At 70.8% G+C, this 43153-nt stretch carries 47 protein-coding genes (1 of these 47 running past the window's edge); 21 read left to right on the plus strand and 26 right to left on the minus strand.

Annotated elements, in window-relative coordinates; genetic code table 11:
• Positions 1-251, minus strand: partial view of a helix-turn-helix transcriptional regulator gene (locus tag ACIBKX_RS32425; protein WP_363269719.1) — the 5' portion only. 202 nt of this gene lie to the left of the window's left edge; the window shows 251 of its 453 coding nt (coding positions 1-251); the start codon lies at positions 249-251; the stop codon falls past the left edge of the window.
• A gap of 131 nt (positions 252-382) precedes the next feature.
• Positions 383-784 carry a helix-turn-helix domain-containing protein gene (locus ACIBKX_RS32430; protein WP_363269718.1) on the minus strand — a complete coding sequence of 134 codons (402 nt, stop codon included), beginning with the start codon at positions 782-784 and terminating at the stop codon, positions 383-385.
• Here ACIBKX_RS32430 and ACIBKX_RS32435 point away from each other — a divergent pair.
• From ACIBKX_RS32435 to ACIBKX_RS32445, 3 genes are all read left to right on the plus strand, one after another.
• Entirely contained in the window at positions 783-1697 is a 915-nt protein-coding gene (locus ACIBKX_RS32435; protein WP_363269717.1) for an NAD(P)-binding domain-containing protein, read from the plus strand. The genes ACIBKX_RS32430 and ACIBKX_RS32435 overlap by 2 nt on opposite strands.
• Before the next feature lie 130 nt (positions 1698-1827).
• Positions 1828-2238: a hypothetical protein gene (locus tag ACIBKX_RS32440; RefSeq protein ID WP_363269716.1), complete on the plus strand. Its 411-nt coding sequence runs from the start codon at positions 1828-1830 to the stop codon at positions 2236-2238.
• 28 nt (positions 2239-2266) lie between these two features.
• A complete protein-coding gene (locus tag ACIBKX_RS32445; RefSeq protein WP_363269715.1) occupies positions 2267-5467 on the plus strand; it encodes a BTAD domain-containing putative transcriptional regulator in 3201 nt (1066 codons plus the stop codon).
• Here the strand turns inward: ACIBKX_RS32445 and ACIBKX_RS32450 are convergent.
• Both ACIBKX_RS32450 and ACIBKX_RS32455 read right to left on the minus strand, forming a co-directional pair.
• Positions 5451-6212 (minus strand): ABC transporter permease, encoded by a 762-nt coding sequence (locus tag ACIBKX_RS32450; protein WP_363269714.1) that lies wholly within the window; start codon positions 6210-6212, stop codon positions 5451-5453. The genes ACIBKX_RS32445 and ACIBKX_RS32450 overlap by 17 nt on opposite strands.
• The gene (locus ACIBKX_RS32455; RefSeq protein WP_363269713.1) at positions 6209-7204 is read right to left on the minus strand and encodes an ATP-binding cassette domain-containing protein; all 996 of its coding nucleotides are present in this window, start codon (positions 7202-7204) and stop codon (positions 6209-6211) included. The genes ACIBKX_RS32450 and ACIBKX_RS32455 overlap by 4 nt, the downstream gene beginning before the upstream one ends.
• A 100-nt stretch (positions 7205-7304) precedes the next feature.
• Here ACIBKX_RS32455 and ACIBKX_RS32460 point away from each other — a divergent pair, with 100 nt between their 5' ends.
• Together ACIBKX_RS32460 and ACIBKX_RS32465 are read left to right on the plus strand one after the other, a co-directional pair.
• Entirely contained in the window at positions 7305-7793 is a 489-nt protein-coding gene (locus ACIBKX_RS32460; RefSeq protein WP_363270121.1) for a helix-turn-helix transcriptional regulator, read from the plus strand.
• Between the two features lie 10 nt (positions 7794-7803).
• Positions 7804-8223, plus strand: a complete 420-nt coding sequence (locus ACIBKX_RS32465; protein WP_363269712.1) for a VOC family protein — start codon at positions 7804-7806, stop codon at positions 8221-8223.
• Here ACIBKX_RS32465 and ACIBKX_RS32470 read toward each other — a convergent pair.
• A complete protein-coding gene (locus tag ACIBKX_RS32470; RefSeq protein ID WP_363269711.1) occupies positions 8201-9262 on the minus strand; it encodes a helix-turn-helix domain-containing protein in 1062 nt (353 codons plus the stop codon). The two genes, ACIBKX_RS32465 and ACIBKX_RS32470, sit on opposite strands and share 23 nt — an antisense overlap.
• 110 nt (positions 9263-9372) lie before the next feature.
• Between ACIBKX_RS32470 and ACIBKX_RS32475 the strand changes: the two genes are divergently transcribed.
• Together ACIBKX_RS32475 and ACIBKX_RS32480 are read left to right on the plus strand one after the other, a co-directional pair.
• On the plus strand, positions 9373-10257 hold the full coding sequence (locus ACIBKX_RS32475; protein ID WP_363269709.1) for an NAD(P)-binding domain-containing protein: 885 nt from the start codon (positions 9373-9375) through the stop codon (positions 10255-10257).
• 137 nt (positions 10258-10394) lie between these two features.
• Positions 10395-11870, plus strand: a complete 1476-nt coding sequence (locus ACIBKX_RS32480; RefSeq protein ID WP_363269708.1) for a penicillin-binding protein 2 — start codon at positions 10395-10397, stop codon at positions 11868-11870.
• Between the two features lie 12 nt (positions 11871-11882).
• Here the strand turns inward: ACIBKX_RS32480 and ACIBKX_RS32485 are convergent, their stop codons facing one another.
• Together ACIBKX_RS32485 and ACIBKX_RS32490 are read right to left on the minus strand one after the other, a co-directional pair.
• Complete coding sequence (locus tag ACIBKX_RS32485; protein WP_363269707.1) at positions 11883-12734, minus strand: SRPBCC family protein; 852 nt, start codon at positions 12732-12734, stop codon at positions 11883-11885.
• 130 nt (positions 12735-12864) lie between these two features.
• A complete protein-coding gene (locus ACIBKX_RS32490) occupies positions 12865-14943 on the minus strand; it encodes an AAA family ATPase (RefSeq protein ID WP_363269706.1) in 2079 nt (692 codons plus the stop codon).
• A 101-nt stretch (positions 14944-15044) separates the two neighbouring features.
• Here ACIBKX_RS32490 and ACIBKX_RS32495 point away from each other — a divergent pair, with 101 nt between their 5' ends.
• Positions 15045-15719, plus strand: coding sequence for a TetR/AcrR family transcriptional regulator (locus tag ACIBKX_RS32495; protein ID WP_399376681.1), 675 nt, complete (start codon positions 15045-15047; stop codon positions 15717-15719).
• A 5-nt stretch (positions 15720-15724) separates the two neighbouring features.
• Here the strand turns inward: ACIBKX_RS32495 and ACIBKX_RS32500 are convergent, their stop codons facing one another.
• Entirely contained in the window at positions 15725-16507 is a 783-nt protein-coding gene (locus ACIBKX_RS32500) for a TetR/AcrR family transcriptional regulator (RefSeq protein ID WP_363269705.1), read from the minus strand.
• 129 nt (positions 16508-16636) lie between these two features.
• On the opposite strand from ACIBKX_RS32500, the gene ACIBKX_RS32505 reads away from it, so the two are divergent.
• A complete protein-coding gene (locus tag ACIBKX_RS32505; protein WP_363269704.1) occupies positions 16637-17623 on the plus strand; it encodes an ATP-binding cassette domain-containing protein in 987 nt (328 codons plus the stop codon).
• Positions 17613-18371, plus strand: a complete 759-nt coding sequence (locus ACIBKX_RS32510; RefSeq protein ID WP_363269703.1) for an ABC transporter permease — start codon at positions 17613-17615, stop codon at positions 18369-18371. Before ACIBKX_RS32505 ends, ACIBKX_RS32510 begins: the two co-directional genes overlap by 11 nt.
• Here ACIBKX_RS32510 and ACIBKX_RS32515 read toward each other — a convergent pair.
• Both ACIBKX_RS32515 and ACIBKX_RS32520 read right to left on the minus strand, forming a co-directional pair.
• Complete coding sequence (locus ACIBKX_RS32515) at positions 18352-20316, minus strand: phosphotransferase (protein WP_363269702.1); 1965 nt, start codon at positions 20314-20316, stop codon at positions 18352-18354. The genes ACIBKX_RS32510 and ACIBKX_RS32515 overlap by 20 nt on opposite strands.
• Before the next feature lie 133 nt (positions 20317-20449).
• Complete coding sequence (locus ACIBKX_RS32520) at positions 20450-21313, minus strand: GntR family transcriptional regulator (RefSeq protein WP_363269701.1); 864 nt, start codon at positions 21311-21313, stop codon at positions 20450-20452.
• Between the two features lie 194 nt (positions 21314-21507).
• Between ACIBKX_RS32520 and ACIBKX_RS32525 the strand changes: the two genes are divergently transcribed.
• Positions 21508-21690, plus strand: coding sequence for a hypothetical protein (locus ACIBKX_RS32525; protein WP_363269700.1), 183 nt, complete (start codon positions 21508-21510; stop codon positions 21688-21690).
• Positions 21691-21702: 12 nt separating this feature from the next.
• Here the strand turns inward: ACIBKX_RS32525 and ACIBKX_RS32530 are convergent, their stop codons facing one another.
• Together ACIBKX_RS32530 and ACIBKX_RS32535 are read right to left on the minus strand one after the other, a co-directional pair.
• Positions 21703-22416 (minus strand): HAD family hydrolase, encoded by a 714-nt coding sequence (locus tag ACIBKX_RS32530; protein ID WP_363269699.1) that lies wholly within the window; start codon positions 22414-22416, stop codon positions 21703-21705.
• Positions 22417-22442: 26 nt separating this feature from the next.
• Positions 22443-23345, minus strand: coding sequence for a GntR family transcriptional regulator (locus tag ACIBKX_RS32535; protein ID WP_363270119.1), 903 nt, complete (start codon positions 23343-23345; stop codon positions 22443-22445).
• Positions 23346-23538: 193 nt separating this feature from the next.
• Between ACIBKX_RS32535 and ACIBKX_RS32540 the strand changes: the two genes are divergently transcribed.
• Entirely contained in the window at positions 23539-23727 is a 189-nt protein-coding gene (locus ACIBKX_RS32540) for a hypothetical protein (RefSeq protein ID WP_363269698.1), read from the plus strand.
• 15 nt (positions 23728-23742) lie between these two features.
• Here ACIBKX_RS32540 and ACIBKX_RS32545 read toward each other — a convergent pair whose 3' ends face one another.
• Positions 23743-24654, minus strand: a complete 912-nt coding sequence (locus ACIBKX_RS32545) for a GntR family transcriptional regulator (protein WP_363269697.1) — start codon at positions 24652-24654, stop codon at positions 23743-23745.
• A 204-nt stretch (positions 24655-24858) separates the two neighbouring features.
• Here ACIBKX_RS32545 and ACIBKX_RS32550 point away from each other — a divergent pair, with 204 nt between their 5' ends.
• Positions 24859-25044 carry a hypothetical protein gene (locus ACIBKX_RS32550; RefSeq protein ID WP_363269696.1) on the plus strand — a complete coding sequence of 62 codons (186 nt, stop codon included), beginning with the start codon at positions 24859-24861 and terminating at the stop codon, positions 25042-25044.
• A gap of 129 nt (positions 25045-25173) precedes the next feature.
• Here the strand turns inward: ACIBKX_RS32550 and ACIBKX_RS32555 are convergent, their stop codons facing one another.
• The 3 genes from ACIBKX_RS32555 to ACIBKX_RS32565 form a co-directional block, all read right to left on the minus strand.
• Positions 25174-26427: a GNAT family N-acetyltransferase gene (locus tag ACIBKX_RS32555; protein WP_363269695.1), complete on the minus strand. Its 1254-nt coding sequence runs from the start codon at positions 26425-26427 to the stop codon at positions 25174-25176.
• Positions 26428-26489: 62 nt separating this feature from the next.
• Positions 26490-27467: an asparaginase gene (locus tag ACIBKX_RS32560; protein WP_363269694.1), complete on the minus strand. Its 978-nt coding sequence runs from the start codon at positions 27465-27467 to the stop codon at positions 26490-26492.
• A gap of 107 nt (positions 27468-27574) precedes the next feature.
• On the minus strand, positions 27575-28204 hold the full coding sequence (locus ACIBKX_RS32565; protein WP_363269693.1) for a hypothetical protein: 630 nt from the start codon (positions 28202-28204) through the stop codon (positions 27575-27577).
• 146 nt (positions 28205-28350) lie between these two features.
• On the opposite strand from ACIBKX_RS32565, the gene dtd reads away from it, so the two are divergent.
• Positions 28351-28776 carry a D-aminoacyl-tRNA deacylase gene (gene dtd / locus ACIBKX_RS32570; protein WP_363269692.1) on the plus strand — a complete coding sequence of 142 codons (426 nt, stop codon included), beginning with the start codon at positions 28351-28353 and terminating at the stop codon, positions 28774-28776.
• A gap of 29 nt (positions 28777-28805) precedes the next feature.
• On the opposite strand, the gene ACIBKX_RS32575 is transcribed toward dtd, so the two are convergent.
• The 3 genes from ACIBKX_RS32575 to ACIBKX_RS32585 are packed head-to-tail and all read right to left on the minus strand — an operon-like array spanning position 28806 to position 30844.
• Positions 28806-29771, minus strand: coding sequence for a folate-binding protein (locus ACIBKX_RS32575; protein WP_363269691.1), 966 nt, complete (start codon positions 29769-29771; stop codon positions 28806-28808).
• 34 nt (positions 29772-29805) lie between these two features.
• Positions 29806-30237, minus strand: coding sequence for a transcriptional repressor (locus tag ACIBKX_RS32580; RefSeq protein ID WP_363269690.1), 432 nt, complete (start codon positions 30235-30237; stop codon positions 29806-29808).
• 34 nt (positions 30238-30271) lie between these two features.
• A complete protein-coding gene (locus tag ACIBKX_RS32585; RefSeq protein ID WP_363269689.1) occupies positions 30272-30844 on the minus strand; it encodes an FABP family protein in 573 nt (190 codons plus the stop codon).
• A gap of 271 nt (positions 30845-31115) precedes the next feature.
• Here ACIBKX_RS32585 and ACIBKX_RS32590 point away from each other — a divergent pair, with 271 nt between their 5' ends.
• The gene (locus ACIBKX_RS32590; RefSeq protein ID WP_363269688.1) at positions 31116-31478 is read left to right on the plus strand and encodes a DsrE family protein; all 363 of its coding nucleotides are present in this window, start codon (positions 31116-31118) and stop codon (positions 31476-31478) included.
• On the opposite strand, the gene ACIBKX_RS32595 is transcribed toward ACIBKX_RS32590, so the two are convergent.
• The 7 genes from ACIBKX_RS32595 to ACIBKX_RS32625 all read right to left on the minus strand — a co-directional run bounded on the left by ACIBKX_RS32595 (position 31472) and on the right by ACIBKX_RS32625 (position 36596).
• On the minus strand, positions 31472-31735 hold the full coding sequence (locus tag ACIBKX_RS32595; protein ID WP_363269687.1) for a DUF3099 domain-containing protein: 264 nt from the start codon (positions 31733-31735) through the stop codon (positions 31472-31474). The genes ACIBKX_RS32590 and ACIBKX_RS32595 overlap by 7 nt on opposite strands.
• Before the next feature lie 110 nt (positions 31736-31845).
• Complete coding sequence (locus ACIBKX_RS32600; RefSeq protein ID WP_135330954.1) at positions 31846-32133, minus strand: DUF1416 domain-containing protein; 288 nt, start codon at positions 32131-32133, stop codon at positions 31846-31848.
• 42 nt (positions 32134-32175) lie between these two features.
• Positions 32176-33021, minus strand: coding sequence for a sulfurtransferase (locus ACIBKX_RS32605; protein ID WP_363269686.1), 846 nt, complete (start codon positions 33019-33021; stop codon positions 32176-32178).
• A 428-nt stretch (positions 33022-33449) separates the two neighbouring features.
• The gene (locus ACIBKX_RS32610; protein WP_363269685.1) at positions 33450-34202 is read right to left on the minus strand and encodes a DUF2993 domain-containing protein; all 753 of its coding nucleotides are present in this window, start codon (positions 34200-34202) and stop codon (positions 33450-33452) included.
• A gap of 111 nt (positions 34203-34313) precedes the next feature.
• Positions 34314-35462 (minus strand): hypothetical protein, encoded by a 1149-nt coding sequence (locus tag ACIBKX_RS32615; RefSeq protein ID WP_363269684.1) that lies wholly within the window; start codon positions 35460-35462, stop codon positions 34314-34316.
• Positions 35459-35719: a MoaD/ThiS family protein gene (locus ACIBKX_RS32620; protein ID WP_363269683.1), complete on the minus strand. Its 261-nt coding sequence runs from the start codon at positions 35717-35719 to the stop codon at positions 35459-35461. The genes ACIBKX_RS32615 and ACIBKX_RS32620 overlap by 4 nt, the downstream gene beginning before the upstream one ends.
• Positions 35720-35738: 19 nt before the next feature.
• Positions 35739-36596 carry an alpha/beta fold hydrolase gene (locus ACIBKX_RS32625; RefSeq protein ID WP_363269682.1) on the minus strand — a complete coding sequence of 286 codons (858 nt, stop codon included), beginning with the start codon at positions 36594-36596 and terminating at the stop codon, positions 35739-35741.
• Between the two features lie 255 nt (positions 36597-36851).
• Between ACIBKX_RS32625 and ACIBKX_RS32630 the strand changes: the two genes are divergently transcribed.
• From ACIBKX_RS32630 to ACIBKX_RS32655, 6 genes are all read left to right on the plus strand, one after another.
• Positions 36852-37664, plus strand: a complete 813-nt coding sequence (locus ACIBKX_RS32630; RefSeq protein ID WP_363269681.1) for a response regulator transcription factor — start codon at positions 36852-36854, stop codon at positions 37662-37664.
• A 23-nt stretch (positions 37665-37687) separates the two neighbouring features.
• Positions 37688-38710 carry a LacI family DNA-binding transcriptional regulator gene (locus ACIBKX_RS32635; RefSeq protein ID WP_363269680.1) on the plus strand — a complete coding sequence of 341 codons (1023 nt, stop codon included), beginning with the start codon at positions 37688-37690 and terminating at the stop codon, positions 38708-38710.
• 245 nt (positions 38711-38955) lie between these two features.
• A complete protein-coding gene (locus tag ACIBKX_RS32640) occupies positions 38956-39975 on the plus strand; it encodes a trypsin-like peptidase domain-containing protein (RefSeq protein ID WP_363269679.1) in 1020 nt (339 codons plus the stop codon).
• A 46-nt stretch (positions 39976-40021) separates the two neighbouring features.
• Complete coding sequence (locus ACIBKX_RS32645; RefSeq protein ID WP_363269678.1) at positions 40022-40252, plus strand: hypothetical protein; 231 nt, start codon at positions 40022-40024, stop codon at positions 40250-40252.
• Positions 40253-40304: 52 nt separating this feature from the next.
• Positions 40305-41027: a response regulator transcription factor gene (locus ACIBKX_RS32650; RefSeq protein WP_363269677.1), complete on the plus strand. Its 723-nt coding sequence runs from the start codon at positions 40305-40307 to the stop codon at positions 41025-41027.
• A complete protein-coding gene (locus ACIBKX_RS32655) occupies positions 41024-42448 on the plus strand; it encodes a HAMP domain-containing sensor histidine kinase (RefSeq protein WP_363269676.1) in 1425 nt (474 codons plus the stop codon). The genes ACIBKX_RS32650 and ACIBKX_RS32655 overlap by 4 nt, the downstream gene beginning before the upstream one ends.
• Positions 42449-43153: the final 705 nt, after the last annotated feature.

Consider the following 43153-nt stretch of genomic DNA (forward strand, 5'->3'; position numbering starts at 1 on the left):
GTCTCCAGCTCGTCCCGCTCCTTCTCGTCGAGGATCCCGGCCCGGACGTACAAGGTCTCGGCGGAGATCCGCAGCGCCTTGGCCACTTGCTGCAGCACATCGGCGCTCGGCTTGCGCAGGCCGCGCTCGATCTGGCTCAGATACGGATTGGACACCCCGGCGGCATCGGCGAGCTGCCGCAGCGACAGCTGCGCGTTGCGCCGCTGCTCACGCAGATACTCACCGAGATTGCCGACGTTGAGTGATGCCATACGCCAACCCTGCCCCACCCCTGCTAACTATTGCAAGCACCTGCTTGCAAAAGTGCGCCACGCCACGTCGGGGGGGCGGGACCGGACCCATGCCCGAAGGGCCAGACACGTACCTCAAAGTACGTACTTGATCAAGAGCCGATGCCCGGAGAGCCTGTTGGCGGCGCGCCAAGCCCCTCGTCCGTCATCGACCCTCCCCTCGCGGCCAGTTGGTCCAGGCCCCAGGCGGAGAGCTGTTCCAGCAGTTCGTAGAGCCGACGGCCGTGTTCCGTCAGTGAGTACTCGACCCGTGGCGGCATCTCGCCGTGGTCCCGGCGGTGCACGATCCCGTCCGCCTGGAGTTCCCGGAGCTGCTGGGTCAGCACCTTCTCGCTGATGCCGGTCACCAGACGTCTGGTCTCGCCGAAACGGCGCGGGCCGTCGGACAGCGCCCACATCACGAACGACTTCCACTTGCCCTCGAACGCCCCGACGGCCACGCCCATCCCGCACGTGTGCGGATCGGTCACCGTCACGACCTTGGAGTCCTCCATGCCCGCCTCCCCCGTCACCGTTCTCGGCCTCGGCCCGATGGGCCGCGCCCTGGCGTCCGCTTTCCTGACCGCGGGCCATCCGACAACCGTGTGGAACCGTACCCCGGGCCGCGCCGACAGCCTGGTGGAGAACGGTGCCGTCGAAGCCGCGAGCGCCGCCGACGCCATCGCGGCGAGCGATCTCGTCGTGGTCTGCGTCCTTGACTACGACGCCGTCCGCGCCGTCACCGCCCCGCACACCGCCGCGCTCAAGAGCCGCACCCTGGTCAATCTCACCGCCGGCACCCCGGACGACGCCCGCGCGACCGCCGAGTGGGCCGCATCGCACGGCATCGACTATCTCGACGGCGCGATCATGGTTCCGACGTACCTTGTCGGCGGTTCGTCCACCCTGGTCTTCCACAGCGGTCCGGCCGACGTGTACGAGCGTCACCGCGCCACCCTCCAGGCCATCGGGGGCAGTTGTGTGCACCTGGGTACCGACCCGGGCCGCGCGGGGGCGCACGACGTCGCGCTGCTCGACATCTTCTGGACGGCGCTGACCGGCGTCGTCCACGCCTTCGCCCTCGCCGGGGCGGAGGGCGTCACCGCCCGCGAACTGGCCCCCTACGCCAAGGGAGTCGCCGGTCTGCTGCCCGATGTGATCGACGCCTTCGCCGAGCAGGTCGACACCGGCAGCTATCCCGCCGGGGGCTCCAACCTCCGTTCGGCGGCGGCCATCATGTCCCACGTCCTGGACGCCTCCCGCGGCCGGGGCATCGACAGCACGGTCATCTCCGCCGCCCACGAGATCGCCGGACGGGGCCTGACGGCCGGCTACGGAGACGCCTCCTACGCCCACGTCGCCGAACTCCTCCGCGACCGAACTCCTCGGCGACTGGGCTCCTCGGCGACTGGGCTCCTCGGCGACTGAACTCCGGTGACAGACGTCGTGTCAGAGGGCTGACAGGCGGGTGACAGCCGCGGTCGGGAATGTAGGGGCATCAGCCGGCGAGGGGCCGCTTCCAGCAAGCGGTCCCTCCCCCCTTCAGAAGGAGCCCACCATGTCCGTCATCCTCGCCGACCAGGACAAGAACACCCTGCGCACCGCCGCCTACGGCGCCATCTCGCTGCTCGCCGCCGCCGACGCCGCCGGGTCCCCGCACAAGATCGCCACCCACGCCTCCATCGCCCTCGGCTCAGCCACCGGGCTCGTCGGGCATGTGCTCGCCGAGAAGTCGAAGCCGCAGAACCTGGACGGCAAGACCGTGGCCGCACTCGCCGACCAGGTGCTTCCGGCGCTGACCGCCGCCATGGCCCTGCTCAAGAAGCAGGCACCCGCCGAGGCCGACAACTTCCGGGCCACCATCGCCGTCGCCATCGAGGCCGCCGCCCGTACCTACAAGAAGGACGAGCCCAGCCCCACCATGACCGCGATGGCCCGCAAGATCACCGAGGCGATCGACGCCGCCTGACCGGGCACCGCCGTGGCAGACTCAGCGGATGCAGATCGGGATCCTGGGTCCATTCGAGGTGCGTACGGACGACGGCGTACCGGCCGAGGTGCCGGGGGCGAGGCTGCGCGGGCTGCTCGTCGCCCTCGCGCTCCGGCCCGGTCACGCCGTCCCCAAGGCGGCGCTCGTCGACTGGATCTGGGGCGAGCAGCCGCCCGTCGACGCGACGAACGCCCTGCAACGCCTGGTCTCCCGGCTGCGGAAGCTGCTGCCGGCCGGGGTCATCGAGGGGCAGACCGACGGCTACCGCCTGCTGGTGGAGCCCGAAGCCGTCGACGCCGTGCGGTTCGAGCGCCTGGTCGTCGCGGGCCAGTCCGCCGCCGAGGACGCGTCCCGGCGGGTACGACTGCTGCGCGAGGCCCTGGAGTTGTGGCGCGGCACGGCCCTGCAAGATGTCGGGTTGCAGGACAGCGCCGCGTTCGATGCCGCCGCCGGACGCCTTGAGGCGCTGCGGCTGACCGCCACCGAGGAGCGGTGCGAGGCGGAGGTCGCCCTCGGGCGCGGCGCGGAGCTGGTCACCGAGCTGACCGACCTGGTGGCCGCCCATCCGATACGGGAGCGGCTCGTCGCCGCGTTGCTGCGCGCCCTCGCCGCCGCCGGCCGCGACAGCGAGGCGCTTCTCGTCTACGAACGGACGAGGGAGGCCCTCGCCGACGCGCTCGGCGTCGACCCCTCGCCCGAACTCTCCGAACTTCATGTCGCCCTGCTGCGGGGCGAGTTGGCGCCCCGGCGCGAAGAGGAACGCAGGAGCAATCTGCGGGCCGAGCTGACCACGTACGTGGGCAAGGGCGCCGACGTCACCGCCGTACGCGAACTCGTCGCCGATCACCGGCTCACCACGCTGATCGGCCCCGGCGGCTCCGGAAAGACCCGCCTCGCCACCGAGACCGCCCGCACGCTGATCGCCGAAATGCCGGACGGTGCCTGGATGGTGGAGCTCGCCGCCGTCGGCCCGGACGGCGACGTGGCGCAGGCGACGCTCTCCGGGCTCGGCCTGCGCGACACCCTGCTCGGCAACTCCCCGAACGCCGAGCTGACGGACCGTCTCATCGCCGCGGTCCGCGAGCGCGAGACGCTGCTCGTCCTGGACAACTGCGAGCATCTCATCGAGTCCGCCGCGGTCTTCGCCCACCGGATGCTCGGCGAGTGCCGGCGGCTGCGGATCCTCGCGACGAGCCGCGAACCGCTCGGCATCACCGGCGAGGCGCTGTGGCCCGTCGAGCCGCTCGCCCTCCCGGACGCGGGCGCGAGCCCCGCCGAGATCGAGGCCTCGCCCGCCGTCCGGCTGCTCCGGGACCGGGCCGGGGCCGTACGCAGGGACCTGCCCACCGACGCCCGCACCACGGCCACGATGGTGCGTGTCTGCCGGGCCCTCGACGGAATGCCGCTGGCCATCGAACTGGCCGCCGCCCGGCTGCGCACCATGTCCGTCGACCAGCTCGCGCACCGCCTCGACGACCGCTTCCGCCTCCTGTCCAGCGGCAGCCGCACCGCGCTGCCCCGGCACAAGACGCTGCGCGCGGTCGTCGACTGGAGCTGGGAGCTGCTCACCGACGCCGAACGGACGGTCCTGCGCAGGCTCTCGGTGTTCTCCGGCGGGGCGAGCCTGGAGGCGGCCGAGCGGGTCTGCTCCGACGAGGCGCTCGACCGGGACGACGAGGCGATCGCCGGGGACGGAGAAGGCGAGGCGCTCGCCGGAGAAGACGTACTGGAACTGCTCACCGCGCTCACCGAGAAGTCCCTGCTGCGCGCCGAGGGCGACGCCGCGCCCCGCTACCGGATGACCGGCACCATCCAGGAGTACGCCGGTCAACGGCTCGCGGAGGCAGGGGAGTCGGAGCTCGCGCGGCGCGCGCACCTCGACTGCTTCACGGAGCTCGCCGAGACCGCCGAGCCGTATCTGCGCCGCGCCGAGCAGCTGGAGTGGCTGGCCGTGCTCGACGCCGAGCACGACAACATCGGCGCCGCGCTGCGCGGCGCGCTCGCGGCAGGCGAGGCACAGGCGGCGATGCGGCTCGCGGCGGGCGCGGGCTGGTACTGGTGGCTCGGCGGGCACCGGACCGAGGGCATGGAGCTGATCACCGCGGCCACCGAGGTGCCGGGCGAGGTGGACGACGACGTCCGGGCCACGGTGTACGGACTCGTGGTGATGTTCATGACCTCCGGCCTGGGCGACGAGCACCGGGCCGCGGAGTGGATCCGCAAGGCGCACGAGTTCGGTCGGCGCAGCCTGCACAGCCGGCGCCGCCACCCCGCGCTCGGCCTCGTCACACCGCTCGTACGGATGCTGGAGGACCACGAGACCCCGGACGCGTTCGCACCGCTGCTCGACGACGCCGACCCGTGGGTGCGCGCCCTTGCCCGGCTTCAGCTGGGCAAGCTGCGGATCATCCTCGGCCAGGGCGGGCACGAGGCGGACGCGTATCTGGAGGCGGCGCTCGGCGAGTTCCGGGCGCTCGGCGAGCGGTTCGGGATCTCCTTCGCCCTGAGCGAGCTCGCGGAACGGATCGGCACACGCGGCGAGTTCGCCACGGCGTGCGAGCACTACGAGCAGGCGATCGCGGTCGTCACCGAGGTCGGCACCGCCGAGGACATCATCCGGATGCGGTCGCGGCAGGCGCAGTTGTACTGGCTGCTCGGCGACAAGGAAGCCGCGGCGGCGGCCGTCGCCGAGGCGGAGCGGTACGCGGAGCGGGTCACCTGGCCGGGCGCGCTGGCCCTGCTCGCCTACGCGAAGTCGGACCTCGCCCGCTGGGACGGCGATCCGGAGGAGGCGCGCGAGCAACTGGCCCTCGCTACGGCCCTGTTGGGCGACGAGGCGGAGCAGGCCAACATCCGCGCGATGACGCACGACCTGCTCGGCTATCTCTGCGACGACCTCGGCGAGTCCCGTGCGCACCGCGCGGCGGCCTGCGAGGCGGCGGCCGCCGCGGGACACCCCCAGCTGATCGCGCAGGTGCTCGTCGGCGTCGCGGACCTGGCGCTGCGCAACGACGAGCACGAGCAGGCGGCACGGCTGCTCGCGGCGAGCACGGACCTGCGCGGCCTGCGCAACCGCTGCGACCCGGAGGTGGACCGGATCGAGCGGGCGGCGCGAAGCCGCCTCGGCGACACGAAGTTCGCCGAGGCGGCTCTGGAGGGGACGCGGGCCGACTGGCCCGCGCTGGTCGAGGTCACGCTCGCTTCTTGAAGGTCGACACCGCCCACACGTAGCCGACGACCGTGAACCCGACGCACCAGGCGAGGGCCGCGATCACGTCGCCGCTCTGCGGGGCGCCCGCGAGCAGACCGCGCAGGGTCTCGATGATCGGTGTGAAGGGCTGGTACTCGACGAACTGCCGGACGCCGGCGCCCATCGTGTCGGAGGGCACGAACGCGCTGCTCAGGAACGGCAGCATGATCAGCGGCACGGTGGCCAGGCCCGCCGACTCCGCGGTCTTCGCGGCGAGGCCCAGGGCGACGGTGAGCCAGCTGGCCGCGAAGCTGACCAGCACGACGACACCGATGACGCCGAGCCACTCGACGGCGTTCGCGGCGGGGTCGAAGCCCAGCAGGAAACCGAGCCCGATGATGGCCGCGCAGGCCACCAGACAGCGCACGGTGGTGACGACGACGTGCCCGGTCAGCACGGCACCGCGGGATACGTCCATGACCTTGAAGCGGTTGATGACTCCCGTGGTCATGTCGGAGTTCACGGCGCTCGCGGTGGCCCCGAGGCCGTAGCTGACGGCCATCACGAGCAGGCCGGGCGTCGCGTAGTCGATGTAGGGGACGCCGACGTCGAAGCCGCCGCCGAACACCTTGACGAACATCAGCATCATCACGATCGGGAACAGGACCGCGTTGAACACCGTGATCGGGTTCCGCATCGTGTGCTTCAGGTTGCGGCGCAGCATGGTCGCCGAATCGGCGAGGGCGATCGAGAGGGTGCTCACTGTGCGGTCTCCTTCGTGGTCGTGTTCTTGTCCGTGGTGTTCTTGTCCGTGGTCGTGTTCGCGGGGGCCGGCACCGCGGTGCGATCGGTCAGCGCGAGGAAGACGTCGTCGAGGTCGGGGGTGTGCACGGTCAGCTCGTCCGCCTCGATGCCGAGCGCGTCCAGCCAGTCGAGTACGGCGCGCAGCTCGCGCTGGCTGCCGTCGCTCGGGATCTGCAGCGAGAGGGCCTCGTCGTCCGTGGTGACCTCGCCGAGGGCGATGACCGCGGACCGGTACGCCGCCGGGTCGGTGAACCGCAGCCGTACGTGCCCGCCGGGGATGAGCCGCTTCAGCTCGTCGGACGTACCCTCGGCGGCGATCTTCCCCTCGCTCAGGACCGCGATGCGGTCGGCGAGCTCGTCGGCCTCCTCCAGGTACTGCGTGGTGAGGAAGATGGTGGTGCCGTCGGCGACCAGTTCGCGGACGATCTGCCACATCGTGCGCCGGCTGCGCGGGTCGAGGCCCGTCGTCGGCTCGTCGAGGAAGATGATCCGCGGGCTGCCGACCAGCGTCATCGCCAGGTCCAGCTTCCGCCGCATGCCGCCGGAGTAGGTCGCCGTCAGCTTGTCCGCCGACTCCACGAGGTCGAACCGCTCCAGGAGCCCGTCGACCAGGCTGCCCGCCGAGCGGACGCGCTTGAGGTCCGCCATCATCCGCAGGTTCTCGCGGCCCGAGAGCAGCCCGTCGACCGCCGCGAACTGCCCGGTGACGCCGATGGCCGAGCGCACCTTCCGGGTGCCGGTGGCCACGTCGTGCCCGGCGACGCGCACCGTGCCCGCGTCGGCCTTCAGGAGCGTCGTCAGGATGTTGACCGTGGTGGTCTTGCCCGCCCCGTTGGGGCCGAGCATGGAGTAGACCGATCCCTCGGGTACGTCGAAACCGATGCCGTCCAGTACGGCCTTGTCGCCATATGCCTTGCGCAGTCCGCTGACCGCGATCGCCGAAGTTTTCATGCACCGACCATCGCGACCGGGACTGTCACCCGTCTGTCAGCCCTCTGACACGGGGACTGACACCCGGACCCACCGGCGTCATAATCCTGATGTGTCCCGAATTCCCCTCTCCGACCTGGTGCGACTCCGTCAGGCCCGCGACCGGATCGACCGCGACTACGCGCAGCCGCTGGACGTCGCGGCGCTCGCGCGGTCCGCCCTGATGTCCTCGGGGCACTTCTCGCGCAGCTTCCGCACCGCCTTCGGCGAGACCCCGTACAGCTACCTCATGACCCGCAGGATCGAGCGGGCCAAGGCGCTGCTGCGGCTCGGCGACATGAGCGTGACGGACGTGTGCATGGAGGTCGGGTGTACGTCGCTCGGCTCGTTCAGCACCCGGTTCACCGAGCTGGTCGGCGAGAGCCCGAGCGCCTACCGGGCCCGCGACCACGCGGAGGGCTCCGCGGTCCCCGCCTGCGTCGCCAAGATCCACACCCGGCCGGTCAAGAACGGGACCGGGACCGGGACTGGGACTGGGACCGGGACCGGGGCCGGGAACCAGGCCGACGCCGTCAGGAACGGAGAAGCGGCGGCCGACGGCAGTCCCTAGCGTGAGGGACATGGACGACATCAGGCTTTCCCAGTGCTTCATCGCCGTCGACGACCACGACAAGGCCCTCGCCTTCTACCGCGACGTACTCGGTCTCGAAGTCCGCAATGACGTCGGCTTCGAGGGGATGCGCTGGGTGACGCTCGGCTCGCCCGCGCAGCCCGACGTGGAGATCGTCATCGAGCCTCCACTGGCCGACCCGGGCGCCACGGACGCCGACCGGCAGGCGGTCGCCGAGCTGATGGCCAAAGGGCTGCTGCGCGGCGTCATCTTCCGCACCGACGACTGCGACGCCACCTTCGAGCGGATCAGCGCGTCCGGCGCCGAGGTGCTCCAGGAGCCGATGGACCAGCCGTACGGCGTACGCGACTGCGCGTTCCGCGACCCCGCGGGGAACATGCTGCGGTTCAGCCAGCCGCGCGCGAAGTGACACCCGACGCCTTGGGGAGTGCCTTGGGGAATGCCTTGGGGAACGCCCTGCGGTAGTCCCCCGGTGACACCCCCACCTGCTTGAGGAAGTGGTGGCGGAGGTTGTTCGCCGTGCCCAGGCCGCTGAGTTCGCCGATCCGCTCGATCGGCAGGTCCGTCGACTCCAGGAGGCTCTGGGCGCGGGCCAGGCGCTGGCCGAGCAGCCACTGGAGGGGCGTACTGCCGGTGGCGGCCTGGAGACGGCGGTAGAGGGTGCGGGGGCTCATCGCCGCCTGCCGGGCCAGGTCGTCGACGGTCAGCGGGCGGTCGAGGCGGGCGCGGGCCCAGTCGAGTACGGGGGCCAGTCCCTCGTCGTCCGTCGCGGGCACGGAGAGATCGATGAACTGGGCCTGCCCGCCGGGTCGGTGGGCCGGCACCACCATCCGCCGGGCGAGCTGGTTGGCGACGTGGGCGCCCAGGTCGCGGCGGACCAGATGCAGGCACAGGTCGAGTCCCGCGCTGACTCCTGCGCTGGTGAGGATGTCACCGTCGTCCACGTAGAGGACGGAGTCGTCGACCTCCACCTCCGGGTAGCGCGCCGCCAGTTGGGCCGTGTGCATCCAGTGCGCGGTGGCCCGCCGCCCGTCGAGCAGCCCCGCCTCGGCGAGCGCGAAGGCGCCGGTGCACAGCGAGACCATGCGGGCGCCCGCCTCGTACGCGCGGCGCAGGGCGGGGGCCAGACCGGGCGGCAGCGGTTCGCCGTCGTCGACGCAGGCGTCCGGGACCGACGTCACGACGACGGTGTCCGCGCCGACGAGGTCGTCGAGGCCGTACGGGGTACGCAGCGAAAGCCCGAAGTCCCCGGCTCCGGCTCCGGTGCCGCCGCCCCCGCCCCCTCCCCCGCCCTGGTACGCGCTGCACAGCCGGAAGTCGTACCAGTGCTCCGACAGATCCGGCTGCGGCTTCCCGAACACCGTGCAGGGGATGCTGAGTTCGTACAGATCCCAGGAGGGGATCGCTATCTCCTCGGTCACGACCAACGCGACGGAACCAGCGCTCATGGGGTGAGCGTAAGCCTCCGGAACGCGCTTGCGGGGCGTGGCAGGAATTTGGTGATCGGCGTCATCGCTGTCACTGTCCGGTGCCGCCGCGCGCTGCGAGCGTGGTGCGTATGAACACGCACAAGACCCCCGTCACCGTCATCGGCCTCGGCAACATGGGCGCCGCCCTCGCCGCCGCCTTCCTGGCCGCCGGTCACCCCACCACCGTCTGGAACCGCTCCCCCGAGAAGGCGAAGCCCCTCGTCGAAGGGGGTGCCAAGCTCGCCGCCACCCCCGAAGAGGCCGTCGCCGCCGCCCCGTTGATCGTGGCCTGCGTCCTGGACTACCCGGCGCTGCACACCGTCCTCGACCCGGTCGCCGCCGGAGGCCTCGCGGACAAGGCCCTCGTCAACCTCACCTCCGGCTCTCCCGAGCAGGCCGGCGAGACGGCGGCGTGGGCGGCCACGCTGGGCCTCGGCTATCTCGACGGTGCGGTCATGACGACGCCGCCGGGGGTCGGGACCCCGGAGATGATGTTCCTCTACAGCGGCTCGGGCGACGTCTTCGAGGCCCACCGCCCCGCGCTCGCCGCACTCGGCGACCCGCTGTACCTGGGCGCCGAGCCGGGCCGTGCCGCGCTGTACGACGTCGCCCTGCTCGGCCTGATGTGGGCCACGTTCACCGGCTGGCTGCACGGGACGGCGCTGCTCGGCGCGGACGCGAAGGCGGCCGACTTCGCGCCGGTCGCGATCCGCTGGCTCTCGCACGCCGTCGCCGGGTTCATGACGACGTACGCGCCCCAGGTGGACGCCGGCCGCTATCCGGGCGACGACGCCACCGTCGACGTACAGATCGCGGCGATCGACCACCTCATCCACGCCGCGGCCGACCGGGGCGTCGACAACGCGCTGCCCGAACTCCTGAAGGCGACGATGGAGCGGGCCGCGGCCGCGGGACACGGTCCGGACAGCTTCGCGAGCGTGATCGAGGTGCTTCGGGGCGGCCCTGCCGTGTGACCCATTACGTGGCCGATCACGTGACTGCTCGTGTGACCGCTCGTGTGACTGTTCGGAAACAACGGCGGAAAGACCCCGTTCCGTGCCCATGATGGAAGCGCAAGATGTCCTGGTGTCACGGGTCTTGGGGGGACCGAATGAACAAGCCGTTGCGTCACATAGCCGTCTTCTGCGGTGTGCTGACGCTCGCCCTGCTGCTGCGCGCCACGTGGATCCAGTTCGCCGAGAGCGAGGATCTCTCGACGCACAAGCAGAACCGGCGCGTCCAGATCGAGGCCTTCTCGCACCCGCGCGGCGACATCATCGTCGGCGGGAAGCCCGTCACCGGCTCCAAGGAAGTCAGCGGCACCGACTTCAAGTACAAGCGGGTCTTCAAGGAGGGCCCCATGTACGCGCCGATCACCGGCTACTTCTCGCAGGCCCAGGGCGCGACGTTCCTGGAGGGCGTCCACAACGGCGTGCTGAGCGGTGACGACGACCGGCTCTTCATCCGCCGCACCCTGGACATGCTCACCGGCGAGAAGCGACGCGGCGGCGACGTCATCACCACCATCGACCCCAAGGCCCAGCGCGCCGCGTACCAGGGCCTGGTGAACCTGAACGCCCGGGGCGCGGTCGTCGCGCTCGACCCGCGCTCCGGGAAGGTCCTCGCGATGGCGAGCACACCTTCGTACGACCCGTCCGTGTTCGCCGGCATCTCGGCGGACGAGGGCAAGGAGTTCACCCGGCTCAAGAAGAACAAGGACCAGCCGCTCTCCAACCGGGCGCTGCGCGAGATCTATCCGCCCGGATCGACCTTCAAGGTGCTCACGGCGGCCGCCGCCCTGGAGCACGGCGTGATCGACGACATCGACGAGCCGACCGGCGCCAAGGCCCCCTACAAGCTGCCGCTCAGCTCGACGACGATCGGCAACGACGTGCCGGGCGCGCCCTGCGACAAGGCCTCCCTGAAGGTCGGCATGCAGTGGTCCTGCAACAACGTCTTCCTCGACACCGCCCTCAAGGTCGGCGACGACGACATGCGCGAGACCGCGGAGAAGTTCGGCTTCAACGAACAGCAGTTCATCCCCGTGCGCTCGTCGGCGAGCAGCTACCCGCAGGACCTCGACAAGCCGCAGACCGCGCTGACCGGCATGGGCCAGGGCTCGCTGACCAGTACGCCGCTGCAGATGGCGATGGTCGCCGCCGGGCTCGCCAACGACGGCAAGCTGATGAAGCCGTACATGGTGGAGGAGCTGCGCGGCCCCGACCTCTCGGCGATCGAGAAGGGCAAGCCGGAGGAGCTGAGCCAGGCCGTCTCCGAGGACACCGCGAAGAAGGTGCAGGAGATGATGGAGCACACGGTGGACGAGGGCACGGCGAACAAGGCGCAGATCGAGGGTGTCACCGTGGGCGGCAAGACGGGCACCGCCCAGCACGGCTCGAACGTCAACGACGAGCGGCCGTACGCGTGGTTCATCTCGTACGCGAAGCTGGACGACGGCTCTTCGCCGGTCGCGGTGGCGGTTTTCGTGGACCCGAAGGACATGGACATCCCGCGGTCGGAGATCGCGGGCGGGCGGCTCGGGGGGCCGATCGCGAAGTCGGTGATGGAGGCGGTGCTGAACGATTGAGCACGCCGCGGGTCAGCCGTCGAGCAGCTGACCCGCCAGCCGCTCGATCCGCGCATGCCAGGCCGCAAGCACCGCGTCCACGTCCCCCGCGATCCCCGTCTGGGTCAGGACGAGCCGCGTCCCGTACCCCGTCCCCGCGCTGAATTCCCACCGCACCTCGCCGTCCGGATGCACGGTGTACGTCAATGAAGCCGGCTCGTCGACGGCGGTGACCGGGCCGTCGGAGATGCCGTCCGCCAAGAACCCGTCGGGCGCGGTGTCCCCCTTCAACGGCACGTCCCCGGCGCAGAGTTCGGCCCAGACCTCGGCCGCGGGCCTGACCAGCTGGCGCTCGAAGCGGATGCCGGGAGTGTCGCCGCCGGTCACTTCCCCGTGCCCGAGGTCGAACTGTTCCAGATAGGCCTCGTGCAGCTCGCCCGCGTCCCGGCTCACGTCCACCGGGCCGCCGTCGAGATGCTGGGCCAGCGCCGACATGCACAGATGCCAGCCCGCGGCGAAGCTCGGTGCGCCGAAGCGGTCGCCGAAGGTGTGCACGAGGGTGAGCAGCGAGCCGTCCTTCTCGGGGGCGATCTCCCAGCGCAGATGGTCGTCGCCCCAGCTGAACGCGAAGAGGCGGGGTTCCTCGGCGTCGGTGACCTCGCCGGTCATGCCGGGGCCCGCGTCGCCGGGGAAGTGGAATCCCATCGCGCCGCCCGGCCGCAGGTCCAGCGTCACCTCGGAGGGGAACCAGTGGGCGAGGTGCGCGGGCCGCGTGATCGCCGACCAGACCTCGGCGGGCGGGTGCGTGAGGCGGCGCTCCATCCGCAGGACGCTGTGCCGGCCGTCGTCGCCCGCGTCGGAGAGGGTGTCGGAGTGCGGGTTCATGAGGGGTCACCGTCCATCACGTCGGGGTGCGGTTCGGGGCCGCCGGTCCACATCCGCCGGTGGTGGACCGGGCCACGCGTGCAGATTACGACCGGATCCACGCACCCGGCACTCCCGACGCACCCGGCCGTCACTCCCCCCACGGCAGCGGCCTGCTGTGCAGTACGTCGAGCCGGGACACCGCCCTGGTCAGCACCACGTACAGCCGGCTCGCCCCGCGGCTCTCCGCCTCCGCGATGGCGGCGGGCTCGACGGCCACCACATGGTCGTACTCAAGGCCCTTCGCGACGGACGCGGGCAGCACCGTCACCCGCGCGCCCAGCTCGTCCGGGCCGGCGCTCTCGATGCCCGCCGCGGTGAGCGCTTCACGCAGCCGGGGCGTGTCCGCGTCGGCGGCGATGACACCGACGGAGCCCTCGCGGGTGAGCGCGGCACGCACCGCGTCGACGGCGGCGGCGTCCACGTCACGCACTTCCCTGATGGTCAACTCCCCGTCCCCGCGCAGGGATTGAGCGGGTGGTACGTCCACGTCGAGGGTGGCGAGGACCTGGTTGGCGAGCCGCACGACCGCCTTCGGGACGCGGAACCCGGTGGTCAGCGGGGCGACGGCGGCATCCGGTTTGCCGAGGTGCGCGAGGAGGCCCGGCCAGTCGCGGGCGGCCCACGGCGTGGTGCCCTGCGCGAGGTCGCCGAGGACGGTGAGCGATCCGAAGTCCGCGCGGCGGGCGATCGCGCGGGCCTCCATCGGGGAGAGGTCCTGCGCCTCGTCGACGACGATATGGCCGTACCCCTCGGGCCGTTCGAGGAGCCCCGCGATCTCGTCGAGCAGCACGAGATCGGCGGCGGACCACTGCGCCGACTTGTACGAGCGGGGCGGCTTCGCCCAGCCGATCGCCCGCTGCTCCGCGTCACCGAGGATGCCGTCGGCAGCGGCGGCGAGCGCGCCCGGGTCCATGAGCAGCTCGGCGAGCACCTCCTCGGGCCGGACCCTGGGCCAGGCGGCGTCGACGAAGGCGGACACCGGGCGGGCACGGGAGATCTTCTGCAGCCAGGCGTTGCTCATGGCTCCCGCGCGGCGCTCGGCCTGCAGCTGGATGTGCCGGACGGCGCGGGTGCGGACGCGTTCACGGCCGATGTCGTACGGCGGTTCCTCCGCGCGCACGTCCTCGATGATCCGCTCGAGATCACCGAGCGGGACCCGCCAGGTGTACGAACCCTCGGGCACCGCAAGGGAGTTGACTGGCGGCACGACGCGCCCGTAGAGGGCCCTGCGCAGGACGTCGGCCATCCGGGCGTCGTGCTTGACGCGGGCGGCGGCCTCGTCGTCGTGGGCCCGCACGGGCGCCTTGGGCCTGGCGATCTCGTCGGCGACGGTGGACTGCCGCACGCCGGTCTCGCCGAGGGAGGGCAGCACCTCGGCGATGTAGCGCAGGAAGGTGCGGTTGGGGCCGAGGATGAGCAGTCCGGAGCGCTGGACGCGCTGGGGGTACGTGTAGAGGAGATACGCGGCGCGGTGCAGTCCGACGGCGGTCTTGCCGGTGCCGGGCGCGCCCTGCACACAGACGGAGGCGGCGAGTTCACCGCGTACGAGGTCGTCCTGCTCGGGCTGGATGGTGGCGGCGATGTCCCGCATGGGTCCGACGCGGGGGCGCTCGATCTCGCCGGTGAGGATGGCGCTGCCGCTGCGTCCTGGTGACGGGAGGTGCGGGGCGTCGGCGGTGTCCGCCCCGGTCAGTGGTTCGTCCTCCAGGCCGGTGAGGTCGGCGGAGTCGCCCTTGCTGCCGGGTGCCCAGCCGAACCGGCGGCGGACGGCGACGCCCTGCGGGTCGCGCGCTCCCGCCTGGTAGAAGGCGCGCGAGACGGGGGCGCGCCAGTCGACGACGAGGGGCGGGGCGGCCGGGTGCTCGGTGATGCGGAGGCGGCCGATGTGGTAGCTCTGCGCGCGGTGGTCGCCGGCCTCGTCGGCGGCGGGCCCGTCGGCGGCGAAGTCGAGCCGCCCGAAGAAGAGGGGCGCTTCGGGGAGTTCACGCATGGCTTTGGCGTGGCTGCGGAACTGGTAGCCGAGGACTTCGGCGTCGGCGCCGGACGCGGAGACGTCTGCTCCTCTGAGGACTTGTTGCTCGGCGCCGTCGACCATGCCGGCGAGGGCGGCGCGGCAGGTGTCGTGGAAGCGGCGTTCGCGGGTGAGGGCTTGGTCCAGGGGCGTCATACGACTGAGAATAATGTAACCGAGTTAAGTTTGCGCTCTGGTTAAATTCCTTCCACTGTTAAATTCGTAACCCTGAATCATCCGTGGGGTAGGCTGCCCCCATGACGGCAGAAGAAGCGGCCTCCGGGACCGACACCGGCGCCCCCGGCACAATCGGAGCCGCCACCAGCGCCCCCGGCCTGCGCGAGCGCAAGAAGCAGCGGATGTACCAGTCGGTCTCCGACGCCGCGATCGCCCTCTTCCTGGAGAAGGGCTTCGAGAACGTGCCGGTCGCGGAGGTGGCCGCCGCGGCCGAGATCTCCAAGCCGACGCTGTTCCGCTACTTCCCCACCAAGGAGGACCTCGTCCTCCACCGTTTCGCCGACCACCAGGACGAGGCGGCCCGCGTCGTCACGGACCGCCCCGCGAGGCGCACCCCCCTGGAAGCCCTCCAGCGCCACTTCCTCGACGGCCTTGAGCGCCGGGACCCGGTGACGGGGCTCTGCGACAACCCGCACGTACTGGCCTTCCAGCGGCTGATGTACGGGACGCCGTCACTGGTGGCGCGGATGTACGAGTACCAGGACCGCTCGGAGCGCGCCCTGGCCGAGGCACTGGGCGGCGAAGCCCTCCCCGCGCGGCTCGCCGCCGGCCAGATCATCGCCGTGCAACGCATCCTGGCGCTGGAGAACTGGCGCAGGATCGACGCGGGCGAGAGCGCGGACGAGGTGTGGCCGGACGCGGTGGTGTCGGCGAACCGGGCGTTCGGCAGACTCCGCTCGGGCCTGCCGCACTGAGGCGGCTAGGACTCCCTCCGGGAGTCCGCCACAAGCACCGCCACCCCGTCCAGCAGCCGGGCGATCCCGAAGTCGAACTCCGTGTCCTCGCCGTCGGGTTCCTCGAAGATCCCGGTCCCGAGCAGCCGCCGCAGCGAGGGGAAGCGCTCCGGGTCGACGGAGGTCAGCGCGTCGATGGTGCGTGAGTAGCCCCGCATGGCCTGGCCGGGATCCCGGCCGTCCGCCGTCATGGCCGCACCCAGGTCGGCCATGAGCCCGACCTCGTTGCGCACGAACCCGCCGACGAGCATGAGGACGGACACCTTCCACCCGTCCTCGATCCCGCTGTCGTCGAGCGCGGCGAGCCCCTGCTCCATCCACTCCAGCTGGTGCGGGGTCGCGGGCGGTGAGGTGATGGGGATGCGTACGAGCCACAGGTTGCGCCGCAGCACCTCGCGCTGGGCCCGCGCCCACCACTCGAGGCGGGCCCGCCACCCCGTGACGCCGGCCGGGAACGCGGGCGGCGCTCCCGTGGCGGCGTCCTGCATGAGGACGTACAGCTCGTCCCTGGAGGCGACGTACCGGTAGAGGGACATCGGCGAGGCCCCGAGCGCCTTGGCGACCCGCCCCATGGACACCGCACCGATGCCGTCCGTGGCGGCGACACCGATGCCCGCCTCGACGATGCGGTCGAGCGTCAGCCCCGGCTTCGGCCCCTTCGAGGGCCGCTCGCGCAGCCCCCAGGCGGTCTCGAGGCTCGCGGACAGCCCCGTGTCACCCGCGCCAGAACCGCCCGCCGCCCCTGCCATACGCCGCCGCCTCCTCCTGAGCTGCCGTGCTTGACGCACATGGTAGTTCTGCGTAACCCTTACCCAGTAACGCGTAAGCCTTACGCAGAAGAATGGAACGGTCAACGACGAGGAAGGGCGAACCACACCATGCCCCCACCCCCCGAAGCGATCACGGCAGAGGGCCTGAAGAAGTCGTACGCGACCGGGGGCGGCGGAACCGTCCCGGTCCTGCAAGGCATAGACCTGCACGTGGCCCCCGGAACGGTCTTCGCCCTCCTCGGCCCGAACGGCGCGGGAAAGACGACGGCGGTCCGGATCCTCGCCACGCTGACCGAACCCGACGCGGGGACGGCTCGGATCGCGGGCCACGACATCCGCACGGAGCGCCGGGCGGCCCGCCGCGCGCTCAGCCTGACCGGCCAGTTCGCGGCGGTCGACGAGACGCAGACCGGCGCGGAGAACCTCCGCATGATGGCGCGACTGGCGGGCCTGTCACGCCGGGCGGCCCGGACTCGGGCGGCCGAACTCCTCGCCCGTTTCGACCTCGCCGAAGCGGGCGACCGTCTGGTGCGCACGTACTCCGGGGGCATGCGCCGCCGCGTCGACCTGGCGGCGGGTCTGGTCGGGAACCCCGAGGTGATCTTCCTTGACGAGCCGACGACGGGCCTGGACCCGCGCAGCCGCAGGGAGATGTGGCGGCTGGTCCGCGAGCTGACGGCGACGCAGGGCACCACGGTGTTCCTGACGACGCAGTACCTGGAGGAGGCCGATCAACTGGCGGACCGCATAGCGGTGTTGCACGAGGGCCGGCTGGCGGCGGAGGGCTCGGCGGCAGAACTGAAGTCCCGCGTGGCGGGCCACCGCCTGGACGCGACGCTGACCAGCGCGGAGGCCTACGCCCGCCTCTCCTCCCATGCCGTCCACCACTCCCCCGAAACCCTGACCCTGGGCTTCCCGACGGACGGCACGGCAGGCAACGTAAAGGGCCTCCTCACCGAACTGGACCCGCACGACACCGACTTGGCCACCGTCGCACTCCACACGGCGACGCTGGACGACGTCTTCCTGAGCCTGACGCAGCCGGGCCGGGCCACCCCGCACCCCACGAGGACGAGGACCCCCCATGGCCGATGACGCCACGAACGCCCTGATCATGACCGGCAGGGCGATACGCATCAGCCGCCGCAACGTGGACGCCCTGATCACATCCCTGGCGCTCCCGGTGATGCTGCTCCTGATCTTCGTCTACTTCTTCGGCGGCGCGATCGAGACGGACACCGGCGCCTACGTCACCTACGTGGTCCCCGGAGTCCTCCTGCTCTGCGCGGGCTTCGGCTCGTCGAACACGGCGATCGCGGTGACGGAGGACCTCAAGGGCGGCATCATCGACCGCTTCCGCTCGCTGGACATCGGCGGCGTGCCCATCCTCACGGGTCACGTCCTGGCCTCGGTGGCCCGCAACCTCCTCGCCACGACCCTGGTCCTGGCCCTGGCCTTCGCGATCGGCTTCCGCCCGTCGGCGACCCCGGCCGGCTGGCCGGCGGCCGCGGCGATCCTCCTGGCGTTCATCCTGGCCCTGTCCTACCTCTCGGCAACGGTGGGCCTCCTGGCCAAGTCCCCCGAGGCGGCGGGAGGCTTCACCTTCTTCGTGAGCTTCCTCCCCTACCCCAGCAGCGCGTTCGTCCGCACGGACACCATGCCGACCTGGCTCCAGCCCTTCGCGGAGAACCAGCCGGTGACCCAGGTGATCGAGTCCCTGCGCGGCCTGCTCCTCAACGAGCCGGTGGGCCACACGCCTTGGGTGGCCCTGACGTGGTGCGCGGGGATTCTGCTGGGTTCGGTGGTGGGGGCGGGGGTCTTGTTCAGGAGGCGGACGGGCTGACGCGGGGCGGGCGCCCCGGAAGGCCCAGGGAAGCCTTCGCCGCAGCCAGTGTCATCGCGTACGAATCGACCGCGCGCCGCACGTTGGGGCTGTCCACGGCAACGCCGGTCTCCATCCGGTCCAGATCCACGTAGGCGGACCGGACCAGCTCGATCCACCGGTAGACCCGCCAGTCCTGCTCCCACCCCTGAGTGCATCCGGCCGGGAGCACCTTGCTCCAGCGCTCGAACATCCGGCGCCGGATCTCCGCTCCTGTCGGGGTGAGATGCAGATGCCGCACCAGGTCGTACAGGGGGTCGCCGATCATGGCCAGCTCCCAGTCGATCACGGTGAGCCGCCCGTGCCCGGTCCGCACGAGGTTCCACGGGTTGAGGTCGCCGTGGAGCAGTACCGAGGTGCGCGGCGCCGTCCGGTGCCTGCCGAGGATCTCCCGCAGCCGATGGCTGTCGGGCAGGCCCCGCCTGCGGGCCTGGCGCTGGGACTCGTCGGGCAGCGAGCGCACGAACCGGACGAGTTCGCTGCTGAGCCAGCCGTAGAAGTCCGACTGCTCCGCCGCCGGGTCCAGCTGTCCGTAGTCGACCTGGGTGAGGGCGTTCAGCTGGTCGACGAGGTTGTCCGCCTCGTGCGGCAGCAGTCCGTGGACGGGGTGATTCGGCGGCTGTTCGCAGCCGAGGGGACCTTCGTAGGAGTGGACCGCGAACGGGTCCTCCCGGTCGCTGGTCCCCAGTGCGAGCACCTTCGGCGCGCTGATGCCGGCACCGGACTTCTCGATGGCGGCGAGTACGGCGTGTTCGCTGAGGAAGCCCCCCTCGCGACGCGGCCCGGCGCCTGCCTTGCGGCGCACCACGACAGGACGGTCGATGCCGGTCACCCGCACCACCGTGTTGAGATGGGCGGTGCCCTTGAACACCCGGTGCTGTTGCGCCGCGCCCTCCGCGGCCAGCGCTTCGAGCACTGCGGTCCGGGGGAAGTCCGGGCGCTCCGGCACACGTTCGTCGGGCTCCCAGGTGAGCACGGGGGCGGGGCGGGGACCGCTGCCCGGTGCCGTCGCGCGTCGCCCCTCGATCCGGGCCGCCTGCCAGCGGAAGAGCGCCGACTCGATGACGCTCCAGCTGGGCAGCCGGCCGAGGCCGAGCGCCTGCGCCGCGGCGTCCAGGGACTGGCGTACGGAGTCCGCAGCCTCGACCAGACGCGTGCTGTCCAGCTCGTCCCCCAGCGACTCGGCCGCCCGCATCACGTCGAGATGGACGGCCCGTACCTGCTCGAAGGCGATATAGCTCCAGACGTCCTTCGTGGCTCCGGTCACGGCCGCGGGTCTCCGCCTGCGCATCGCGAAGACCCAGGCCTCGATGACTTCCTGCCACTGGAAATCGGGATACCGCATGCGCACCAGGTGGGACGCCAGGTCGTACACGGGGTCGCCGTAGGTCGCCTGCGCCCAGTCGACGCTGGCCGGACGGTCACGGTCGCACGAGACGAGGACGGTCTCCCGCCGCAGGTCCGTGTTCAGCAGGCTGTACGGGCGGCGTGACATCGCGGGAGCGCGCTCGGCGCAGCGGGTCAGGGCGTCCGGTTCGATGCCGAACGCGGCGAACAGGCCGCCGAATTCGTTCCAATTGGACCGTACGTAGCCCTCATGCGTACGTCTGGCGAGTTCGCCCAGGAACCCTCTGCTGTCCTTCTCGTTGTGCGGCCAGCCGCCGAGCGGCTCCGGGAGCGTCTCCCTGCGGACCAGGACCAGCCGCCCGAGCAGGTCCGCGAGCTCCCTGATCAGTGCGGGGTCCACCGGCTTCCCGTCCTCGCACAGTCGCGCGAGCGGTACGCCGGCCGTGTAGCGCAGCGCCTCCAGGTCCCCTGCGGTGACCAGGTGGTCCGGCAGTTCGGGGAGTACGGGGCGAACAGCGCGGAAGATCACGGATCCATCCGGCCAGGTCCTGATCGACACGTGCCGCTCCTGATGCTCGCGCGCGTACCCCGAATTTGCTGCATACCTTAACGGCGCCCACCATTCCGCACGACGCAGGGGAGGCGAACGGGCGAGAGAAGCCATCCGTTGTAACGCGTCCGCCCACTCGGCGTTACTCGGCGAGCAGATCCCAGCAGGAGTTGAACCAGGACTCCATGGCGCGGACGAACAGCGAGCCCTGCGACTCCGCCCCCGGCCCCTCCTCCTTGACGTAGTGGATCAGGTCGGAGCCGAGGCCGAGCACGTCCACGGCATCGACCTCGTCGCCGTCGTCCAGCAGGATGCGGCGCTCCACTGCCTGGTACGGGCCGAACAGTGCCGCGGCTCCGTTCAGGAGATAGAGCTTGAACGCCGGTGCCATGGGCACCCGCCGGATCTCCACCGCCACGGAAGGCACCAGGCCTTCGGTCCGCAGTTCCCGGAGCACCTCGCGGAGCGACTGGGTGCGCGCCCGGGTGATGGAGAGCAGGCGCTCCTGCGGCCTGGGGTCTTCCGGGGCGTCCTTGGCGCGCGGGTAGGGCAGGTGCAGCGACTCGGAGGGCAGCAGCAGCCGGACCGCGATCCGCTGCGGCCGGATCTCCCCGGCCTGGATGCGCTCCGCCTGCAGATGGAGATGGGCGTCGAGGGATTCGGAGGTCAGCGTCGAGACGTCGAGCGTGACCTCGGGCTGCTCGAAGGTCCGGCCGATGAGCTGTCCCAGATGCACCCGCTCGCCCGCGGGGGAGGTGGAATGCACCTGCGGCACCTTGATCACTCGGGCGCCGCTGCCCTGACGGGGCTGGATCCAGCCCTCGGCGGTGAGCACGCGCAGCACCCGCTGGACGGTGTCGCGTGAGACGTCCAGCTCCTGGGCGAGACTCCGCTGGGCGGCCAGTCGCCCGCCGACCTGATAGGTGCCGTCCGACAGCCGCTTGCGCAGCTCGCCGAGGACGCGCTGGAACTCCTTGCCGCCCGAGCCGACCGGTTCGCCACTCACACCATGACGGTACCGCTCGCCTCCATCAAGCGGACCAGTTTCAGTCAACTAAGCGATGCCATATGCCAGTTAGTTAGTCGATGTCCGTACAGGGGGACAACTCCCTCAGCTATTCAGTCCAATTGGACTGACAGGGAGATCCATTCAGGGACACAGGGATACACGGATTCCGGGATTCCGGGGGAGGAACGGACATGGCCATCTTCCAACTGCTGTCGGCCGTCGTGGTGCTCGGTCTCGAACAGTTCGTCCAGTGGCGGTACGGCGCCATGGGGCTGCTCGGCCTTCTCCTCGTCGTCCTGGGCATGCGGACGCGCAACGGCGCATCGCTGTACGTGGGAACGGTGATCTTCGTGCTGCTGATGGCTCAGGCCTGACCGGCAGCCGGTTCAGCCTCGCTCACGGAGCAGCGCGAGCACCGGTTCGAGCGAGCCCACGATGTGCTCCCGCTTGACCCCCGCGTCGCGCAGCAGCCCTTCCTTGCGGCCGTTACGCGCGTAGCCCAGGAAGTGCACTCCGGCGCGCACCGCGGCCTCGTAGTCCGTCGGGGCGTCTCCGATCATCAGCGCGACCGAGGGGTCGGCGCCCATGGCGCTGAGGGCGCGGTTGAGGCAGTACGGGTTCGGCTTGAGGAGGTCGAGATCCTGTGTCCGGCCGTAGATGTGCGGGGCGAAGCAGTGCGTCAGCTTCCGGGACTCGAGGTACTTCGCCGCGGCACGGGCGGAGTTGTTCGTGGTGACGGCCAGCCTGGCGCCGACACCGACCCAGGTCTGGATCAGCGGATCGGCGTACGGGGTGGGCATCGCGGTCGCCGTGGCCCGCAACTCCTGCCCGGTCAGCTGCGCCTCGACCTCGGCGATCAGATCGCTGCCGGGGTCCCGCGCAGCCACGGCGCGCATCACGGCCTGCGGATCGGCCTCCTCCAGTACCGCGTCCGGCAGCAGGCCATGCAGCCCCCGCTCCTCCAGACCGCGCACCAGCCCTTCCGCGATCCGCTCCGCCGAATGCCCGGCGAAGAGGCGGCAGATGGGCCCGTCGAAGTCGAAGAGCACGAAACGGGCAGGGGTGATCAGTTCTCGAAGGTTCTCGGTCTCTTCTGCCATCCACTCAGTCTGCGTCGTATCAGAAGTCACCAAGAGAGTGTCAGGTCAGTCGAGATGGTTGCCCAGAGGGCGTCGAACCATTTCTGGGACTCTTCCACGAATGCCGTGTCCCGCTGGGTCGCCTGCTTCTCGAAGGAGAAGAGCGGGGACGCCAGACCACCCACGTCGTACGCCTCCACCTCCCCGCTGTCCACGTCCAGCACGCTCCGCTCCACCGTGTAGTACGCGAGCAGCGCCTCCCGCCCGTTCAGGAGGTACAGCTTCACGGGCGTGGTGAAGGGCAGGGCGCGGAACGAGACGTCCACGGCGATCCCGTGCGACGTGCGCAGCGCGAGCAGGTTGTGGCGCAGCACCTGACCCTGGGTGTTGCGCAGTTGGAGCCAGCGCTGGTGGACCCGGCTCTTCTCGCGCTCGTCCGCCCCCTCCACCGGCTGGGGAAAGGCCAGCTCGATGTCGCTGCTGGGGAGCAGGATGCGTACGGAGATGGATTCGGGGCGGATGCCGCCCTCGTGGATCAGCCGCACCGGCTCGCCCAGCGCGATCATCAGCGTCTCCGCCGTGAACGACACCACGTCGATCCGTACGTGGGGTTCGGAGAACGCCTCCACCAGGCGGGGCGCGAGGCCGACCATCGACGCCTGCGGCTCCACGCCGGCCGCCGACGCGGACGGGGCCGGGTTCGCCGCGACCCTCGGCGGGCTCCCCTTGCTCACGTTCGCCAGCAACCCGTCACCCTGCAGCGTCTTCAACGCCTGGCGCACCGTGCCCCGTTCCACGCCGAACTCCTCCGCGAGCACCGCCTGGGTGGGGAGTCGGTCACCCGGTTTGAGGGTGCCGGAGCGGATGCGGTCGCGGAGGGCGTCGGCGATGTCCTGGGGGGAGAGCTTTCTACTGCCGTTCACTGCAACGTTCTCCTGGGTCACGACCAGACGATACAACTCCCCGCCATCTCTGGGCAGTTGTCTTGAAGTTGTTTATGTTGTCGGACCAAGTGGGGACAACTTAAGTGAAGTTGGTTGCCAACTTACTCAAGATGGCAGAAGTTCTGGATCCCATGGACCCGATGGACCCTATGGACCCTATGGACCCCATGGATCCCAGCAGGCAGAAGGAGGAACCACCATGACCGTCCTCGCCCTCCTCGCAGCCGTGTTCGCCGTCACCTTCGAGCAGTTCGTGCAGTGGCGGTACGGCCCCATGGGGATCGTCGGACTGCTGCTGCTCACCGTCGGGGTCAAGGCGAAGAGCCCCACCTGCAGTTCCATCGGCGCCGTCGTCCTCGCGCTGATGATGACCGGGCCCGCACTCTAGGCCACCCCGGCACGGTCAGCCCTGCGCCAGCTCCAGGTCCTGGCTGATCGTCCCCCACAGCGCGTTGAACCACAGCTGCGACTGCTCCACGAACGTCGAGTCCCGCAACCCGTCCCCCTGCTGGAACGGGAACAGCATCGACTGCGCGCCCTGCGCGTCGTACATCTCCAGGTACTCCTGGCCGATCTCCTCGCCGCGCTTGGTCAGCGTGTAGTACGCGAACAACGCCTCCGAGCCGTTCAGCAGATACAGCTTGACCGGCGGCGTGAACGGCAGCGCACGGAACGACACATTCACGTCGATCCCGTGCGAGGCCCGCAGCGCCTGGAGGTTGTGCCGCAGCACCTGCCCCTGCGCGTTGCGCTGGTCGAGCCAGCGGCGGTGCACGTGGCCCGCCTCGTCGTCCCCGCTGTCCACCGGCGCCGGGAAGGCGAGGTCGATGTCGCGGCTCGGCAGCAGCACCCGCACGTCGACCTTGGCCGGTTTCCGCTGTCCGGCGTGAATCTGACGGAGCGGTTCCCCTATCGCCATCGTGAGCGAGATGGACGTGAGGCAGAGCGCGTCGATCTCCACGTGCGGGCTCTCGAACGCGGCGGCTATCCGAGGGGCGAGGCCGACCATCGTGGGCTGGGGCTTGATCCCGCCCGGACCGGAGAGCGGGCGGCCACGGGTGTCGGCGACCGTCGCGGGGCTGCCCTTGGAGACGTTCGCCAGCAGGTTCTCGCGCTGCAGGATGCGCAGCGCCTCGCGCACCACACCGCGCTCGACACCGAACTCGTCCGACAACTCGGCCTGGGTCGGCATCCGCTGGCCCGGCCGCAGCGCACCGGACCTGATCCGGTCGCGCAACTCGTCGGCCACCTCGCGGTGCGACCGATGCGGCCTCTTGATCCCATTGACGGGGGCATGTTCCGGGCTCACAACCAAACAGTACAACTTCGCGCCATCTTTGGGGAGTTGCTCGGAAGGTGGTTATGAGTCGAGCCATCGCGGAGATAAGTCAGGTGAAGTTGGTAGCCAACTTAGGCAACCTGGCAGAACCCTTGGGGGTTGGCCGCCAGTGGTTGGCCATCGGATGGCTGCCGACCGGATGGGACCGGGTCCCCGCCCGATCCCGAAAGGGGGAACGTCATGCCGCTCATCGCCATCGTCATAGCAGCCCTCGCCATCGGATTCGAGCAGCTCATCCAGTGGAAGTACGGACCTCTGGGCATCGTCGCCTTCGTCCTGCTGACCGTGGGCATCAAAGCCAAGAACACCAAGCTCAGCGGGGTCGGGGCCGTGATCCTCGTCCTGCTCCTTGCCCAGTCGGGCTGACAGAGCGGGCTGACCGGGCTCCCATCCGGAGGGGAGCCGGGAGTCCGGTCAGTCGTCAACATCAGAACAGTTCAAGAAGATCCATTAGAAGTGGATCCGCCAGAAGAAGATCCAACAGAAGAAGATCCGTCAGAAGAGGTCCGGGCACCACGGGCGCCTCCGCGTTCGGAACAGGGAGTCGGCGGCAGCGAGCGCGCCCGCCCGCTCCTCCGCGAGGCGCCCGGCCCGCGCCAACCGCTCCGCGGACTCGTCGCCGAGCCACAGTGTCCCCAACTCGCCGACATCGAGGGACAGTTCGGCCGGGTCCGCGGTCGGTGCGCAGCTCGCCCCGTCCGGTGTCGCGTCGAGCCGGAAGCGGCCCGCGGCGAAGCCCGCGCGGTCGCCGATCTCCAGGACAAGGGACGCCGACGACTCGTACGTACGCGATTCCAGCGCCCGTACGACATCCAGGATCCGCACCCAGAGCCAGTCCGCCTGCTTGCCGACGCGGGCCGCGCGGGCGTCCGGCAGCAACAGCGGGAGCAGGTCGTCGGGGGCGCGGTTGCCCGTCTTGACCGTGGTCACCCAGTCGATCGAGCAGAGATGGCGCCACAGGGCGTGCTCGGCGGCCGGCGTGGTGGCGATCAGGTCGAGCACGGTCAGGACGTACTGCGGCTGGCTCCCGTCGCTCCAGCTCTCCTCCGTCGTGTACGCGACCAGGCCCTCGACCTCGCCGGACGGCGAGCGGTAGAGGGCGTAGAAGGGCTCGGTCCACGGGTACTCGGGGGTGACGAGCTGCCCCGTGTTCAGCCGCCACCAGCGCTCGTCGCGGTCGGTGAAGCCGTGCGTGCGGGCGCGCAGCCGCTCGTGGAGCGGGGGGCCTTCCTTGCGTACGTCGTCACTGTCCACGAGGTCGACGCGGGCGCCGTCGGCCGGGCCCGACCAGCGCGGGTCCAGCCCCGCCCGCGGTACGTCGATGACCCACTCGGTGGCGAGCGTGGCGGGCCCGAAGCCATACCGGCCGTAGATCGGGTACTCGGCCGCGACGAGGGTGGCGACGACGTCACCACGGTCCTTCGCCGCCGCGAGGTCGGCGGCCATCATGCGGCTCATGAGTCCGCGCCGGCGGTGCGTGGGCGCGACGGTGACGTTCGCGATGGCGTCGGCGGGGACGGCGGCGCCGCCGGGCGCGGTGAGCTGTTGCGCGAAGGACCGGAAGGTCGCGACGCAGCGGTCCCCCTCGAAGGCACCCAGGGTGCGGGCGTAGTCGTAGGTGGCCCTGCGGCTGACGAGCAGCTCGTCGGAGACCTTCGCCAGGGGCTGCAGAAATCCGCCCTTGACGGCGCGTATCCACTCCGCCAGGTCGCCGTCCGTGATGCCCCTGACACTGATGTCTTCACTCATGCGGGCCACGCTAGGCCTGCGTCCGCCTGAGCTGCATCCGGTTTCCGGTGGTGGGGCGGGGGCTAGAACGCCGCCCGTATCTCCCCCACCTCGGCGCCCCCGCCCAGCAGCGGCACGTGGCCCACCCGGTCGAGGACGTCCCCCTCCACGCCCGCCAGCCGCAGTGCCCGCGCCAGTACCGGGCCCAGTGCCCGTGTCGCGCCGTCGTCGACCTTGAAGGCCAGCGCGCGGCCGTCCGGCAGGGCGATGGCCTGGACCGCCTCGGCGCCCATCTTGGAGAGGGTGCCCGGCAGCTCGCGCATGAGCCAGGTGTCGGGGCGGCGCGTGCCCGCGACGTACTCGGGGTGGGCCCGCATCGCGTCCGCGACCCGCCGCTCGGCGCTTCCCTCGGGGGCGAGGACGAAGTGCCGGAAGGCGCGGGCGAGGCCTGTCAGGGAGATCGCCATGAGCGGGGCCCCGCAGCCGTCCGTACCGACCGACGCGACCTTCTCCCCCGCCGCTTCCTCGACCACGGTGAGGATCAGCCGCTGGAGCGGGTGCCCGGGGTCGAGGTAGGACTCCGTGGGCCAGCCGTTCAGCTCGCACACCGCCAGCATCGCCGTGTGCTTGCCGGAACAGTTCATCGTGACCCGGTCACGAACGGCACCCGCTGCCAGATATGTCTCGGCCTCGGTCGGGTCGAGAGGGAGATCCGCAGGGCACTGCAGGTCCGCCGGCGTCAGACCGTTCTCCGCCAGCATCTTCTGGACCAGGTCCCGGTGGAAGCCCTCCCCGGAGTGGCTGGCCGCGGCCAGCGCGAGCCGCTCGCCCGAGAGCTCAAGGCCCGCCCGCAGAATCCCCGCCGCCTGCATCGGCTTGTTCGCCGACCGCGGGAAGACCGGCGCCGACACGTCCCCCATCGCCAGCTCCACACCCCCGTCGGTCCCGAGGAGCACCAGGCTCCCCCTGTGCCGGCCCTCGACGAAGCCGGAACGTACGACCTCGGCGAGGACCGGGGATATGCCGGTGGAGCCGACGGCGGAGGTGGCGGTGGAGGTCATCGTTCGGCCTTCCGGGGCGGAGGTGACGCGACGACCGCCCACGGAAAACCGGGATCACGGGGATCACCGGGAACGCCGGGACCTCCGGAAACCCCGGGATCTCCGCGTCACAGGAGCAGATCGTCTACTTGTGCTTCGCCTTCACGGTACCTGCGGGCGATCTCCGCGCTGCAATCGTCCGCCGTACGCTGCAGCTGCTGGCGGCGACGGGAAACCTGCTGCTCATAGCGGACCAGCCGCCCCATCGCCGTATGCAGCTCGTCGTCCGTCCTGGCGTCCAGGTCGGACAGCTCGACCTCGGCCAGCATCTCCGTGGCAAGGAGGCCGTACTCCGCGCTGTGCGGCGTGCCCAGCGTCACGTGCCGGGCCGACGAGCGGTGCCGGGCCGGGGCGTCCCGCAGGATCTCCGAGAGCCGGTCGACGACCGGCCCGACCGGCCCCTGCGGGTCCGGCGCACCGGGGTCCCTGCGGCGGGCCGTCTCGGCCCGCAGGATGTCGATCCGTCCCTGCAGCAGACGGCGTACGTAACTGAGGTCCGCCTCGTTCTGCTGGGCCTCGCGCCGCAGCTCGCGCAGTTCGCGCAGGAGCAGCGCGGACAGGTCGTGCTCCGGCTGATCGGGCAGGACCGGGCTGCCCGTGCGCTGCGTCGGCGGACGCGGCACGTTCGTGTGCCCCGCGGCGCTCCTGCGGGTCAGCGACACAGGTCCGGGCGGCTGCCCGGTACTTGGTGTGCTCATGTGGCTCTACCGTCCCCTCGACCGGCGCGGTACACCGCGTGTGAGCATGGTGCCACCCCGGATGGCCGCTATGTGAGCGAGTGCCCCCAATCGGCCCCGGATGGGGGGTTCAGGAGTACACCTTGGGGCACGGCATGATGGGCCGTATGCGTGCAGTGGTGCAGAGGGTGGACGGGGCGAGCGTCGTCGTCGAGGGCGAGACCGTCGGCGAGATCAGCGGCGAGGGACTGTGCGTCCTGGTGGGCGTGACCCACCAGGACACCAAGGAGAAGGCGGCCCAACTGGCCCGCAAACTCTGGTCCGTTCGGATGCTGACCGACGAGAAGTCCTGCTCGGACATCGACGCCCCGCTGCTGGTGATCAGTCAGTTCACCTTGTACGGCGATGCGCGCAAGGGTCGCAGGCCCACCTGGAACGCGGCGGCGCCCGGCGATGTCGCCGAGCCCCTCGTCGACGAGGTGGTCGCCCAGCTGCGCTCGCTGGGCGCCACCGTCGCCACGGGGCGCTTCGGTGCCAAGATGCGGGTGTCGCTGACGAACGACGGCCCGTTCACGGTGCTCCTGGAGATGTGACCCGCGGGCCCGGGCCGGACCGGGCCGGGCTACGGCTCGACCACGACCTCCTGGGAGGCCGCCGTGCCCGCGGCAAGGAGCGGCGCGTCCACCGGCACGTTCCGCTTGATCAGGCCCAGCGCGATCGGGCCCAGCTCGTGGTGGCGTACGGCCGTCGTGACGAAGCCCAGCTTCCGGCCCTCCTCGCCCTCGCTCGCGAGGTGCAGCGGCGTGCCCTGCGCCGGCAGGTGCACCTCGCTGCCGTCCAGGTGCAGGAAGACCAGGCGGCGCGGCGGCTTGCCCAGGTTCTGGACGCGGGCGACCGTCTCCTGGCCGCGGTAGCAGCCCTTCTGCAGATGCACCGCGGAGCCGATCCAGCCCAGCTCGTGCGGGATCGTGCGGTGGTCGGTCTCGAAGCCGAGCCGCGGCCGGTGCGCCTCCACGCGCAGCGCCTCGTAGGCGAGGATGCCGATCGCGGGGCCGCTCTCCTCGGCGTACGACTCAAGGTCCGTACGCGGCAGGAAGAGGTCACGGCCGTGCGGGGTCTCGCGGACGACGACACCGTCCGGGACCGGTGCGATCGAACCGGCCGGCAGGTGCACGACCGCGAACTCCTCGGTGCGGTCGGCGACTTCGACCCGGTTGTAGAACTTCATGCTCTCCAGGTACGCCACCAGCGCGTCCGTCGTGCCGGGCTCGACATGTGCCCAGACCGTCTCGCCGTCGTCGACAAGGGAGAGATGGTGCTCGATGTGGCCGTTCGCGGAGAGGATCAGCGCCTCGGTGGCCTGCCCGACGGGCAGCTCGCTGACGTGCTGGGTGAGCAGCAGATGCAGCCAGCTCAGCCGGTCGGGGCCGGAGACGGTGACGACGCCGCGGTGCGAGAGGTCCACGAAACCGGTGCCGTCGGCGAGGGCGCGCTGCTCGCGGAACAGATCGCCGTAGTGGGCGGCGACGCCTTCGTCCACGCCCTCGGCGGGGACGGCGCCGGGCAGGGACAGGAGGGGGCTCTTCATGTTCACCCACATTACGACCCGGTCGCGGGCGCGCTTATTCCTCCGTGGGCCCGGTGGAGCAGTTCTCGCACCGGCCGAAGATCGCGAAGTGCTTGAGATCCGTGTCGAAACCGAACGTCTCGCGGAGTTTGGCGGTGAAGTCCGCGGCGACCGAGACATCGGCCTCGATGACGTTCGTGCAGTCCCGGCACACCAGGTGGAGATGGTGGTGGCGGTCCGCCAGGTGGTACGTCGGCGCCCCGTGCCCCAGGTGCGCGTGGCTGACCAGGCCCAGCTCCTCCAGGAGCTCCAGGGTCCGGTACACCGTGGAAATGTTGACCCCCGACGCCGTCTTCCGCACTTCGCAGAGGATGTCGTCGGGGGTCGCGTGCTCAAGGGTGTCGACGGCTTCGAGGACGAGCTGGCGCTGCGGCGTCAGCCGGTAGCCGCGCTGCCGCAGGTCGCTCTTCCAGTCGGTGCTCACCACACCTGGAGTCTAGGCCTACTTGTAGGACATGGGCCTACTTGAAGAAAGCGATGCCGTCGTCCGGCAGATCGCCCAGGCCGCGGGCCATCTCGGCGACCTCCTCGGGCGAGACGACCTTCTTCAGCTGCGCCGACATGTACGGCCGCAGCGGAACCTCGGGCGTCTGCTTCTCGCCGACCCACATCAGGTCGCTCTTCACATAGCCGTAGAGCCGCTTGCCGCCGCTGTACGGACCGGAGGCCGCCGTGCGCGCGACGGCGTCCGTGACCAGGTCGATCTGCGGCTTCTGGTCGGCGAGCTCGCCGTACCAGATCTCGACGACACCGGTGTCGCGGACCATCACGACCTCGACCTTGCGGTCCTTGTCGATGCGCCAGTAGCCCGTCTCGGACTCCAGCGGCTTCACCTTGTTGCCCTCGGAGTCGAGGATCCAGGTGTACGAGCGGTACTCGATGAAGTCCCGACCGTCATGGCCGAAGGAGACCTCCTGGCCGAAATTCGCCTTCTCGGCGCCGGGGAAGTCGGTGACGCCCGCGCCGGCCCAGTTGCCGAGGAGCCAGGCGAGGGGCACGAGGTCGGGGTGCAGGTCGGACGGAATCTCGATCATGGGAAGCTCAGGCGTTCTCTAGGCGGCTTGGCGGCGTACGGGGCTCAGCGCTGACCCTGGTACAGCTTCTTCACGGAGAGAACGGCGAACGCGAGAACGCCGACGCAGACCAGAACCAGCAGGGCGGAGAAGAAGGCCTCAAGCACGGGGTGCTCCTCGGTGAGCTATCGGGGCAGGTATCAGAGCCGCTCCCACTCTAGTCGGGCACGCCCCGCCGCTCTCTGCGAGGTGGCCATACGGGGGGCCGACGGCGTGGCCTTACGATGCGGCCATGGCGAAGAAGCTCGTGATCAAGGTGACCGCGGGGGCCGATGCCCCCGAGCGCTGCTCGCAGGCGTTCACGGTGGCGGCCGTGGCCGTGGCCAGCGGGGTGGAGGTCTCGCTCTGGCTGACCGGCGAGTCGTCGTGGTTCGGCCTTCCGGGGCGGGCGGCGGAGTTCGAGCTGCCGCACGCGGCGCCGCTGCCGGATCTGATCGACTCGATCCTGGCGGCCGGGCGGATCACGGTCTGCACGCAGTGCGCGGCGCGCCGCGAGATCACGGAGAAGGACCTGCTGGACGGGGTGCGGATCGCGGGCGCGCAGGTCTTCGTCCAGGAGGCGGTGGCGGAGGACGTGCAGGCGCTCGTCTACTGACGGGGGCGCCGCTTCCCGTCGAGTTCGTCCCACCACTCGTCGGACTTCGCGTCCCCCGAAGGGTCGTCCCACCAGCGGTCCTCCGGACCGCGCCGGTTGGCGACCATGGCGGCGACCGGCGGGATCACCATCGCCACGACGCACATCCCGACGGCGACAGGGATCGACCAGAGCCGTACGACACCCCACGCCAGGACGAAGAGGGCGATGCACGTCCCCATCATGGCGAAGTACACATGGCGCCGTCGCGCGTACATAAGTCCAGCGTACGGCCGGTTTCGCCGCCGGAATAGCCAAAGGACCGCACCCCGCCAGTGGCGTCCAAACCCCTGGGGTGCGGCCCTTCAGCCGTTCATGGGCGTCGCCGTCAGACGGCGATCGCGACCTCCGAGAGGCCGCCCGTCTGCGCCACGACCGTACGGTCGGCGGTGCCGCCGGGGATGAGGGCGCGCAGCGTCCACGTGCCCTCGGCCGCGTAGAAGCGGAACTGTCCGGTCGCCGAGGTGGGGACCTCGGCGGTGAACTCGCCGGTCGAGTCGAGCAGGCGGACGTATCCGCTGACGGGCTCGCCGTCGCGGGTCACCTGGCCCTGGATGGTGGTCTCACCGGGCTTGATGGTCGAGGCGTCGGGGCCGCCGGCCTTCGCTCCACACATATGCGTACGTCCTAACTGGTCACTGCTGCGGTTCGGGGAGGGTTACTTGTTGGCGCCGAGCTCGATCGGCACGCCGACGAGGGAGCCGTACTCGGTCCACGAGCCGTCGTAGTTCTTGACGTTCTCGACGCCGAGGAGCTCGTGCAGCACGAACCAGGTGAGCGCCGAGCGCTCACCGATGCGGCAGTACGCGATGGTGTCCTTGGCCAGGTCGACCTGCTCGTCGGCGTAGAGCGCCTTGAGCTCGTCGTCCGACTTGAAGGTGCCGTCGTCCTTGGCGTTCTTCGACCACGGGATGTTGCGCGCGGACGGGACGTGGCCCGGACGCTGCGACTGCTCCTGCGGAAGGTGCGCCGGGGCGAGCAGCTTGCCGCTGAACTCGTCGGGCGAGCGGACGTCGACCAGGTTCTGCGAGCCGATGGCCGCCACGACGTCGTCGCGGAAGGCGCGGATCGAGGTGTCCTGGGCCTTGGCCTTGTACTCGGTGGCGGCGAGCTGCGGCACCTGGTCGCCGTCGACGAGGTCGCGGGAGTCGAGCTCCCACTTCTTGCGGCCGCCGTCGAGGAGCTTCACGTCCTGGTGGCCGTAGAGCTTGAAGTACCAGAAGGCGTAGGACGCGAACCAGTTGTTGTTGCCGCCGTAGAGGACGACGGTCGTGTCGTTGGCGATGCCCTTGGCCGACAGGAGCTTCTCGAAGCCCTCCTGGTCGACGAAGTCGCGGCGGACCGGGTCCTGGAGGTCGGTGGTCCAGTCGATGCGGATCGCGTTCTTGATGTGGTTCTTGTCGTACGCGGAGGTGTCTTCGTCGACCTCGACGATGACAACCTTGGGGTCGTCGATGTGGGCCTCGACCCAGTCGGCGTCTACCAGGACGTCGCTGCGGCTCATGCTTCTTCTCCTCCGGGGCAGTTGCGGCGGGGCTGCGGTGCTGCGGTGCTGCGGGCTGTGCGAGGGGATGCCGGGTACGGGCAGTGATTGCGCGGTGGCGCGACGTACACGGCACGGGGTGGCCCTGACGGAGTCAACGGGCCTGGGGGATACGGGAGTCGGAGCTCCCGCTCAGAAGGTGCGACAGAGCATGGCGGCGATGCGGCACAGGTCCACTGCCCGCCGCTTCGTGAGGTCCGCCTGTCGGTGCATGCGTCCGATCGTAGGGACGCAGAGGCGGCCGTGTCACCGGCGTGTCGGATGGTGAGACGCGATCATCCACATGCTGGGATTCGTTGAATGCAAAAGCCGCCCGCGCGGCGGCGGGGGGCAATGTTCACCCCCACCGCTTCCATGGCGCGGACGGCTCTGTCTCGTACTGCGGACCCTCAGCCCGCCAGCTTCACGTTCGTGCCCTTCACGGAGAAGTTGACGCCGTCCTGCGCCGCCTTGACCTCGTCGATCTTGATGCCGCCCGGCAGCCCGCCGACCTTCTCCTCGAAGTCGGTGACATCGCGGGCCGTGCCCTCGGGGAGCGGAATCGTGACGCCCAGAATCTCGATCTTCTTCGGGATCTCGTCGGCGTGCACCTTGATCGTGTCGTCCTCGACGCGGACCGAGCTCAGCACGTGCACCGGCTTCGGCAGCTTGATGCCGCCCTTGCTCACCTCGACCTCGACCTGGATCTTGCCGTCGCCGCCGTCGGAGAGGCCGACGACCTTGCCGGTGGCGCCCAGCGGCAGCTCGACCGGCTCGCCCTGCGCCTCCTTGAGCAGCTCGTCGTACGAGATCCGGGCCGTACCGGTGGCCTTCTCGGCGGTCGCGGAGCTGTAGTCACCGGAGAACTCGACGCCCTGCATCCGGGCGTTCAGGTCGGCGATGCGGATCTTGTCGGAGCCGGAGGTGGCGTCGTAGTCCTTGATGCCGATCTCGACGTCGTCGAGCGTGCCGCCGACGACCTGGGTCAGGAAGGGGAAGCCCTTGATCGAGACGTCCGGCGTGTCGCTGAGCCCCTCGCTGGTACGCAGCTTGTCCGCGACCTCGTCCTCGGCGAATCCCACCGCGAGACGGTCGGCGCCCACGAACAGGCCGCCCAGGATCACGACGACGATCAGAAGTATTCGCACTGCGCGCTTGCTCATGTCCGGTGTTCCCCCACCTTGTCCCCCAGGTCAACTGTCGTTGCCGCGAGCCTAAAGGACAGGTCCCCGGCGGGAGAGCCCGACCGGGGACCTGTCGATCACCTGTGACGATCAGCCGATGACCCGGCCCAGTACGTAGACGGCGGGCGCGGCGGCCGCGAGGGGCAGGGCGACACCGGCCGTCATGTGCACGAAGCGGGACGGGTAGTCGTAACTGGCGACCCGGTGGCCGATCAGCGCGCACACCCCGGCCCCGAGACCGAGCAGCGCGCCCTTGCTGCTGTAGTCCGTCATGCCGCCGACGGCGACGCCGGCCCCGGCGGCGGCGAGCAGCGCGACGACCACGGAAGCGGGCGTCGGCAGCGGAAGCGCGCGGGCGATGACGGCGACGGCCACGGCGATGGCCCCCACCGTCACGGCCTCGTCCGCCGCCGCGAGGTGCCCGGCGGCGACGATCGCGAGCGCGGCGGAGACGACGGTCGCCATCAGGCCGTACATCCGCTCGTCGGCGGAGGCACGGCTGCGGAGCTGGAGCACGAGGACGAGCAGCACCCAGATGCCCAGGGTGCCGAGGATCGCGGCGGGCGCGTGCTCCTTGCCCACGGCGAGCAGCGCGACATCGGCGACGACACCGCCGAGGAACGCGAGCGCGATGCCCTGCCGGGCGGGCCACATCCCGTTCAGCCGGAACCATCCGGCGGCGGTGACGGCCTGCAGCAGGATCAGCGGTACGAGCAGCGCGTACTCCCCGATGGCGGCACCACCGGCAAGCAGCAGCCCGAGCACGGCGGTGAGCCCGGCGGGCTGGATACCGGGTTCGATGACGGGCGAACGCCCTTCGGCACGGGCGCGCTGGGCGGCGGTGAGACGAGGCTCGGCCGGCGCTTCCGCCTCTGCCGCTGCTGCCTCTGCCATGGGGAGGCGTCCCGCAGGCCCGGAGTGCCCATGGCCTTCGGCGCCGGGTTCCGCATAAGCAGGCGCAGGGGTGTCATACGACGGCTGGACGTCCCCATACCCCTGCGGAGGCAGATACGCCGTGTCCGTCACGTCCGCCACGGGCGACGGCTGGATCTGCGTGTCCCAGGTCTGCCCCTCCCACTGCTGGGTGTAGGCATCCTGGACGTACCCCTGCTGCGGGTACTGCTGCTGCGGGTACTGCTGCTGGGCGTACCCCTGCTCGGGATACTGCTGCTGCTCAGGGGCGTAACCCTGGGCGTACGGATCGAACTCCCCGTACCCCTCATACCGCTGATCGCTCATACCGCGCCTCCTGCGAACGGCGGGAGCACCTCGACCGTGCCGCCCTCGGCCAGCCGTACCGTCTCATGCCCGCGGGTACCCACGGGGTCACCGTCGACGAGGAACGAGCAGCGCTGCAGGACACGGACCAGCTCACCGGGGTGTCGCTCCCGCGCCGCGGCCAGCGCCTCGGCGAGCGTCGCCGCCGCGTACGGCTCCTCGGCGACCCCCGCGGCCGCCTTGGCCGCGGCCCAATAGCGAATGGTGCCGTTCACCATGCGACTCTCCTCTCAGTCCTCATTCGGCGGTTGCCGACGTCCATGATGCCGTGGCCCACTCGCCGATCCGACCGAGCAGCGCGTCGTCCGCCGCGTGCTCCGCGTGCCCCATCCCCCGCTCCAGCCACAGCTCGGCCCCGCCCCGCGCGGCGGCGGCCAGCATCCGCGGGTGGTCCACGGGGAAGTACGGGTCACGGTCGCCGTGCACGATCAGCAGCGGGGTCGGCGCGATCAGCGGCACCGACTCGACCGGCGAGAGCGGCACCGGGTCCCACTCGTGCGGATGGATGCGGGTCCGCAGCCCCACCCGCCCGACGACCCGCCCCACCGGCCGCGTCACCAGCCAGTGCAGCCGCCGCATCGGCGCGGTCCCCCGGTAGTACCAGCGGGCCGGTGCGCTCACCGCGACGACGGCGTCAACCCGCGCTTCCGTGCGCCCCCCATGCGCGGGACCGCTCAGCGCCGCGTGCCGCAGCACCACGGAGCCGCCCATCGAGAAGCCGACGGTCACCACCCGCGCATGCCCGAGCGAGCGCGCCCACTCCACGGCGGCCGCCACATCGAGCACCTCGCGGTCGCCGACCGTGGAGAGCCCGCCGGACGCCCCGTGCCCCCGGAAGGAGAAGGTGATCACGGCCGCACGCTGGGCGAAGACGCCGACGGCGCGGCGCACGTGCGGCCGCTCCAGGTCGCCCGTGAAGCCGTGCGCCAGCACGATCGCGAGCTCTCCCGCCGGGTCGGGTCCGGGGTCGTACGCCGCGTCGATGCCGACTCCGTCCTGTGTACGGAGCGTGGCGCGGCGTTGAACGCGGGACGGATCGCGAGTGATCGGCGGCACAGAAGATCCCGCCGCTTGGCCTGCCGGACCGGAAGTCATGTGGGTTATTCTCCTTGGCAGAGGATCCGGGCAGCGAAGCCCCCGGGTCCTTTCGTGCTTTCTGAGGCGTTGTATACGGCGGAGCGCATCGGTCGTTTACAGAGCCGGGGAACGGCGCGCAGGGGATCCCAGGGCGCGGGGCCCCCGACGTACGAAGCAGTGCCGTAAACGTCCTCGCAGGGACCGAGGAGGAACCGACGTTATGGGCGAGCGAAACGTGCACGACCGTAGGACGACCGTGGCAGGTGAGCGGCGATGAGTTCTCTGCTGCTCCTCACCAATGCCCTCCAGCCGTCGACGGAGGTGCTTCCCGCCCTCGGCCTGCTGCTGCACAACGTGCGGGTCGCCCCCGCCGAAGGCCCGGCCCTCGTCGACACCCCCGGTGCCGACGTCATCCTGATCGACGGCCGCCGTGACCTCCCGCAGGTCCGCAGCCTCTGCCAGCTCCTGCGCTCCACCGGGCCCGGCTGCCCGCTGGTCCTCGTGGTGACGGAGGGCGGCCTCGCGGCCGTCACCGCCGACTGGGGCATCGACGACGTACTCCTGGACACGGCGGGCCCCGCCGAGGTCGAGGCGCGGCTGAGGCTCGCGATGGGCCGGCAGCAGATCGTGGCCGACGACTCCCCCATGGAGATCCGCAACGGCGATCTCTCCGTGGACGAGGCGACGTACAGCGCGAAGCTGAAGGGCCGGGTCCTCGACCTGACCTTCAAGGAGTTCGAGCTCCTGAAATACCTGGCGCAGCACCCCGGCCGCGTCTTCACCCGCGCCCAGCTGCTCCAGGAGGTCTGGGGCTACGACTACTTCGGCGGCACGCGGACGGTCGACGTACACGTACGGCGTCTGCGCGCGAAGCTCGGCGTAGAGCACGAGTCGCTCATCGGAACCGTCCGGAATGTCGGTTATCGCTTTGTGACCCCCGAGAAGGTCGAACGTGCGGCCGACGAGGAGAAGGCGAAGGCGGCACGGCCGAAGGCCGAGGGCGAGCGGGCGCGGACCCCCGAGGAGACGGCCCCCGCGGTGGCGTCCGCTCCGAAGGAAGCTGCCGTACGCCCTGCCCAGCGGTAGTTCCATCCGCGTAGACTCCGCGCGTGGCCAAGGTGACTCGGGATGACGTGGCGCGACTTGCGGGTACTTCCACCGCCGTCGTCAGCTATGTCATCAACAACGGACCTAGGCCGGTTGCCCCGGCCACGCGCGAGCGTGTACTCGCCGCGATCAAGGAACTGGGGTACCGGCCGGACCGGGTGGCCCAGGCGATGGCGTCGCGGCGCACCGACCTCATAGGCATGATCGTGCCGGACGCGCGGCAGCCGTTCTTCGCGGAGATGACGCATGCCGTGGAGCAGGCGGCCTCCGAGCGCGGAAAAATGGTCCTGGTCGGCAACACCGACTACGTGGACGAGCGCGAGGCCCACTATCTGCGGGCGTTCCTCGGCATGCGGGTCTCCGGCCTCATCCTCGTCAGCCACGGCCTGACGGACCAGGCGGCCGCCGAGATCGACGCGTGGGACGCGCGGGTGGTGCTGCTGCACGAGCGCCCCGAGGCGATCGACGACGTCGCCGTCGTCACGGACGACCTGGGCGGCGCCCAGCTGGCCACCCGGCACCTGCTCGAACACGGCCATGAGTACGTCGCCTGTGTGGGCGGCACGGCCGAGACCCCGACCGTCGGCGACCCCGTCTCCGACCACGTCGAGGGCTGGCGGCGAGCCATGCAGGAGGCCGGGCGTTCGGTGGAGGGGCGGCTCTTCGAGGCGCCGTACAACCGGTACGACGCGTACCAGATGGCCCTGGGCCTGCTGTCCGGCCCGGACCGCCCCACGGCGATCTTCTGCTCCACCGACGACCAGGCGATCGGCGTGCTGCGGGCGGCGCGGGAGCTGCGTATCGACGTACCGGGGGAGCTGGCCGTGGCCGGCTTCGACGACGTGAAGGAGGCGGGCCTGACGGACCCGCCGCTGACGACGGTGGCATCGGACCGCCCCGCGATGGCGCGGGCCGCGGTGGACCTGGTCCTGGACGACGGGCTGCGGGTGGCGGGCTCACGCAGGGAGCGGCTGAAGCTGTTCCCGTCGCGTCTGGTGGTCCGCAGGTCCTGCGGCTGCGACTAGGCCTCCGGGGCTCTGCCCCTCCTGACCTTCCGGGCCTGACCTTCCGGGCCTGACCTTCCGGGCCTGACCTTCCGGGTCTGACCTTCCGGGTCTGACCCTCCGGGCCTGACCTTCCGGGTCTGCCCCTCCGGGCCTGACCTTCCGGGTCTGCCCCTCCGGGCTTTTATATCGGGCAAACGAGCTTCTACCGGTGTTCTCAGGGCGCACTCAGCCGCCTCTCATGAACGCCCAGCAGCCTGGAACCCATGACCGACACCTTCCGCCCGAGCGGCGAGTACCCCCAGCACCAGTCCTCCGCGCCTGTGCACGACGGCGGTACGCCGGGGAGCGCTTACCCGCCCCCGCCCGCCTTCGCGCCGGAAGAGCCGCCGAAGCCCCCGCGCCGGCGGCGGGCGAAGGGGCCCCTGGCCCTGCTCGCGGCCGTGGCCATCGCGGCGGCGGCCGTCGGCGGCGGCACCGCGTACGCCTTCCAGGAGCTGACCGGGGACGACAGCTCGTCGAGCACCAGCGCCACCAGCACCGACGTCGTACCGACCAGCAAGAAGGGCACGGTCTCCGGCGTCGCCGAGGCCGTCAGCCCCAGCATCGTCGAGATCAGCGCCACGTCGAACGCGGGCTCCGCCACCGGCTCCGGCGTGATCATCTCGGACGACGGCGAGATCATCACCAACAACCACGTGATCTCCGGGGCCTCGTCGATCAAGGTGACGACGAGCGACGGAAAGTCGTACACCGCGAAGGTCGTCGGCACCGACAGCAAGAAGGACCTCGCGCTGATCAAGCTGCAGGGCGCGTCCGGACTGAAGGCCGCCACCCTCGGCAACTCCGACAACGTCAAGATCGGCGACGACGTCGTGGCGATCGGCTCCCCCGAGGGCCTGACCGGCACCGTCACCAGCGGCATCATCTCCGCCCTCGACCGGGACGTCACCGTCTCCACGGACGAGGGACAGCAGCAGCCCGGCGGCGGCGACGGCGGCTGGCCCTTCGAGTACGGCGGCGAACAGTTCAACGGCGACACCGGCTCGTCCAAGACGACGTACAAGGCCATGCAGACCGACGCCTCGCTCAACCCCGGCAACTCCGGCGGTGCGCTCATCGACATGAACGGCAACATCATCGGCATCAACTCCGCGATGTACTCGCCGAGTTCGTCGCAGGCGGGCGCCGATTCGGGCTCCGGGAGCGTGGGCCTCGGCTTCGCGATCCCGATCAACACGGTGAAGGCGGACCTGGACACGCTGCGGAGCGGCGCCACGGACTGACACACCACCGGACTTCTTCCGTACGACCCCCTCAAGGAGGCCCACCATGACAGCCACCGGCACCGGCACCGTCATCACCCTCAACCGCGCCCGGCACGCCCTCGCCGTCAGCATCGGCTGGGGCCGCCCCGACACCGATCCGGCGGGGCTCGGCCTCCCCCTGGCCGTCGCACACGAACTGCACGGCGCGACGGCCGCCTCCGGACGCGCCCCGGAAGTGGCGGCGCCCCCGCGCACCGCGGCACGCCGCAAGCCCCGCGCCCGCGTGCGAGGCTGAAGACGGACTCCGCCGTCCGCTCCACGCCCCGAGGAACCGAGGAACCGACACGATGAGCCCCGCCGAAGGCGAACAGCAGCAGCGCATCCTGATCGTCGACGACGAGCCCGCCGTGCGAGAGGCGCTGCAGCGCAGCCTCGCCTTCGAGGGGTACGGCACGGAGGTCGCCGTCGACGGCGCCGACGCCCTGGAGAAGGCCGCCGACTACCGCCCCGACCTCGTCGTACTCGACATCCAGATGCCCCGCATGGACGGCCTCACGGCTGCGCGCAGGCTCCGCGCCACCGGATCGACGACCCCGATCCTGATGCTGACCGCGCGCGACACCGTCGGCGACCGCGTCACGGGACTCGACGCGGGCGCCGACGACTACCTGGTCAAGCCGTTCGAACTGGACGAGCTCTTCGCCCGCATCCGCGCGCTGCTGCGCCGCAGCTCGTACGCCGCCGCGGCCGGGCAGGCCGACGAGGGCGACACCCTCGCCTTCGCCGACCTGCGGATGGACCTCTCGACGCGGGAGGTGCGGCGGGGCGCGCGGACGGTGGAGCTGACGCGCACGGAATTCACCCTCCTGGAGATGTTCCTGGCGCACCCGCGCCAGGTCCTCACCCGGGAGCAGATCCTGAAGGCGGTCTGGGGCTTCGACTTCGAGCCCTCCTCCAACTCCCTTGATGTGTACGTCATGTACCTGCGCCGCAAGACGGAGGCGGGCGGCGAGCCGCGGCTCGTGCACACCGTGCGCGGCGTGGGGTATGTGCTGCGGGCGGGCGAATGACCGGGGCTGTGCGGCGGTTCCGTGCGCTGCCGTTGCGGTCGCGGCTCGCATTGCTGGTCGCGACGGCGGTGGCGGTCGCCGTGGCCGCGGCGGCGGTGGCGTGCTGGTTCGTCGTACGGAATGTACTGGTCAGCTCGTTGGACGACGCGCTGAGCGCCAATCGGGTGCGGACGGCCGATGTGATCAGCCGTATCGACATGGACGGGAACTGCCAGCGCTCGGTCATCCGGGACAAGAACGACCCCGATCTGTTCAAGCAGACGATCCAGGTCGTCGACCAGCGCGGCGGCCACTGCACCATCCTCGGCACCCAGGACCTCAAGGTCACGGATGCGGACATCGCCGTGGCCAAGCGCGAGTCGCCCGAGGTCTACCGCACGGCGATCGCGTCGAACGGCACCAAGTACCGTGCCCTCACCTATCCGTTGGACGGCCCGCAGGGCCTGGCCGTCACCGTCGCCCGCCCGCTCAGCGAGGTCGACGACACCCTCGACAACCTGGTCCTGGTCCTGGCCTTCGTCGCCGGAATCGGCGTCATCGGCGCCGGAGCCGCCGGCTTCTGGGTGGCGCGGACGGGCCTGCGCCCGGTCCATGAGCTCACGGCGGCCGTGGAACACGTGGCCCGCACGGAGGACTTGAACCTCCGTATCCCGGTGGACGGCAACGACGAGATCGCCCGCCTCTCGGAGTCCTTCAACTCCATGACGGCGTCCCTGGCCTCGTCCCGAGACCTCCAACAACAACTGATCGCGGACGCAGGCCACGAACTGCGCACCCCGCTCACGTCTCTCCGCACCAACATCGAACTGCTGGCCCGAAGCGAGGAGACGGGACGAGCGATCCCGCCGGACGACCGCAAGGCGCTGCTGGCCTCGGTGAAGGCACAGATGACGGAACTGGCCTCGCTGATCGGCGACTTGCAGGAGCTTTCGCGTACGGACACGGGTCAGGGCAGCGGAAAGGTGCAGGTGGTGGCGGTGCACGACATCGTGGAGGCGGCCTTGGAACGGGCCCGCCTGCGCGGCCCCGAGCTGACCTTCACGGCAGACCTGTCGCCCTGGTTCGTCCGTGCGGAGCCGCCCGCCCTTGAGCGTGCGGTGGTGAACATCCTGGACAACGCGGTGAAGTTCAGCCCACCGGGCTCGACGGTGGAGGTGGCCCTCCAGTCGGGCGAACTGACGGTACGCGACCACGGCCCCGGCATCCCGCCCGAAGAACTCCCCCACGTCTTCGACCGCTTCTGGCGCTCCCCCTCGGCCCGCAGCCTGCCGGGCTCGGGCCTGGGCCTGTCCATCGTGGCGCGGACGGTGCACCAGGCGGGCGGCGAGGTGGCACTACGCCCGGCTGCGGACGGCACCGGCACGGTGGCGTCGGTACGGCTGCCGGGGGCGGGGTCGCCGCCGCCGGGCTTCGAGGACTGAGGCGGCGCACCGCTTGGCCCTCCACCGGCGATGAACTGCCGCCCCTGACAGAGGCGGACGCCCGGCGTGGGCGCCGGAGAGGCGACTTCGACGACCCGGCACCTTCGATCGTCACCGGGGCCGCCCGGTGCACTGTCCCGACGGGGCGGCACGTCCCACACCGGGCCGGGGTGCCACGCCCCGGCGATCCTGCGGCACCGCTTGTCCCCCACCCACCCGCCCCCACCTGAAGCAAACTGCCGTCCCCGGCAAGGCCAGACGCCCGGCGTGGGCGGACCGTAGGGGCAGGGGGCGTGGCGTGACCCGGTGTCGTTGATGGTGACCGGGGCCGCCCGGTGCTCCGGAGTATGGCGGTTCCGGCACCGCAGCGACCCTTTTGACCGGGCGGCCACGGGGGTGGGGCTCACGGGGAGGTCCGGTGGGGCGGTTCGACTTTTCGTGCCGGGTGCGGACTGGTTCGGTACGGCTCGGCCACTCGGGAGGGGCGTTGCCCGACAGACCGGCTTGGCTCCGGTGGCGGTGCGGGGCCGTCGTGCCGTCTGCGGACCAGTTCGGCACAGGCGCCGCCAGCGGGTAGGGCGGACGCCCGTGCGTGGGTGCTTGGGGTGGGCCGGTGTCGTTGATGGTGGCCGGGGCCGCCCGGCTTCTGCGGAGTGTGGCGGTTCCGGCGCCCCTGTAAAGGGCGCTCCCTTCGGTCGCGTCGGC

The organism is Streptomyces sp. NPDC050658 (assembly GCF_044457025.1).
Lineage (GTDB): Bacteria > Actinomycetota > Actinomycetes > Streptomycetales > Streptomycetaceae > Streptomyces.

Coding starts and splice junctions, on each gene's coding strand:
- ACIBKX_RS32605 (WP_363269686.1), bottom strand. CDS start 33,021: ATGAGCCGCAGCGACGTCCTGGTAGACGCCGACTGGGTCGAGGCCCAC.
- ACIBKX_RS32500 (WP_363269705.1), bottom strand. CDS start 16,507: ATGGCAGGGGCGGCGGGCGGTTCTGGCGCGGGTGACACGGGGCTGTCC.
- ACIBKX_RS32430 (WP_363269718.1), bottom strand. CDS start 784: ATGGAGGACTCCAAGGTCGTGACGGTGACCGATCCGCACACGTGCGGG.
- ACIBKX_RS32590 (WP_363269688.1), top strand. CDS start 31,116: ATGGCGAAGAAGCTCGTGATCAAGGTGACCGCGGGGGCCGATGCCCCC.
- ACIBKX_RS32510 (WP_363269703.1), top strand. CDS start 17,613: ATGGCCGATGACGCCACGAACGCCCTGATCATGACCGGCAGGGCGATA.
- ACIBKX_RS32455 (WP_363269713.1), bottom strand. CDS start 7,204: ATGAAAACTTCGGCGATCGCGGTCAGCGGACTGCGCAAGGCATATGGC.
- ACIBKX_RS32575 (WP_363269691.1), bottom strand. CDS start 29,771: ATGAAGAGCCCCCTCCTGTCCCTGCCCGGCGCCGTCCCCGCCGAGGGC.
- ACIBKX_RS32645 (WP_363269678.1), top strand. CDS start 40,022: ATGACAGCCACCGGCACCGGCACCGTCATCACCCTCAACCGCGCCCGG.
- ACIBKX_RS32615 (WP_363269684.1), bottom strand. CDS start 35,462: ATGAGCGATCAGCGGTATGAGGGGTACGGGGAGTTCGATCCGTACGCC.
- ACIBKX_RS32435 (WP_363269717.1), top strand. CDS start 783: ATGCCCGCCTCCCCCGTCACCGTTCTCGGCCTCGGCCCGATGGGCCGC.
- ACIBKX_RS32585 (WP_363269689.1), bottom strand. CDS start 30,844: ATGATCGAGATTCCGTCCGACCTGCACCCCGACCTCGTGCCCCTCGCC.
- ACIBKX_RS32475 (WP_363269709.1), top strand. CDS start 9,373: ATGAACACGCACAAGACCCCCGTCACCGTCATCGGCCTCGGCAACATG.
- ACIBKX_RS32610 (WP_363269685.1), bottom strand. CDS start 34,202: ATGAGCAAGCGCGCAGTGCGAATACTTCTGATCGTCGTCGTGATCCTG.
- ACIBKX_RS32525 (WP_363269700.1), top strand. CDS start 21,508: ATGGCCATCTTCCAACTGCTGTCGGCCGTCGTGGTGCTCGGTCTCGAA.
- ACIBKX_RS32620 (WP_363269683.1), bottom strand. CDS start 35,719: ATGGTGAACGGCACCATTCGCTATTGGGCCGCGGCCAAGGCGGCCGCG.
- ACIBKX_RS32530 (WP_363269699.1), bottom strand. CDS start 22,416: ATGGCAGAAGAGACCGAGAACCTTCGAGAACTGATCACCCCTGCCCGT.
- ACIBKX_RS32555 (WP_363269695.1), bottom strand. CDS start 26,427: ATGAGTGAAGACATCAGTGTCAGGGGCATCACGGACGGCGACCTGGCG.
- ACIBKX_RS32630 (WP_363269681.1), top strand. CDS start 36,852: ATGAGTTCTCTGCTGCTCCTCACCAATGCCCTCCAGCCGTCGACGGAG.
- ACIBKX_RS32470 (WP_363269711.1), bottom strand. CDS start 9,262: ATGAGCGCTGGTTCCGTCGCGTTGGTCGTGACCGAGGAGATAGCGATC.
- ACIBKX_RS32595 (WP_363269687.1), bottom strand. CDS start 31,735: ATGTACGCGCGACGGCGCCATGTGTACTTCGCCATGATGGGGACGTGC.
- ACIBKX_RS32625 (WP_363269682.1), bottom strand. CDS start 36,596: ATGACTTCCGGTCCGGCAGGCCAAGCGGCGGGATCTTCTGTGCCGCCG.
- ACIBKX_RS32465 (WP_363269712.1), top strand. CDS start 7,804: ATGGACGACATCAGGCTTTCCCAGTGCTTCATCGCCGTCGACGACCAC.
- ACIBKX_RS32565 (WP_363269693.1), bottom strand. CDS start 28,204: ATGAGCACACCAAGTACCGGGCAGCCGCCCGGACCTGTGTCGCTGACC.
- ACIBKX_RS32480 (WP_363269708.1), top strand. CDS start 10,395: ATGAACAAGCCGTTGCGTCACATAGCCGTCTTCTGCGGTGTGCTGACG.
- ACIBKX_RS32505 (WP_363269704.1), top strand. CDS start 16,637: ATGCCCCCACCCCCCGAAGCGATCACGGCAGAGGGCCTGAAGAAGTCG.
- ACIBKX_RS32490 (WP_363269706.1), bottom strand. CDS start 14,943: ATGACGCCCCTGGACCAAGCCCTCACCCGCGAACGCCGCTTCCACGAC.
- ACIBKX_RS32550 (WP_363269696.1), top strand. CDS start 24,859: ATGCCGCTCATCGCCATCGTCATAGCAGCCCTCGCCATCGGATTCGAG.
- ACIBKX_RS32655 (WP_363269676.1), top strand. CDS start 41,024: ATGACCGGGGCTGTGCGGCGGTTCCGTGCGCTGCCGTTGCGGTCGCGG.
- ACIBKX_RS32600 (WP_135330954.1), bottom strand. CDS start 32,133: ATGTGTGGAGCGAAGGCCGGCGGCCCCGACGCCTCGACCATCAAGCCC.
- ACIBKX_RS32560 (WP_363269694.1), bottom strand. CDS start 27,467: ATGACCTCCACCGCCACCTCCGCCGTCGGCTCCACCGGCATATCCCCG.
- ACIBKX_RS32485 (WP_363269707.1), bottom strand. CDS start 12,734: ATGAACCCGCACTCCGACACCCTCTCCGACGCGGGCGACGACGGCCGG.
- ACIBKX_RS32495 (WP_399376681.1), top strand. CDS start 15,045: ATGACGGCAGAAGAAGCGGCCTCCGGGACCGACACCGGCGCCCCCGGC.
- ACIBKX_RS32640 (WP_363269679.1), top strand. CDS start 38,956: ATGACCGACACCTTCCGCCCGAGCGGCGAGTACCCCCAGCACCAGTCC.
- ACIBKX_RS32540 (WP_363269698.1), top strand. CDS start 23,539: ATGACCGTCCTCGCCCTCCTCGCAGCCGTGTTCGCCGTCACCTTCGAG.
- ACIBKX_RS32440 (WP_363269716.1), top strand. CDS start 1,828: ATGTCCGTCATCCTCGCCGACCAGGACAAGAACACCCTGCGCACCGCC.
- dtd (WP_363269692.1), top strand. CDS start 28,351: ATGCGTGCAGTGGTGCAGAGGGTGGACGGGGCGAGCGTCGTCGTCGAG.
- ACIBKX_RS32445 (WP_363269715.1), top strand. CDS start 2,267: ATGCAGATCGGGATCCTGGGTCCATTCGAGGTGCGTACGGACGACGGC.
- ACIBKX_RS32650 (WP_363269677.1), top strand. CDS start 40,305: ATGAGCCCCGCCGAAGGCGAACAGCAGCAGCGCATCCTGATCGTCGAC.